Here is a 45,218-nt window from a genome sequence, read left to right on the forward strand (position 1 = left end):
TACATTCATTTTACTACAACGGGGCGATTTCTTTTTTGATCTTTCTCAAAAAAACTACAAAAAAGCTCGGGGCTATCCCATCCTTTTGGGACAGCCCCATAAAAGGTTTCATGTATAAAAGGTTTCATGTATACAAGTTATTTAGTGGGTTAAACTTTTCATTGTTATCTTTCAGAGCCGTTCCCCACAAGGCAAGATATCTTTCGGTCATTCTTAGTTGCGAGTGTCTCAAAAGCTTTTGAAGGGTAAATACATCGCCACCGTTCATTAAGAACCTGTGAGCGAACGTATGGCGGAAAGTATGAGCCGATAAACGAACATCTTTGAAATTCATAATGCTTTTTAGTCGTTTAAATACTTTCTTTAGAGCATTAGCTCCCATTTGTTCGCCCTCTCTCGTAGCAAAAACGTATTTGGGCAATTCATCGAAGTTACGTTCACAGAAGATTCGGTATTCTGAAAGCTCTTTTACTAGCTTTTCTGTGATGGGTAGAGTCTGCTGTTTTCGTGCCTTTCCAAATAAAGTGAGAGTTTGATTTATTAAATCCACATCCGACCATTTTAAATTGGCTACCTCACCTATCCGCATGCCCGTACCCAATAAAAGAATGATCAGAGTATGATCCCTATACGCATAATAGGACTTATCCCTTTGTTTCAGTCTTCTGTAATATCCTAACATCTGACGGATATGTTTATCAGTAAAGACTTCGATCCTCGTTTCTTCCTTCGATCTTTTAATCTTCTCCGTAGGATTGTTTTTGACTAAATCATTCTCCAATAAATAATTAAAAAATACTCTGAGATGCTTAAGTTTGTGATTTACCGAGCCTGGTTTATTACCTCTTTCTTTCACTAAATACACTAGAAACGACTTGATGGTTTGTGTTGTAACCTCTCCCACATCGATGATTTCCCTTTCCGAGCAAAAACCTTGAAATGATTTGAGGGTTAATTCATAGTTGTGGATCGTCTTTTCTGAGAGGTTGTTAAAAATCTTCTCATCGATAAAATCTCTGATTGCAAATTTGATTAGCAAAAAAGCCACCTTCCCTCTTTATGCAGGAAAGATGACTTACCGATAAAAAACGTAACTGAAGTTGGTCACTTTACTATCAAAATTCGAAAGATGCTGATTTTACTAGGTTGGTGCTGGAGACAGGACTCGAACCTGCGACCCCTTCATTACGAGTGAAGTGCTCTACCAGCTGAGCTACACCAGCATGTTGCATATGGGGATTTTGGTGGAGGCGAGCGGAGTCGAACCGCTGTCCGAAGATATCGCCACGCCAGTTTCTCCGAGCGCAGTCACTGTATTGAAGGTCTCGCCGTTGAAACTGCCCAGTGACAGGCGATTTCGCGGGCCAGCCACCTTGGTTTCGCCGTTCAGACGGTGGCGCTCTGATTGGCTAGCCTACTGGATGATGAGACCCGGCGGCTCCACATAGGCGATGGAGAAGCGGGTCCTGGCCGGCTTATTAAGCAGCCAGAGCGTAGTTTTCTTGTTTGCCAGTTACATTTTGGCGTCCGCGTGTTTAACGAGAAACGCAGCCCCTCGGCTCGCTGCTGACGCTCGAACTATCCCCGTCGAATCCCATGAACGCCCCCGAGATTCTGAGAGAACGTGATGCGCTTTTATTGGCTACAGTTCTAGATTGTAACATGTTTCATGCTAAATTGCAATGGTTTTTATCTGTAGTTTTGTTCTTTGAGCTTGCGTTGGATCATGCGCTCGGCATCTCTTTTGGCGGCGGTGGCGCGTTTGTCGTAGAGCTTTTTCCCTTTGGCAAGGGCGAGCTGTACTTTGGCGAAGCCGTTGCGGAGATGGATGTCGAGCGGGATGAGGGTGAGGCCTTTAAGTTTGGTTTGGCCGATCAGTTTGTCAATTTCTTTTTTGTGCATGAGCAATTTACGGGTGCGGGTGGGGTCCACGTTGAAGCGGTTGCCCTGTTCAAACGGGCTGATATGCATGCCGACGATAAACAGTTCGCCTTTATCGATACGGGCATAGCTGTCGCGGAGATTGACCCGGCCCTGGCGGATCGACTTGATCTCGGTTCCGGTGAGAACGATGCCGGCTTCAAATGTTTCTTCGATGTGGTAGTCGTGGGTGGCTTTTTTGTTTTTGGCGATCACTTTTGTTCCTTTGTTTCCCATCGTTTTCACCTCTTCCCGTAAAATGCTGCAAGTTAAATTATATCAAAAATACGGATAATGGGTCAATCAAAAAATTAGAATTTCAAAGGGAAAAGGAGGATGTTTTCTCCTCCCTTCTTTATTTCTTTTTGGCCGATTTCTTGTTGCGGGGGCTTTTTTTCTTCTTCTTTTTCGTTTTTGGGGAAGCTTTCTCGGATGCTTTGCCGGGTCTGGCCTTTTTCTTCTCCTGCTCTGCTTTTTTTCGCTTTTTTGCTTTGTTTTTTCCTTTTTTGGCCGGTTTGGTTTCGTGTTCGGTTAAATGCTCCAGCAGTTCAAAGTCAATTTTCCGTTCTTCCAGATTGACTCCGCTGACCCGGATGCGGACTGGATCGCCGATGCGGAAGATGTGTCCGGTGCGCTCACCGATCAGGGAGTAGGAGCCCTCATCATAATGGTAATAGTCATCGGTGAGGTAGCTGAGGTGGACCAGACCTTCAATGGTGTTTGGCAGTTCGACAAAGATGCCGAAAGAGGTGACGCCGCTGATCAGGCCTTCATACTCTTCCCCGATTTTGTCCATCATGTATTCAGCCTGCTTGAGGTCCTGGGTCTCCCGTTCGGCGTCGACGGCGATGCGCTCGCGGATGGATGAATGCTGGGCGGCATCGGGCAGATAGGAGTTGAGCTGCTCCATTCGTTCCACAGACAGGCTGCCCTGGGTTAACACTTCCCGGATCACGCGGTGGATTAGCAGGTCGGGATAGCGGCGGATCGGTGACGTAAAGTGTGAGTAGAAAGGGGCGGCCAGCCCGAAGTGGCCCACACACTCGGCAGCATATTTGGCTTGTTTCATGGAGCGCAGCATCACAGTGCTGATCACATGTTCTTCCGGTTTGCCGCGGACTTTTTCCAGCAGGGTTTGCAGGGCGCGGGGCTTCACTTTATCCGGCTTTCCCTTGACGGAATAGCCGAAGGTGGTAACAAATTCATAAAAGGATTGAAGCCTCTCTGTATCCGGGTTTTCGTGAATCCGGTAGACAAAGGGGATCTCTAAGCGAAAAAAGTGTTCGGCGACGGTTTCGTTGGCGGCCAGCATAAATTCCTCAATCAGCTGTTCGGCAACGGTACGGGGACGCTTGACCACATCGATGGGTTTGCCGCGTTCATCCACGATCACTTTGGCTTCGGCAAAGTTAAAATCGATGGCGCCCCGTTTTAACCGCTTTTTGCGGAGAATTTCTGCCAGCCGGGCCATCAGGCGGAAATCTTCCACCAGCGGCTGGTACTTTTTGATCAGTTCGGGGTCCTCGTCGACCACAATTTTTTTGACATCGCTGTAGGTCATCCGCTCGTTGGTCCGAATGACGCTCTGGTAGATCTCATGGTCTACAATGCGGCCTTCCGGGTCAATTTCCATATCGCAGGTCATGGTGAGCCGGTCTACTTTGGGATTTAAACTGCAGATCCCGTTGGACAGGCGTTTGGGCAGCATGGGAATGACGCGATCCACCAGGTACACGCTGCAGCCGCGCTCATAGGCTTCCCGGTCCAGGGCGCTGCCTTCTTTGACATAATAGCTTACATCGGCGATATGTACTCCGAGGCGGATATTGCCATTGTCCAGCTGCTCCACGGAAACCGCATCATCCAGGTCTTTGGCATCTTCGCCGTCAATCGTCACCATCGTGCGTTCACGCAGGTCACGGCGCCCTTTGATCTCTGCTTCGCTGATCTTGTCGGGGATGGTGTCTGCTTCCTGCATCACCGCTTCCGGAAAAGCTTCCGGCAATCCGTGCTTGCGGATAATGGAGAGAATATCTACACCCGGGTCATCTTTATGACCCAGGATTTCCGTAATTTCTCCCTCCGCGCTGTGGCGTCCGGTCACCTGATGAAGCTTGACCACCACTTTTTGCCCGTCACGGGCGTTCATTTGAAATTCCGGTGCAATAAAAATATCGGCGGTGATGCGTTTATCATCGGGGATGACAAAGCCGAAATGGGTGGACAGCCGGGTAAAGGTGCCGACAATTTTGTTGCGCCCCCGCTTCAGGATGCGGACAATCTCCCCTTCCGGGCGCCGCTCGTTTTGCTTTCGGGTATGAATGCGGGCCAGCACCAGGTCGCCGTCCATGGCTCCGTTCATATCGTTTAGATGGATATAAATATCCTTTATATTCGGCGTGTCGGGAATGACAAAGCCGAACCCTTTGGCGTTTCCTTGCAGGGTACCGCGGATCAGGTTTAGTCGTTCCGGAACACCATAGCGTTTGGTTCGGGTCTGGACAATTTTCCCCTCTGCTTCCAGGTCTGCAAGCAATTCAACGAAGGTTTCCCGTTCTGCCTCCTCTACTTGAAAAGCTTCCATCAATTCTTCCAAATTTAGCGGCTTATACGCCTTTTCCAGCATAAACCGCTGAATTTCCTGTTCTGTTGGCATGCCATTGACTGCTGCTTCATTCAAACGGCACCAATCATCTTCTCAGCAGCAGATGTTCACCTCTCTTTATTTATGAGCTATTTTTCGCACAAAGTCTTCCACTTCATGAAACAGTTTTCTCCGTTCTTTATCCAGCGTGATGATATGGGAAGAGTTTTCATACCAGGATAAATATTTGACGGGGGATGAGATATGTTCGTATATGTAGTCTGCACTTTTCGGTACAACCGTTTCATCATTGCGTGACTGGATGACCAGTGCAGGTGCCTGTACCCGGGGCATGCATTTGCATACCTGGCGGATCAACCGGTTTAAACTGCTCACACATTTGAGCGGGGTCCGGTCATACGGAACCAGGTGAGCTTCGATTTCGGGATCTTTATGGGATGAGCGTACTTTATACGGGATAAACAGGCGAATCAGATCAACGATCAGCGCGCGGCGGTCCTTAATCCATACCGGGGAGCACATCGCGATGACCCCGTCGACCGGTTTTTGCGCCGCCAGATACAGGGAGAGCGCGCCGCCCATGGAAAGCCCTGCGACAAACAGTTTCTCAACACCTTCATTTTTTAGCCGCTCGTAAGCATCCAGCACACTTTTCCACCAATCTTTCCAGCCCGTTTTTTCCATCTCTTCCGGGCTGGTTCCGTGCCCCGCCAACAGCGGAGCGTAAACGGTATAGCCCCTGTCTTTCAAATATTGGCCCATCGGCCTCATTTCAGAAGGAGTTCCCGTAAAACCATGTATGAGTAGGATACCCGTATTTCCACCTGAATAAAAAAAGGGTTCCGGAGATCGTTTGCTGATATTCACTGTTCTCACCTTTTAATCTAAGTTGTGTCTCTCTAACAGTATCTCCAAGATTGCAAAAAATTTCACATCTACTCTAACATAGCACAGAAGCGGCAAAAGGGGAATAAAAAGAAAAAAGCCACCCGTAAGGAGTGACTTTTCTCTGATCGAATTATTTGTGCCTGGCAACGTCCTACTCTCCCGGGGGCCTTCGCCCCAAGTACCATCGGCGCTGGAGGGCTTAACGATCGTGTTCGGGATGGGAACGAGTGGATCCCCTCCGCCATCATCACCAGACAAGAAAGATTATAACATGCTTTTATACAGAATGCAACTGTTTTTTATAAAAAAACAAGCGAAATAAAAACAGCCGACCATTGTCAGCTGTCTTATTTGATAAAGTACCCTACTACCAGCGCCATAATCATAAACAAAATGGCTAAAGCGGTGGTCACTCTGGACAGCAGGGCATCAAGTCCGCGCGCTTTCGCTTTTCCCATCAGGTGTTCGGCTCCACCGCCGATTGCACCGGACAAACCTGCACTTTTACCCGATTGAAGAAGGACGACAATAATCAGTCCGATACTGATGATCGCAAGAATGATTTTAGATGCGATCTCCATGGCTTTACCTCCTCGCCACTTTTCCACTGCAGTAAATGTACCATATACCGAACAGTATTTCAACAAAGAAAAAACAAGCCCGCGTGCCGGACCGGCGGTTTGTCGGGCTTGTTTTTCAGGTGAGATTATCCTTTCAGATTGTAGAAAGCTGCCTGACCCGGGTATTGAGCCGTATGGGCCAGTTGATCTTCAATCCGGATTAATTGATTGTATTTCGCTACCCGGTCGGTACGGGAGGGGGCGCCTGTTTTAATTTGGCCGGCCCCTGTCGCCACGGCGATATCAGCGATGGTGGTGTCTTCCGATTCACCGGAGCGATGGGAAATGACAGCGGTATAACCGGCCCGTTTTGCCATTTCAATCGCATCAAAGGTTTCGGTGAGGGTACCGATCTGGTTTACTTTCACCAGGATGGAGTTTCCGACACCTTTTTCAATTCCCTGTGCAAGTCGTTCCGTGTTGGTGACAAACAGGTCATCCCCAACCAGTTGCACTTTGTTGCCCAGACGGGCGGTCAGTTGTTTCCATCCTTCCCAGTCGTCTTCAGACAGGCCGTCTTCAATGGAAATGATCGGATATTTGCTGACCAGTTCTTCATAGAAAGTGATCATTTCCGCAGTAGTTCGGGTGACTCCTTCACCGGCAAAGTGGTATTTTCCGTCTTTGTACAGCTCGGTGGAGGCCACATCGAGAGCCAGCATCACATCGGTTCCCGGTTTATAACCGGCACGTTCAATAGCGGCAACAATGGTTTGCAGGGCTTCTTCATTGGAAGATAAGTTGGGGGCAAATCCGCCTTCATCCCCTACCCCGGTCGCATTTCCTTTTTCTTTTAATACTGCTTTCAGGTTGTGGAAAATTTCCGTTCCCATGCGGACAGCTTCACGAAGGCTGTCAGCGCCGACCGGCATAACCATAAATTCCTGAATGTCGACGTTATTGTCGGCATGGGCTCCCCCGTTTAAGATGTTCATCATCGGCACGGGGAGAACTTTGGAGTTAAATCCGCCAAGATAGGAGTAGAGTGAAATCCCCAGTTCCTGGGCGGCGGCGCGGGCAACAGCCATCGATACGCCGAGAATGGCATTGGCACCGAGGTTTCCTTTATTCGGCGTGCCGTCCAGTTGAATCATCGCCTGGTCAATCGCTACCTGGTCCAGGGCATCCAAACCTTCGATTTGCGGTGCGATTACATCATTTACATTTTGCACAGCTTTTAATACGCCTTTGCCCAGATAACGTTCTTTATCTCCATCGCGCAGTTCTACTGCTTCATATGCACCGGTGGAGGCGCCGGATGGAACAATGGCGCGGCCAAAAGCACCGGATTCCAGTACCACTTCTACTTCAACCGTTGGATTGCCCCGGGAATCCAATACTTCACGGGCATATACATCATGAATGATCGTCATGGGTAACCCCTCCACTTATGATAGTATCAGCGATTTTCCTGTCATTTCTTCCGGTTTCTTCACATGGAGCAGATGCAACAAGGTTGGTGCCAGATCTGCCAGAATCCCGTCATCGCGAAGCCGGGCTGATTTGTCTGTCACTATACACGGAACCGGGAAAGTGGTATGGGCCGTATGAGGACGTCCCTGGTCATCGATCACCATATCAGCGTTGCCGTGGTCGGCGGTAATGATGGCAACCCCGCCTTTTTCCAGGACCAGATCCACCACTTTGCCCAGACACTCATCCACTGCTTCCACGGCGCGGATGGTCGGCTCCAGCTTGCCCGAATGGCCCACCATATCCGGATTGGCGAAATTGAGAATAATGGTGTCATGCTTTTCCGCTTCAATTTCCTTTAAAAGCGCGGCGGTCACTTCATAGGCGCTCATTTCCGGTTTCAGATCATAGGTGGCCACTTTGGGAGAGTTGATCAGAATGCGCTCCTCATCCGGGAACGGCTCTTCCCGGCCACCGTTGAAGAAAAAGGTGACGTGCGGGTATTTTTCCGTCTCGGCAATGCGCAGCTGTTTTAAATGATTTTGAGCGATAACCTCTCCGTAAGTGTTATCCAGATTGGTGGGTTTGTAGGCAACATAGCCGTCCACCGATTCACTGAAATGAGTCAGGCAGACATAATAAAGGTTTTTGGGATGTTTGGGTCCGCGGTCAAAGCCGCGGAAGTCATCGTTGGTAAAAGCGAGCGACAGCTGAATCGCCCGGTCGGGCCGGAAATTATAAAAGATGATTGCGTCATCATCCTGAATCGTTCCCACCGGCCGTTCCTGCTCGTCAACAATCACTGTAGGCATGACAAACTCATCATAAATCGATTTTTCATAGGATTCTTTAACCGCCTGAACAGGGTCCCGGTAAGCGGGGCCCTCGCCATATACCATGGCCCGGTAGGATTTTTCCGTCCGCTCCCAGCGTTTATCCCGGTCCATCGCATAATATCTGCCCTGAATCGTCGCAATTTTGCCGACACCCAGCTCTCTTATCTTATCCTGCAACTCTTCAATGTAACGGACAGCACTGTCGGGAGCCACATCGCGCCCGTCCAGAAAAGCATGGACAAATACCTTCTCCAGCTTTTCCCTGGCCGCCAGCTCTAACAGGGCAAACAGATGGTCGATATGGCTGTGCACTCCGCCGTCAGATAAAAGACCGTAAAAATGGAGGCGGCTGTTATTCTCTTTTACATGGCGAATCGCGTTTAAAAAAGTTTCATTTTCAAAAAAACGTCCTTCTTTGATCGCTTTGCTGACCCGGGTCAGATCTTGATAAACAACCCGGCCGGCGCCGATATTTAAATGGCCCACTTCGGAATTTCCCATCTGTCCCTCGGGGAGGCCGACTGCGTTTCCGCTGGCCTGAAGGGTGGTGTGGGGATATTCATTCCAGTAGCGGTCAAAGTTGGGCTTTTTCGCCTGTGCGACGGCATTTCCATGGATTTCTTCACGCAGGGCAAAACCATCCAGAATACACAGAAGAACTGGTTTTGGACGGCTCATGAGGCATCACCTGCAGCGGCGGCTTGAACAAGTTTGCTGAAAGATTCCGGTTGAAGGCTTGCTCCGCCTACCAATGCCCCGTCAATGTTGGGCTGGGCTATGTAGGTGCTGATATTTTCCGGCTTGACGCTGCCCCCGTACTGGATGCGAACCTGTCCGGCCGCCTGTTGTCCAAATAAATCTGCAACTGTTTTGCGAATAAAGCTGATCACTTCTTCGGCATCTTCGGCGGTGGAAGCTTTGCCGGTTCCAATGGCCCAGACCGGTTCATAAGCGATAATCACCCCGGCCACAGCCTCAGGGGATAAACCGTTTAACCCCTGCTTCACCTGATGCTGCACCACCTCTTTGGTTTTGCCGCTCTCCCGCTCTTCCAGAACTTCACCGACACAGACGATGGGAACAAGCCCTCCGCCCAGTGCTGCTTTTACTTTTTGGTTCACTGTTTCGTCGGTCTCGGCAAAATAAGTGCGGCGCTCGGAATGTCCGATAATCACATATTTTACACCCGCAGCCCGCAGCATGGGGACACTGATTTCACCGGTATAAGCCCCTTCATTCTTCTCGTGTACGTTTTGCGCACCCACGCCGATGCGGGTACCCTGCACTTCCCCGACCAGTGCGGGCAGGGCGAGAAAAGGAGCGCATATGACGGTTTCTACATTTCCGGGGAGCTCTGTCTCACGCAAAGCCGCAACAAACCGGATCGCTTCGTCCACAGTTTTATGCATTTTCCAGTTTCCGGCAATCACAGGAGTCCGCAACCTGAACACCACCTATTCTTTATCGTTTAGTACGGCAACTCCCGGAAGTTCTTTTCCTTCCAACAGTTCCAGAGATGCACCACCGCCGGTTGAGATATGGTCAACTTGCCCGGCAAAATCCGCTTTTTCAATGGCTGCCGCCGAGTCTCCGCCTCCCACAATGGTGACGGCATCTGTTTCGGCCAATGCCCGGGCCACCGCATTCGTCCCTTCGGCAAACCGGTCAAATTCAAACACACCCATCGGCCCATTCCAGATCACAAGCTGTGAAGATTTAACCACGGAGGCAAATTGTTCCCGTGTTCTGGGTCCGATATCAAGTGCTTCCATATCGGCGGGAATGCTGTCAATATCGACAATTTCCGCATGGGCATCCGGTGAGAATTGATCGGCGACAACCACATCCACCGGAAGATAGATACGAACCCCTCTTGCTTCGGCGTCCTCCATAAATTTGCGGGCCAGTTCCTCTTTGTCCGCTTCAAACAGAGACTTCCCGATTTCATATCCTCTGGCATGGACAAATGTGTAGGAAAGCCCGCCGCCGATAATCAGGTTGTCCACCTTATCCAGCAGATTTTCAATGACCCCGATCTTATCTTTGACCTTCGCCCCCCCGATAATCGCCGTGAACGGACGTTTCGGATTCGCAAGAGCCTGCCCCAGCGTTTCCAGCTCCTTTTGCATCAGAAAGCCGGCGACGGCTGGCAAATAATCGGCAATCCCTGCTGTAGAAGCATGGGCACGGTGAGCCGCACCAAACGCATCATTGACATAAAGATCGGCCAGTCTGGCAAGCCCCCGCGCCAACTCCGGGTCATTCTTTTCTTCACCCGGGTAGAAGCGGACATTTTCCAGCAAAAGAACTTCTCCGTTTTCCATCCGGTTGACGCGTTGTTCCACATCGGGGCCTGTGGCTTCATCCACTTTGGCAACCGGTTTACCCAAATATTCAGCCAAACGATCAGCCACCGGCGTTAAACGCAGCTCCTCCACCACTTTTCCTTTCGGGCGGCCTAAGTGGCTGGCCAAAATCACTTTGGCACCATGGTCGATCAGGTACTGAATGGTGGGCAGGGCAGCCCGAATTCGGGTATCGTCGGTAATTTTGCCATCTTCCATCGGAACATTAAAATCAACGCGGCAAAATACCCTTTTTCCACGAACATCTGCATCTTTGATTGATTTCTTGTTCATGGCGCTCCTCCTTGGCATGAGAAAGAGGAGAGAAACTCTCCTTCTGTGTTGATAAAGGCTTTTGGCTGGAGCCGGGGCCATTGCTTGATGGCATTCTTTGCAAAAACGCCCCGGATGCCAGTTTGTTATCAGCCCGGGAGGGAAAGCCTCTCAATGTGAGTGGTCCATCCCGAAAAAAGTATAGCACATATCAATTTTCCGTATAACACAAATCTCTTTGTCAGCTGAAATTAAAAGCCTTTACGCGCGATATAGCTTGCCAGATCAACAACGCGGTTTGAATAGCCCCATTCATTATCATACCAGGAGACCACTTTTACCATATTGCCTTCCAGAACCATGGTAGACAGGGCGTCAATGGTGGAAGAATGAGGGTCTCCGTTGTAATCAATCGATACCAGCGGCTCTTCAGAATAATTGAGGATTCCTTTTAACTCACCTTCAGCCGCCTGGCGGAGGGTCGCATTTACTTCGTCTGCCGTTACTTCTTGATCCAGCTCTGCCACTAAGTCAACGACAGAGACGTTTTTGGTTGGAACCCGCATAGCAAAACCGTTCAGTTTTCCTTTTAATTCAGGCAGGACAAGCGAAACGGCTTTTGCGGCACCCGTCGTTGTGGGAATGATCGATTCTCCGGCTGCACGGGCGCGGCGCAAATCTTTGTGGGGGAGGTCCAGGATTTGCTGGTCGTTGGTAAAGGCATGTACAGTCGTCATTAACCCGCGGCGAATTCCGAACTTTTCATGCAGCACTTTGGCAAAAGGTGCCAGACAGTTGGTGGTACAGGATGCATTGGAAATCACATGATGGGCGGAAGCATCATACTTGTCTTCATTGACCCCCATCACAACCGTAATATCCTCATCAGTCGCAGGAGCGGAAATAATCACTTTTTTGGCTCCGGCTTGCAAGTGTTTCTCCGCATCGTTGCGTTTGGTAAAACGGCCCGTAGATTCAACAACAATTTCCACACCGAGTTTCGCCCATGGAAGTTGTACAGGATCACGTTCCGCAATTACTTTCACTTCGCGGCCATTCACGGTAAAGCCTTCCGCGGTCGCCTCCACGGATGCTTCCAATTTGCCGTGGACAGAGTCATATTTCAGCAGATGTGCCAGGGTTTTGGCATCTGTCAAATCGTTCACTGCGACCACTTCTAACTCCGGATGGTTCAACATTGCCCGAAACACGTTGCGGCCAATCCGGCCAAATCCGTTAATCCCTACTTTTGTTTTTGCCATTCTTCTCTTCCTCCTATTTTTCTCTTCAGTATTATGACCACGAAGGGTCCGGCTTATTTCTGCCTTTATGAATGAACAACCTGTTTAAGGATGGCTCTGGCAGCTCCTTCATCAGTAATTAAAGTATCCTGGGACAGCATGGAGCAAATGGCCGAGATTGCTTCCGCTTTACTGGAACCCCCGGCTACCGCGATGATTTTTTCTACCCGGTTTAGGTCTTTCATCTGCAATCCCGCCGTCTGGACCCGGTAGACAATCTCACCCTGGCGGTTGAAGTAGTAACCAAAAGATTCCCCAACCGCCCCCGACTCTTCTAACTTCTCCAATACTGCCCGCGATGATTTGCGGCGAATCGCCATTGTTTTGGCATCACCGACACCATGCACAACGATTCTGGCATGGCGGATCGACTCCAGAACTTCTTGAATGTTGGGTTCGCGGATCAATGTCTGGTATGATTCATCGCTCAACTGGTCCGGGACATGCAGCAGCCGGTATTTCCCGCCTGTCTTTTTTGCCATCATGGAAGCAATATAGTTGGCCTCCAGTTCCACCGCTTCTCCAACACCGCCGCGGGCAGGAACAAAGGTAGTCATTTTAAAAGCAGGTGTCGGCATCATCGATTCCGCAACTGCCAAAATGGTGCTTCCTCCGGCAACAGCCACAATTTGGTCAGGGATGGCATATTGCTTCAGCAACCGCGCACCTGCCCGACCCATCTCTTTTTTTACCCAATCGGATCTGTCAGCATCCCCCGGTACGATGACAACCCGGCCAATGCCGAGATATGCGCTCAAATCTGCTTCTAACTGTGTCAGGCCAAACAACTCTTTGATCAGAGACTCCATGTCTGCCAGCAGATCTGTCCCGCTTGCTGTCAATCTCATCCCGCTCGCATCTACCAGAACCAACCCCTGGGCCCGCAAAAAATCCACTTCTGCGCGCAAAACCCTTTCTGTTGTATGTAAGGCTGCGGTTAAGCTGCGGCGTCCTACCGGTTGCATCAGTTGAATATGGCGCAGAATCTCGTATCTTTTGCGCATGACCTGAAGGAGGTCCGGCAATAACTGTTTTTGGATATTGAGTAACTTTTCCATGCGCACCCCTTCGGGGACATATTTTGTCCCACATAAACAAAAAGTGTCCCGATCAGTTCAAAAAAAATCCCCTTGTGTGGGGTCACTTAAATTTTATCGTAACCGGGGATGGTTTGACAAGTTTTCGTTGCCTATTTTTTCTGTGAATGTGTGTGTCACAGGGGGAGGGCAGGATTTCTGTCTCGCTCAGATTGGGGCCCTTCGAGGAAGTAGAAATGGCCGCTCCAAAAACTCCACAAGGGGCGCAGGCATTAGGTCAGAGAAGCGAAGTCAATAAAGAATTCCGCTCGGTCGGTCACCAAAAGGTCCTCCCCGGACATTCTGCTTCCCCGGTATGAGTAAACTTTCATACCAGGGTTGTGGCGCATCCAGTCATTTAGGGGTTAATGTGAAAGTGCCATCCATCAAGTGTAGCGCTTTCGTGCGGAGGAAGCGGCTATCCCCATCTCTTCCCTATATTTGGCAACTGTTCTGCGCGAAATTCGGATTCCTTCCAGCTGAAGCTGATTGGAGATTTTTTGGTCAGATAAAGGCTTTTCTTTATCTTCTTCATCAATCAACTGCTTTATTTTCATTTTAACCGTTTTGGCAGAGAGATCCTCTCCGTTCTCGGTAGAGAGCCCTGACGGGAAAAAGAAACGAAAGGAAAATAAGCCGCGCGGGGTCTGCATGTATTTATGTTGCGTCGCCCGACTGATCGTAGATTCATGTAAATTCAGTTCTTCGGCTATTTGCTTGAGCGTAAGCGGTTTGAGGTAGTCCAATCCTTTATCCAAAAAGCCGCGCTGTTTGCTGACAATGGCATCGGCCACCCGGTAAATCGTATCCCGGCGTTGTTCAATCCCTTTGACCAGCCATAAGGCGGATTGCATCCAGTTTTTTAAGTAGGCGGCGGCCTCTTCCCCATACAGTTCCTTTTGCGCCAAAAGCTTTTGATACCGGGGGTTGATCGTCAACCGGGGCATATCCTTTTCGTTCAGGACAACCTGGTATTCACCATCCACCCGTTCTACAACAACATCGGGATATACATAACGGGGCGATGTTGCCGGATAACTGCTTCCCGGACGTGGATTACATGATTTTATTTCATCAATTGCCGCCTGGACCTCAAGCACATCAACCCCTAATTTGTGGGCAATTCTCCTCAACTTCCCGTCTGCAACCGCAGGAAGGTGGTCCCTTGCAATCTCAATGGCCAGACGGTTTGGATTTTCTTTTCGCAACAGCTGAATTTCAATGCACTCTGAAAGCGATCGGGCTCCGACACCATCCGGTTCCATTGAATGCAGAACGGCCAAACAACGCTCATATTCATCTTCACCGATTTGGAAACGCTTACATACACTTATAGAATCAATATCCAAATATCCTTTCTCATCCAAGTTGCGGATCAGGTAAAGACAAATATTTCGTTCCTTCGCATCAAGGTCATAATCGCACAACTGGGCCTCTAAAGCATCCGCCAGTGATGCCGGTCCCGCCGCCACCCGTTCAATTGGATTTTCTTTTTCAGTCGAGGCTGCGGCAGGGGAATAGGGAGCGCTTTTGCCCAAATGTTTCAGCCCATTCAACTCTTCCACTTCGTTTGTTGCCACACTCTTTTCATCAAATTCCAATACGGGGTTTTCCGTCATCTCCTGCTGGATATATTGGAGCAAGTCAGTTGCGGAGTACTGCAAAATCTGGATGGCCTGACGCAATTCCGGCGTCATCACCAACTTTAACCGCTGTTCCTGCATTAAACTGTAACCCATCTGTAAAGCCATTTGCTCACCTCCGCCAATATATAACTATGTCTTTCAATTGTCCATCGATGACGAAAAATCGCTTCTTACACATCATTTATATATCATAAGGCAAGCTTATTTACTTGTGTTAATAAACCACCTTTATTTTATCATATTGCTCCGTTGATCTCTGCTTTCTTTTTATTCCATTCCAAATGCACAGGAACCTGATCTAAATATGGCTTGCAAATATAAATTGGGCTGTGTTATAATTTCTTTTGTCCGCGTCATATGCGCCTATAGCTCAGGGGATAGAGCACTGGTCTCCGGAACCAGGTGCCCAGGTTCGAATCCTGGTAGGCGCACCAAATGGTCATCAATCAGCAAACGCCTTCCGTTGTGTTTTTGTTCCTTAGTGAATCGACACGCCGGAAGGTGTTTTTTGTTTTGAGAGAAACAGCATTCTTAATCTGAAACCAAATCAGGCGATGCATTGCCCATGCGAATCATCGAGAACGCCACTGAAGATGAGATAAGTGCATGGCGGAGCTTCCATAAGGAAGGTGTGATTCTCAGTTCTACCTTTGCTTCAACGAGGCGTTCCAACAGATCGCCCACCGGTTCAACAGCCAATGGAGTAATAGATTGACTTGAGGCGTAGTAACCGGCATTGGCGTCCACACATTCAAACGTTTCGCCCGGCAAATGGTAGACATACAACCGGGTATCCCGGACCCGGTTCAACCAATCGCTTTCAATAGCGATAATCCGGCGTGCAGAAGTGTGGGCAAAAAAACTGTCCCGATCGCCGGGGGTAGTGTTCGGTGTGGTCCAGAACGCGATGCGCGGGCAGTCACGCGGAAAATAGTAGTGGGGTGCATGTTCTTCATCAATCGCCCAAACGAGCGGCGGCTGGCCGGGATTTGTTTTCGGTACATGCGGGACAAACAGGGTAATGTCCGGGTTTTCACTAAAGTGGAACAGTCGCACTGGCAACACCTCATCCAGAAGATTGCTTAAATATCTTTGACCATCGTATTTTTGGTTTAAAAAAATGCCCAAAAGGAAAGGATGTAGAAGATATTTTAGGCTGTACAACGGATCAAAAATGAGCCTGTTATGATTATTTTTTGATCTGTGGTATTTGACCTTTTTTGACCTTTAGTGTATCATGACAGTAGGTTACGCCAATTACCTGATCCAACAGATGTGGTTTTCATTTGTTACACATAACAGAAAATGACATAGAAGAAAGGGGGAAGGGTGCAATTACAACCCCTTGCACCCGCATAGATGAACCTCGTACCGATTGTGGTGGAACAGACGAACCGTGGTGAACGTTCTTACGATATCTACTCTCGTCTGTTAAAAGACCGCATTATCTTGATCGGAAGCCCGATTACAGATGAAGTTGCCAACCTGGTCGTGGCCCAGCTTCTCTTTTTGCAAGCTGAAGATCCTGAAAAAGATATTAACTTGTATATCAATTCTCCGGGAGGTTCCATCTCGGCAGGATTGGCAATTTTCGATACCATGCAGTTTGTTAAACCTGATGTTTCCACCATCTGTATAGGAATGGCCGCTTCGATGGGCGCCTTTTTGCTTGCTGCCGGGGCCAAAGGGAAACGTTTCGCTTTGCCGAACAGCGAAGTGATGATTCATCAGCCGCTGGGTGGAGCCCAGGGCCAGGCGAGTGATATTGAAATCAGGGCAAAACGCATTTTGCGTATGCGTGACCGTTTAAACCACTTACTGTCTGAATTTACAGGCCAGCCGCTGGAAAAAATTGAGCGCGATACTGACCGCGATCACTTTATGAGCGCAGAAGAAGCCCGTGAATACGGTTTGATCGATAAAGTATTGATAAACCTGGATAAAAAGGAATAAATTTGCGTAAGCCTTTGAACCTGGCGTTCAAGGGCTTTTTTGTCTACGTATTTCCGATCCGGTATTCATTTACCTTGAAATATTACAATCAGCAGCCTTTTCAAAAACTATAAATAAAATCCAGGACAACATCGTGTACATCTCATAGAACTGCCTTCAGGTTTATTTTCCTTATGACTCATATCCTCCGCCCGGCTATAGAAACGCTTTTGCGATATAATAAAGCTTGATATGTGGATCAAGGAGCCGAAAAACATGAAAAATCGATTTGATAAACAAGAGCGGATGCTGTTATGGGTATGTATAGTGATTGCTGTCGTCATGCTGCTGGCGTTTGCCGGGCGGCTGTTTCGCTAACGGGTGTTTGCCCGGCATTCTGACTGGCTGCGGTGCCGTCCGCTTGCGATCGCTTCCTGTTCGGTACGGAAAAAGACCCGGTTCTTTCGTTTAATCTGCTTTGCAGCACTGCAGCTTATTTTATGATAAACAGCACTGTTCTTTGAAGCAACAAACTGAGCTTCTGCCTCCACCGCTTCAGGATGAAAGCCGTCGGCTCTGGCGTAATCTCTTACTGACCAAATGCCGAGGCTCTTTTTCTTCGCGCTATTCTCCAGCTGCCGATAAAAATCCTCATACTTGGCATCAGGCTCAAATACATAGGCAACACGGGCCAATCCCCTCTCAAGCAGCAATTGTTGGACCGATGTTTGTTCATCCAGATACAGATAAGCTAATAGCCGTCCGTATTTGTCCCGTTCATTTTCTCCTTTTTCCAGTAAAACTTCTTTTCCGGGAGGCAGTAATTTTGTAACAAAACGTTTCGCCTGGCTTCCAAAAGGCTGTTCTCCTTTTTCCCGGTGGTTTGTCTCAGGAGTGTCGATCAACAGCATTCGGACTGTTTCCTCTTCCCCGTCCAGTTTCACTTTTACTGTATCCCCGTCAATCACTTCAACCACCCGGGCGGAAATCTTTTTATTTCCGGGGAGATCTTGTGAACAACCAACGATCACAACAGACAAAGCAAACAGAACCACAAACGAAATGAGACGTACCCAAACCCTCATCCCAAACTCCTTTCTCATAACATCTTCTTGCAGCATAAGTTTACCATACACTGAGAGCCAATTTGGAGCGTGACAGAAATCAGCCCCCCTTGACTACACTTTCAAAAAAACACCCAAGAGATATCCAGATTCTCCTTCTCCTATCGGCAGAATTAAATGGGTGAAAAGCTCACCGCCGTAAGAAAAAGACATTCTTTGATATTTTGGGTGGTCACGATTATAGCAAAATTTTTATATTTCACTGTTTCTTCCCGGGTGACCCCTTCAAAGGGAAGGGATGGATCCCCCCGTCAGATGGTTGAAAGCGTGAATGAATAAAAACAGACGAACATTGAGAATATTAAAGGGCGGAAAAAGTTGGAGCCGCTCTCGGTGCCGATATCCAATGGATGATGGTCCTTTGTCGGGTGATGAAGAAATACATGAAGGGAGAATCCTGTATGCCTAATCTTATCGCGGAACGCGTTGCTTCTTTGGACTGGAAGTTGTTGCAGCAATCGCTGGACGAGCATGGATATGCTTTGATTCCTCCTTTATTGGACAATGATCAGTGCCGCGAAATCATAAATATGTATGATGAGGAAACCTTCTTTCGAAGCACGATTGATATGACCAGATACCGGTTTGGAAGGGGAGAGTACAAATATTTTCAATCTCCTCTTCCGCCCTTGTTGCAACAACTGCGAACAAGCTTTTACCCCGAACTGGCAAAAACGGCGAATCGGTGGCTACAGCGGCTCGGAGGTGATGCAATCTATCCGTCTGATCTTCAGGAATTTCTCGATCAATGTCACCAGCAGGGACAGGTACGCCCAACACCGCTGATTTTAAAGTATGAAGCAGGTGGATACAATTGTCTGCATCAGGATTTGTATGGTGACATTTTCTTTCCGTTCCAGGTGGTATTCACATTAAATCAAAGAGGGGTGGATTACACCGGTGGGGAATTTATACTGGTGGAACAAAGGCCAAGGGCACAAAGCAGGGGACATGTGATTACATTGGAACAAGGATCAGGACTAATCTTTCCCACCAATCATCGTCCTGTTTCCGGAAAGCGTGGTTACTATAAAACCCGACTTCGACACGGGGTCAGTACAATCACTTCAGGTACGAGATATACCTTAGGTATTATTTTCCATGATGCGGAATGATTCTCGAGCGTTATACTAATAGCGGCCTAAATAGTGTAAAACCTCTGGGGGATTCCGCATGAAGAGCTTTTTTATAAATACCCAAAAAAGACTCCCTAATAAAGGAACAGGGAGTGTCATTTCAGTACAAATGTTTCCCTTAACTTATGGCAAATGCGATTGTATCCTTTAACAAGAATCTCAAAAAAACCATCTGATCTCTTTAAGCAGTTGAGACCAGATGGCTTTATTTATTCCGAAATTGATTCTTCCGGACTTAACACACGAACTTTAAACGGGTTAACCGGGGCTTCACGCTTGATTACCCTGTGCACTTCCCTGGCAATCCGGGGATATTGTGCAGGGTCAATTTGCCTTTTCGGAATCACATAAACCATAATATTACGGCCGTTATAGTCGATGACAATATCCTTGACTCCCGCCACATTCATCCCGGCTATTTTCATTTTGCTTTCAGGAAAACCTACATTCGTAAATGAATGGCTGTCATTATCTAATCCTGTTCTCTCTTCAGGTCTTTCAAATCGCTGACACGCGACCAGCTGAAGCAGCACCAAGCAGAGAATGAAACCGAATTTCCAACTCATAAACCCACCTCCGTGCCCTTGCCGTTAGTTTGGAACACGGACATGGATTTATGCACAGGAGAGCGGAAATTATCCGGCCAGCGTTTCAGGTGTGTGAAAATCCTCCTGTTTCAGCTTTTGTTCGGTGAGGACCAGACTCGCCATCAGAATAAGTTCAAACGCTGAGCCGATGACAAAACTCTCGAGAGATACCGCCAAAATCCCTCCCGCAGTGGCGACAACCACGCCCAGCAATAAAACCGGCCATCTCAGCTGACGCCATACCATCACTGCTGAAATAAAGAGAGGAATTAATGTCAGTAAGGTGGAGTAAGACAGGTAAGAATCCGCATCGACGGAGGCGTAGCGAACCACTCCGCTTTGAGTGACCGGCTCCAGATTGATCCATACAATTTCTGTAAATACCCCGATGACGGTTAATGAAAAGGTGTACAGGTTGTAGATAATATGTGTGCTGAGATACTCTGACCATTCAACATTGATGCGCCGCAAAATGTCCAGGGCAACAAATACCAGTGTCGGAGTTAAGAGCACATGGAGAAGATAGCGAAAGAGACTCATGACCTCCAGAACTTCCCCTTCGCCCATCCATCTGCCCAGTGATAAGACCAAATTATTGTAAATCAGACCGACAATAATAAAAAAGATCCATGATGTCCCCCAAAATGAGGACTCCCGAAAGAAACGAAAGCTCCAAACAGATAGTATCAAATATAAGAAAGTAATCAGTGGATAAAGGAACGCGTCCATGTTTTCCTCCATACAGGTGATCAGATTCACGGCAAATCATCGGACAAGTCAAAACCTTATAACAAATAATGAAGCGAATAAGTACGATCTTTTATGGTCTGTTTGCCTCCATCTTATAAAAAAATCGTTCCGTGTGAACAGAGAAAATGTTACATGATTTGCACGTTTTTGTGAGGGTTCATGGTTTCACAGACAAAAAATAAGAGCCACCGATCCTGCCGGGCTCTTAATGTTCATTTTGTTATTCAGATTTGGTTACAATTTCCGCCAGTGCATTGACGGCTTCTTCAGCATCGGCACCGTCAGCGGTGATGGTAATCTCGGTGCCTTTGGATACAGCAAGGCTCATGATGCCCATAATGCTTTTGGCATTCACTTTTTTGTTTTCTTTTACCACAAAGATCTCAGAGGCAAATTTATTCGCGACTTGTACAAACAGTGCAGCCGGACGGGCATGCAGACCCGTTTGCAAGTTAACAACTACTTTTTTTTCCACCATCGAAGGTCCTCCTTTTTTGTAAATGGTTATATAGAAACCTTAAATACAGGGTATTCACTGATGTTAAAGCGAGCGGCGCAGTTGTTTCGCCATTTCATCCAATTTGCGCAAACGATGATTAATCGCTGATTTGCTTACTTTTCCGCCGGGGAGCAATTCTCCCAGTTCGGTCAGGTTTACTTCCGGATATTTCAGCCTTGTCTCCGCAACCTCCCGCAAGCGCTCCGGAAGCTGTTCAAGCCCGATCTCGCGGTCAATCAAGCGGATGTTTTCAATTTGCCGCATCGCTGCTTGAATCGTTTTATTGAGATTGGCTGTCTCACAGTTGACGAGCCGATTCACCGAATTGCGCATATCCTTCATGATGCGGACGTTTTCAAAGTGCAGCAGAGAAGGATGGGCGCCGATGATATTAAGAAACTCGCCGATTTTGTCTCCTTCTTTAATATAAACCACATACCCTTTTTTTCGCTCAATCACCTTGGCGTGCAGATGATATTCGTTCATCAGCCGGCAGAGAGCTTCACTGTGATCGTGATAGGTGGAGACAATTTCAAGGTGATACGAGGCACTGTCCGGGTTGTTTACAGACCCACCGGCTAAAAAAGCCCCCCGCAAGTAAGCCCGTTTGCAACAAGGTTCCTGCAGAAGCTCCGGCGAAATGCCCGCAACCCGTTCCCAGGTCCCTTTATGAAAAATACATAAATCAGACAATATTTCATTGGCCCGGGACGTCAGACGAATCAGGTAAACATTGTTTTTTTTCAGGCGAACTTTTTTGCGCACCAAAACTTCCGGCTGTACCTGATACAGCTCTTTGAGGAGGGAAAACATATAACGGGCCGTCGATGGATTTTCTGTCATAATATCCAGCATAAAATGTTTCTGCTTGAGCTGAACCGTCCCGTTCATCCGCACCAGAGCTGATAATTCCGCCCGTTTGCAACAGGCCTTTGACTCCAATTGAGTCAACTCTTTTTTTGTCACCGAGGTAAAGGACATACAGCATCCCTTCTTTAAACGCTTTGCCGCTGTTGGATCTCTTCCCGAATCAAACGCAGAATATGCCGGCTGATTCGGTCTGCATCATGTCTGAGCACTGACTGGTATAACAATAAATTATCTGCAAGGACATGACAACCTAATTTATGAATCCGCTCAATATCCGGGATCACCATTCGCTGTTGTCTCACGGCATACTGTTTTTGAATCGAGAGCGGAGGTACTTCATTATTAATAATGGCAATCTCAAATAAGCGGTCGCCGACATGATCATAAATTGCCTTAATATGGTCACTCGCAGTGAAACCATCCGTTTCACCCGGCTGGGTCATCACATTGCAGATATAGATCTTAACAGCAGGGGAGGAGCGAATCGACTCACTCATATCCTTTACTAATAAATTCGGTAGAATACTTGTATAAAGACTGCCCGGTCCCATGATGATTCCATCCGCTTCCTCGATAGCGCGCAGGGCTTCATCTAGCGGTTTGGGATCAGGAGGATTCAGAAATACACGGCGAATCCGCTTTCCCATTTTCGGGATTTGCGATTCACCTTTCACAATGGTTCCGTCGGACATCTCTGCCAGCAAAACCACGTCCTGCTCACTGGCGGGCAATACCCGTCCGCGTACAGCAAGAACGCGGCTCATCTCTCTGACTGCCTGCGTAAAATCACCGGTAATTTCCTTCATCGCCGCGATCATCAGGTTTCCAAGCGTATGTCCCGCTAACCCTTCACCGTTTTCAAAACGATACTGGAACACACTTTCCAACAACGGTTCCGTATCCGCCAGCGCAACGAGCACATTTCGTATATCACCCGGCGGGGGCATTTGCAGGTCGTTGCGCAGCCGGCCGGAACTGCCTCCATCGTCCGCTACTGTGACGATGGCCGTAATATCGACCGGAAGCTTTTTCAATCCCCGCAAAATCACAGATAACCCTGTTCCGCCTCCAATGCATACAATGTTCGGGCGGCCCGGTCTTTTCGACTCATAATCGGACTTGATTGACACCTTTTTTATCCGCCTTTCTCGATGTCTCGGTGTGTCACCCGGCAACGCTCTTGATCTTTGAATTTGTTAAAAAGATATTCTGCAATCGCAACAGAACGGTGCTTTCCACCTGTACAACCGATTCCTATCACTAACTGGGTTTTCCCTTCCCGACTGTATTGGGGCAACAAAAAACTGAACATATCGGTCAGTTTCTCCAGGAACTGCTTTGTTTCCGTCCATTTCATTACATATTCCGCCACATCTTGATCTTTACCCGTTTGCGGGCGAAGTGAATCTACATAGTGGGGGTTCGGCAAAAATCTCACATCAAATACAAGATCGGCATCAATCGGAACGCCGTGCTTAAAGCCAAACGAGAGAAATGTAACCGCCAGCCCGGACTGATCCAGGTGAGAAAAGCGCATCGCGATTTTCTTTTTGAGGTCACCCGGTTTTAACTGGCTGGTATCAATAATCTGGTGCGCCCGCCCTTTAATTTCTTCAAGCAGTTTCCGCTCCTGCACAATCCCGTCCAGCGGTGTGCCGTCAGGAGAGAGCGGATGTCTGCGCCTTGTTTCTTTATATCGGCGAACCAGAGTCTGGTCACTGGCATCTAAAAACAAAATCTGATAGTGGATTCCATGCCGTCTCTCCAATTGGTCCAGAGAATCAAAGAGAGAAGAGAAAAATTCACGTCCCCTCAGGTCAATCACAAGTGCTGCTTTGCGAAGTTTCCCTTCCGATTGCTCCAGCAACTCCGCAAACTTGGGCAACAAGATGGGAGGCAGGTTATCAATACAGAAAAACCCTAAATCTTCAAGGCTTTGTACGGCTACGGTTTTCCCCGCTCCAGACATTCCGGTGATGACGAGCAGATTTACTTCCTTTTCCTTTTCCATGGCCATCACCTCTTCATCCAAATCATTACTCTCTATTATACCTTAGTTTGGTGAACGGGCGATAAGACCAGCAGCGCCAATTATTCCCGCCTGGTTGCCCAGCTTCGCAGGTAAAATCTCTACACCCTGAGCCGCATTTTTTTGTGTCACCTTCCCATAGGCAAGGCGAAGCGGTTCAAACAATGCATCTCCTGCTTTGGAAACTCCTCCTCCAATAATAAAGCGGGCAGGATTCAGAACCACGGAAAGTATCGCCAGCGCACGGGCCAACGCGTCAATCGCCCTGTCAATAACTTCTTGCGCCAGCTTGTCATTCCGGGCAGCCGCTGCAAAAAGATCCCTGGTGGTTAACTGGTTTTGTCCAGGCACCATTTCCTTTAAAATGGAAACCCTTCCCTCATTCAGCCCTTCCATTGCCATCCGAACCATACCGGTTGCCGAAGAGATGGTCTCCAAACAGCCGGTTTGCCCGCAGTTACACTGATATCCGCGGGGATCCATCTGTATATGGCCGATCTCGCCTGCAAACCCGTTCATGCCTTGAATTAGGCGGCCGCCTGCAATAATCCCCCCTCCTACACCTGTTCCCAGAGTGATACAAACCACATCATCCACACCGGCTCCGGCGCCGCACCAGGCTTCACCCAGAGCAGCTACGTTGGCATCATTGTTAATCACAACCGGCAGTTCCCAGGCTGCTTGTAATCGATCACGGATGGGGACCTCGTTCCAGCCAAGGTTGGTCAGATGCTTGACCACTCCGTTTGGAATATCCAAAAAACCGGGCAGGCCAACTCCGATTCCCCCAATCTGATCCCAGGGCGTACCGGACTGGTTTGCTAAATCTCTGGCATGGGAAATCATGCGTTTGATGACACCGTCGGGCCCCTCTTGTCCCAATGTAGGTTGTTCCATTTCACAGACAATGTGACCGGTACCGTCAACCACCCCCATTTTCATACTGGTTCCGCCGAGATCCACACCAATATATCTTTTTTCCATGATCTGCAAACTCCTTAGAAGTAATATCTATAAAAAAAGTTCATTCACAGAATGGTTCCCAATATTATAAAATCCTTGCATGCGCTTTCACTACTTGTTGATTAGAATACCATCTTTAGCACCTCTGAACAACAAGAATTCCGGGCAAAAAAAGAAGCGGCACAAGTCCGCCTTCAGAGAAAAAATAATTTGAAACATTTATCATCTAAGGGGGTCCTGTCCAGTATAGATCAGAAGATTAGATCCCCTGTTATTATTTCTTTAAATAAATGTAAAACACTTATCCTTTCAAACCGGACAGAAACGTTTCAATCTGCTCTTTTGTTTTCGCATTCCGGCTCGGAAGGCGATCCACCTCTTCCCCGTTGCGAAAGACGATAAAAGTGGGAATTCCCTTTACATCATACTGTTCGGCAATGTTCCGGGATTCGTCCACATCCAGAACGGCAAACGAAAACTTGTCGGCAAACTCTTCTGCAATGGCCGGCATGTCAGGGGCGATCCGTTTGCAATCAACACACCAGTCGGCACTAAATTCAACCACTTTGTCTCCTTCACGAATAAAGGATGAAAATGATTCGGAGTTCAACTTTTCCATACGATGCTCCCTCCTTGGATTTACACCTTCAAGCATTTTTGGGCAACAGGTGCCAATTGTTTCACATTGCGGGCAACAGTGGAAGGAGAAACCTCATATTTTTCTGCCACACGGGTCTGGGTGAGCGAAAGGCCATGATGTTTCGCCACCACATACTCAAAAGCGGCTGCCCAGGCTTCTACCTTACGCACAATGGGTAAGTCCGGCAACTGCTTCCGGGTAAATTCACTCCATAACATTTTGGCATCACTTTGCTGACGGGTGCTGTACTCTTTCATTCCGCTTAAACAACATTCCAGCACTTGCCCCCATCTTTCCTCCCTGGATTGCACCGGCTCCGTGCTTTCTTCTTCCCCCAGCTCAACCATCCTGTCCTCCAGCCAAACCACATACGGAGGTTGGGCTTGCAAATGTCGCAGGATAAGTAAAGCAGCCTTTTTTAATTCATCATCTTCCTCGGGGCGCAATAAAAATTGGCGTAACAACTGTTCCACTTCGCTGTCGCCCACCCACCCCAAAACATGCAGTACCTGCAATTTGGTCTGATGGTCTCCATGATCCAGCGCCCAGAAAAAAGAGGAACGGAGCAGAGGATTGGACTTTAACTGGGCGATCAGATAGTGATTGGAACCGTCTTGATCCACTCTCATCATCTGCTCTTCAAACGGAAGATGATAATGGTAACTGACAGTCGGAATCACCGTCTCCCCCCGGTTAAGCCACTCGTCAATCTGGCCTAAATAGAACCGTGCCACATCGGAGTCGGGGTCCAACGCGGAAGCTTTTTTCCAGTACTTTTGCGCCAGGCTCAGGCGGCCTGTATTGCAAGCGGCAGCCGCGGCATAGTGATAGAGGCTGGCATCCGGTTGATCTTCCACTTTAAGCAGACGGACAAACAGTTCAAATGCCACCGGATGTTCACCCAGGATTCCCAGTGTTGTCGCCAGTTTATAAGTATGCTCTTTATGAAACGGGACCAATTTTTTTAAAGTGTCAATAATCTGCCGACCGACTTCCCCTTCCCCCATATGGCAGGACAAAACGGCGAGATTACACAGGGCGTGCAAATTCGCCGGATCCGCTTCCAACACCCGCCCAATGCATTTCATCGCCTCTTCCATCCGGCCCGTATAGTAGTATGCTAAAGCCAAATTATTACTTGCGGCAAGAAAATCCGGCTTTTCCTCCACCAGTTCTTCCAACAGTTCAATCGCCTGGAGAAAACGCCCTTCTTCGAGATGCAGCCGGGCTTCCTCATGTTTTTGCATATACGCGGGAAGTGCTGCGGGCACTGGCTCCCGGGGCGGCCGTCCCATCTCATAGGCGACCATCTCCAACATCTCTTCTGCGTCCTCAGCATATTCCCCTTCAGGATCAAGGCTTAAATACTCTAATAAGTAATCCTCTGCCAACTCATACTCTCCCATGTTGGTGGAGTTATTGGCCATATAAAAAAGACACTCGTACAAATCCGGATCAACATCGGTAAGTACGGTTTCAAGTATTTCATTCGATTCCTCATACCTGCCCAGTTCTGACAATACACCTGCTAAATTACAATGGTTCACAGGGTTATCAGGCTCTTTCTCCATCGCTAACCGAAAATATTTTACCGCTTTATCATAGCGGTGACGATCCAGTGAACGGACAGCCCGTTCAAAAAAGAAGCCCGCGTCCAGTTGCAGACGAACCACTTTTTTGTTTTTGCTGTCCAAACCGATTTGTGATTTTTTCATATCTTCCCTCCAACCAGCAGGTTTAGTGAGTCGCTGGCGGTCTGGTACTTGAGAAAGTATAACATAATTTAAAACAAATTACACCGAAGCAAAACCGTGTACTCTTTGATCCCTTTGATTCAATGATCCCAATTGCCTGTAATGAGCAAGGGGGTTGCCGAAAGAACTACGGATCATAAAGAGTATACCTATTAAAACGGCCAAATCGTGATTTACCAAGGCGTTTATGTAAATACGTCCTTATTTTTTCAGCCACACTGGGCGGTACCGAAAAAGCCATCATTTTGGAAAAAGGTCAGCCTGCATAGTGGTCTCTTCTTCATTTAAAATTATTTATACTTTTTTTATTATATCGCAGGTGTGATCCTGAAGAGAAAAAGATTTCAAAACTTCCATGAATGACATTTCAAATATATCATTCGTTTGCAGATTGAGTTTTTTGACATAGACGATGCTTCTTTAATTATGCCAGAACGCTTGATAATTAAAAAAGGTAGAATACCTGATTATTTTTCGATACATTAGCAGAATCAAAAAAGGGAAGAAACCAAATAATGATTGATTCCCAACCAACAAACACATAATTAAGAGAACAGGATTGCGAAGTATTTATTAAGGAGATGATCCAACTGAGCCTGATATAAAATTTTATATACTCCACCTTATTTGCCCTGCTCGGCTTTGTCTATGGATTGGGGGATGCCCCTCTAAGAATTATTCTATATATGAGCGGCCTCCTTTTTGTGTTTATGTTTTGCTCCCTCACTTGGAAGAGCCAAATTAAAAAAGGAGCAGACAGGATCAACGCATGGGCTGCAGATTTAAAGTTTTGGAAAATGGCAGTCATGATCATGGGTATTTTGTTCGGCAGCGGAATACTTGCAGTGGTCTTTTTGGTTCTGCCAATCGTCCTTATGAAATAGAAACCAAAACTCCCGCCTGGAAAAAACTCCGTTTTTTTACAACATTTGATATCCCTTTGTCACTTATATATTTCATCCGCATTTTCGTAGCGTAATTTTTCGGAACGAATGGCATCTTCATGCTGTCCTGCAATTGTCGGGGTGCCATCCGCACCCACTGTGTTGTTGTGTTTTTCTACCTCTTTGTTCGTTTCCCGCTTATCGTTCTTTTTCATATTTGCCAATTCACCTGTCCTTTAAAAGTTGCAGCCTTTTGTGCAACAAGCTTAACCAGTTAGTGATTAACTGTTCTCCCACAGAAAAGTATCGGCCTGTTCGGGGGCTTCTTCTTCCGATTTATCATCAAATAACCGGTGCATTTCGTGAATCACTGCCCAAATCTCATCTTTTGAATAATCCAGGTTTTTTAACGCCAATGTCGTATAACCGATGACATGATTATGTTCATATGTCCCGATCCCCTTTGCAGTCACATCAGATCAATGCGCAGAACAGGACCGCATGCTTCAACTTCCCGAATCCAGGTAGTTTCCTCACCGGTTGCCGGATCGACTCCAAATGTTTCTCCTTCCCGGTAAAACTTTTGTTCTCCCATTTCGCTGAGATAGTCACCTGTTTCAATCACCTGTTCACCCGTTTTAAAAGGTCGCATCATATATCTCCTCCTCTCTTTTTAAAGTGTCCAATTTCAAATGCATGATTCGTTGCAAAACGGCTTTTTCTCAGGATTATTTTTTTCTATCGGGCAGGCAATGAAAAAAGAACACTCAGCTCCCGAGCCCAGATGGGATGCTGAGTGTTCCTTTTAACCCTGTTCACCTTTCGCTACTCTATCAAGAAACTCTTTTAGATCCTTTTTGATTTCCTCCTCACAGAAACCGACTGTCACCTCGACACCGTGCTTTAAAAGGTAATCCATTCCCTTTCCATCCACCTTTGGAAAAGGGTCCCGAATGCCAACGACAACCCGTTTCACTCCTGCTTCCACCAGTGCTTCACAGCAAGGGCCAGTTCTTCCCCAATGAGCACAGGGTTCTAATGTGCAATAAACGGTTGCTCCCTTTGCTTGATCTCCGGCAGCCCTTAAAGCATTCACTTCAGCATGTGGACCGCCTAATTCGCTCGTATGTCCTCTCCCAACAATTTCTCCGTTTTGAACAATGATCGCTCCCACGGGTGGATTGGTTCCGGTTTTACCCCGGGCTAATTTTCCTTCTTTTACAGCTTCCATCATAAACTCTAAATCCGTTTTCATCGGTTATCCTCCTAGGAATGGAATAAATATTTTGAATTAAATATAAAAAAATCTGATAGGATTTTGAAATGTTGAACCTAATATTTCTTGAACTGGAGTCCAAGCTCCAATACATCCAAAATAGGAGGTTTTTCAATGAAATTGATAGATGAAGCCATAAAAGCCGTCAATCGGGATACTTACGTATTAAGACAAGATGGTACACAGATCACACAATCTACTGCAACCAGAGCGATTGTAAAATCACTTGAGTTATTGGATATTCAACCAGGAATGAAAGTATTGGAAATTGGAACAGGTTCCGGTTACAGTACAGCACTCTTGAAATATCTGGTCGGTGATGAGGGATCAGTCGTATCTATTGATATTGAGCCGGAGATGACCATCTGGGCAAAGCAATTGTTTCAACATCAATCCAATGTTTCGTTTTTCACTGGAGACGGGCGCAAAGGCTATACAGAGGGTGCACCTTATGACCGTATCGTCGCGTGGGAAACGGCACAATATTTTCCGAAGCAATGGTCGAAGCAATTAAGTGAACAGGGTTTAATCGTTTCTCCATTCAAAACATTTCCCATTGCAGATACCACAGTGATTGCTCGGTTCAAGAAGGAGAACTGTCACATCCAGGGCGATGTGGTTATTCCCGGAGGTTACATTCTCATGAATGATTCCCCCGATTATGAATCGTTCGGGCCGGAGCTTGATGCAGATATTGTGATTAAATCCGAAAAAGAAACAGTTGCCTGGGCAAGTTCCACATGGTTGAAGAGCAGAAAAAGTTGGATGGACTGGGTGAGTCTTCTTAATGAGAAAGAAGTGAAATCTGGCCCAATTAAAGGAGGTGATGAAGCAAGGGAATTTCGTGCCTATCTGTTGGCTTTGAATCTGGAGGGGTTGACAACTGCATATGATGATGAGAGTGGATCTTTGATCGGTATTAGTTCACCATCAGGGTTTGCGCTCTTAGCGTTGGACGGCTCGGCCTATTTCCGTTCAGGATCATCTAAAGAGGCTGACCAACTGGAATCGTGTTTGAAAGATTGGTGCAACAGAGGAAAACCAGGTTATTCTGCACTAAAGCCGGTTGTAGAAAATGAGGAAGTTCGTGTGAAGTTAAAATTTTAAGGAGGAGCGGTTGATTCCTATTCCGAAAGAGAGCCGGATCATAGGGTCTGGCAAACACAAGCTTTATGTTTGTGGCGATTGGAAAAAGCATGAGATTCAAGTATTTGATTTTGAGTTTGGAAAATGTGTGTTTTTCTTGGCAAATGCCTCGCAACTAAACAAGAAATTGAAGAGATTTTGCTAGGGGAAGTTTCCAAACGATCTCCCTATTTTGCTTCTTTGGCCCAGGATTTTTGTGGTCGCAGTCGTCAGAAAAGCTCTGCCTACGCTCTCTGATTACGTTTTTCAGGGGCTTTTTGTTTGTTTGAGTACCCACCATACCCCCTTCAATCCTTCACCACTGAAATCATCCGGTATAAGTGGGAAAAATAAAAATTTCTGGAATACCCTTTACCGTTTGTCGGTGGCACTTTTCATCAACACGATTCTTTCCCGGAGCGGCCCGCGGGTTATTGATGTCGATCCGTTGCTTGAGGTTCCAGACATAGTCTCCGTTGAACGTAATGTGTTCCCACCCCAAGGGAGAAAGGTATTGCAGATATTCTTCCGGAATCTCCATCCCGCGGGCACGCAATTTGGGCGTCCATCTCGGAATTTACCATTTACTCCCACCTGAACTGTATATATTACACGTATCTCACACTACCCTCTTCTTCAGTTTCCATTGCGTCTGCTTTCGTTTTATGAACAGTACCGAAAGGATGCTCAGGTGGCGCATAAATTGAGTAAAGTTTCAGTGGTATATCCCCTGTATTGATTAAATTGTGCCATGTACCAGCAGGTACCATGATGGCATAATCATCATAAACTTCTGCTTCAAAATCCAATTGATCTTTCCGATCACCCATTTGAACCAATCCTTGCCCTTCTTCAATACGTAAAAATTGATCAACGTTAGGATGAATCTCTAAACCGATGTCATCCCCAACATCGATACTCATCACGGTCACTTGTAAATGATCTCCTGTCCATAAGGCGGTACGAAACGTATTATTTTGCTTAGCTGCTTTATTAATATTTACAACAAACGGTTTTCCTCCATAATCTTTTAATTCTATATTGCCTTCTTGGATAAATCGATTTGCATAACCACTCGCATAGGCCCGACAAACAGAGGCGCAATGTAGACAGACCTGCGCGCAGTGCTGAGAGTGCGGGTCCAGGTATTTCATGCATTCCTGACCGGATAGTTCACAAATGCGGGCACAGCGGAGTGCCATTTGTTTGGAGATATAGCGGCATCGGGCCAGCATCTGGTCGGTCAACGCACAGATGTCGGCGCAATCCCGGAGCAAGCGAAGTTGTCTGCTGCGGAAGGCGGCATCGGGCATGTAAGCCACCATGATAACCATGTTATCGCAAACAGCCTGACAATGCTGAACGATCATGATGATCCCTCCTGGGCAAAAGTCTTTACTAATATACATATGCCCAGAGGGGAGCATTTGTCTGGGCGTTCCATTTTCAATGAGAAAAAAAGATCCGTTGGGGGTTTTGTCTTAGAGTGGAAACATCCCGGGTTGTTTGATTCACGAGGGTTAAATTGCTGGCGGTACCCTGTAATGGTTGACTGATTCGGTGATCGGAAAAAGGTCTCGTGTAGGGTTTATTAACTCCATCTCGTCATACCGTCCGCCTTTATATCTTAGTGGATTAAGGGGATTAGTGTAGTTCTCCAACACTTCACGCTGTTTTTTTAGTCAATGATTCAAACGTTATGTGATCATCCCATCCCTCACGCCTCCTTAACGTGCTCTGCCATTTGTTTGTAAATCCTTTCTTTTAAAGTGAACGAATGAAATACTTCTGTGGATTCTATTTGAAGGAAGCGCAGTTGGTTCCCGTCCCGAAAAAAAGCCAGACCGTCATGTCTGGTAAACACAAGCTTTATGTTTGCGGCGATTGAGACCAAATCTATTTCACTGTAAAAGAGATCTTGAACCTTGGAGCGTAATGACGGTTGGGTATTTATCAAATATTACTCAATTGAATTCATGAAGAAAACTTGTCCATCTCACTCCGACTACTCAACATATTTGGCGTTTATGAAAGAGCTTGATACCATTCGTTTACTATCCAAAACGGGCTCCAAAAAAACCGGGTTAAATACCTGGTTTTTTGTTCTCTCTGATTATAAACCAATTCGTTCATGAATAAATAAGTTCCGTTTAAGTTGAAAACTCCATATAACTACAAATAATTTCTGTTGCTAAAGGATAGCATTTTACAATATAATGGTAATTAACCATATTTTTACTGTATAATATTTCCTGTTCATAATGAATCTCCGGGGAGAGGAGAGGGTCAAATGTCCTTCTTAAGGGGAGACCCCGACAAAATCAACTGTATCAAATGCAAAACTGTTGTCGTATTGTACAGTTTTATCAACACCTGTAGAAAATGCAAGGCAAATTATGATATGAACGGGAATTTCATTCGGGTGGCTACTGATTATACTCCGTGGTTTAAGTGAAACGTTTTCTGCTTTCGGGCGATGATTTCAAATGAGCCTATCCACTTGAATCAATCACTCCGCTATGATCTTTCCTCAACATTAAAAAACAGCCGGGTTTTGCCCCAACTGTTTTATGTTGCATTCACCTTCTGTTTTGTCCCGTGCCTTTTTTCCAGCTCCATGAGCACTTCATCCAGAGGCAATTTTGCTTCCCGCAACAATACCAGCAAATGATAGAGTAAATCAGCCGTTTCATAGCGCAATTCGTCTGCTGAGCGATTCTTGGCGGCAATGATCACTTCCGCCGTTTCTTCTCCCACTTTTTTCAGGATCTTATCCAATCCTTTGTCAAAGAGATAGGTTGTATACGCACCTTCAGGCCGTTCTGCTTCACGTTCGGCAATGAGGGTTTCCAGCTGATTTAAAATATGAAAGCGATCATTCCGGTTTTTTTCCGTCCCTTCAAAACAACTGTAGGACCCTGTATGGCAGGCGGGTCCGGCAGGAACCACCTGTGCCAGAATCGCGTCTCTGTCGCAGTCATAGCTTAAAGCGACTACTTTTTGCGTATGGCCGGAAGTTTCTCCTTTATGCCAGAGAGACCTGCGGGAACGGCTGAAAAACCAGGTTTCCTCCTGGTTAATGGTCAGTTCGAGCGACTCTTTGTTCATATAGGCGAGAGTCAGTACTTCCTTGCTTGCCGCATCCTGGACAATCACGGGGATCAGCCCATCTTCACCGTATTTGACAGTTGCAGGATCAAAGTTTAATTTCAACGGACCTCCACCCCTTTTTCCTTCAGATAAGATTTGACGCTGTGAATCGATATTTCCTGAAAATGAAAAATAGAAGCGGCCAATGCAGCGGAAGCTTCTGTTTTTGTAAATACATCGGCAAAATGTTGTTCACGGCCCGCCCCGCCGGAGGCAATGACCGGAACCTGGACTGCTTCGCTGATGGCACGGGTTAAGGGTAAGTCATATCCATTCTTCCGGCCGTCCTGATCCATGCTGGTCAGCAAAATCTCTCCGGCTCCCCGCTCCACCGCTTCTTTGGCCCACTCCACCGCCCGCCGTCCGGTCTCTTTGCGGCCGCCGTGAGTGTAGATCAGCCAGTCTTCCGATTCTGCATCATATTTGGCGTCCATCGCTACCACGATGCATTGGCTGCCAAAACGGCGGGCCCCCGCTTCGATCAGCTCAGGGTTTAACACGGCAGAAGTGTTAATTGAAACTTTATCGGCACCGGCGCGCAAAATCTCAAACATATCCTCAACCGTGCTGATTCCTCCCCCGACCGTAAACGGGATACTCAGCTCAGCCGCCGCTTTTCGCACCACTTCCCGCATCGTCTTTCTCCCTTCATGGGAAGCTGAAATGTCGAGAAACACAAGTTCATCGGCCCGCTCGCGGTCATAAAGAGCCGCCAGTTCAACAGGGTCACCGGCGTCACGCAGATTAACAAAAGAGACTCCCTTGACAACCCGCCCCTCTTTTACATCCAGACAGGGGATAATTCGCTTGGTGATCATCCGTTTTTCACCTCCGCCGCTGCCGCTAAAGCTTCCGTCAATTGGATCGATCCCGTATATAAAGCTTTACCGATAATGGCTCCGGCAACCCCTTCCGCCCGGGCCCCGGCCAGCTGGCGAATATCTTCTACAGAACGGACCCCGCCGGAGGCAATGACAGCTTTTCCGCATGCTTGAGCAAGATTGCGTACTGCCTCCACATTGGCACCAGAGAGCATGCCATCCCGGGAGATATCTGTGAAAATAAATGTTTCCGCGCCATAATCAGCCATGTCCCGCGCCAATTCTTCCGCTTGAACTTCTGACGTGTCCAGCCAACCGTGTGTGGCCACTTTTCCGTCACGGGCATCGAGGCCGATGGCGATCTGTTTTCCATACTGAGTCAAGGCATCGCGGACAAATCCGGGGTTATCAATCGCAGCCGAACCGATCACGACACGGCTGATACCAATATCCAGCAGCCTCTGCAACCGGTCCATATCTCGCACGCCCCCGCCAACTTGAATTGGAACCGGGCTGATCTGCGTCAATTTTTCAATGACCGGTAAATTTGCCAGTTCCCCGGAACGTGCCGCGTCCAGATCAACGATATGAAGCCACCGGGCCCCGGCATTGATCCAGCGCTCCGCCACGGCAACCGGATCTTCCCCGTATACGGTTTCCCTGTAGTAGTCCCCCTGGATCAGGCGGACACATTTCCCGCCGCGAATATCAATCGCCGGGTATAAGATAAAACCCATTTATACCCCCACCTTTGCCTTTGTTAAACGGGCAAACCGGTTCAGCAGTTGCAAGCCGAGTTCGCCGCTTTTCTCCGGGTGAAATTGCATTCCGTATATCTGGTGCCGTGCCACAACCGCGGTTACAGTCTGGTAATAATCGGTGGTTCCGATCACATCTTCATCATTATCCGCCTGGACATGAAAAGAATGCACAAAATAGACATGCCCCTCTTCAAGTCCTTGAAATAAAGGATGAGGGTGTTTGAAAGATAACCAATTCCAGCCCATGTGAGGAATATTGTAATCTCCTGCTAATTGAACAACATGGCCTGGGAGCAAATTTAGCCCCTGATGATACCCGTGTTCATCACTGCTGGTAAACAGCAATTGCATGCCCAGACAAATCCCGAGCAGCGGTTTCTCCTTCAGGGCCATCTCTTTGATGAGCGAGGCGAGCCCCCTTGCCTCTAATTCATGCATCGCATCGCCAAAAGCACCTACTCCCGGTAAAATGAGGCCATCGGCCCGACGGATGGTTTGCGGGTCTGAAGTAATGACATACTGGTGTCCCATCCGCTCCAACGCTTTGCTGACACTGTGGAGATTCCCCATCCCGTAATCAATAATGGCAATCATTACAATACCCCCTTGGAAGAAGGAACCCCTTGCACCCGGGGGTCGATCCGGGTTGCTTCATCAAGCGCACGCCCGAGCGCTTTAAATAAAGACTCGATCATATGATGGGTGTTGTACCCGTAGTGCATGATGACATGGAGATTCATCCTCGCTTCGAGTGCCAGCTTCCAGAAAAATTCATGTACCAGTTCCGTTGCAAATGTTCCCACCTGTGCACCGGGAAATTCAGCGCGAAACTCCAGATGGGGCCGGTTGGATAAGTCGATGACCACTTGCCCCAGTGACTCATCCATCGGCACAAAGGCATTTCCGTACCGGCGGATTCCCCTTTTATCTCCCAGAGCTTCCCGAAGGGCCTGACCCAGGCAAATGGCGATATCCTCAACCGTATGGTGATCATCCACCAGGGTATCCCCTTTCGCCTTGATTTGCAGATCAAATTGACCATGTTTGGCAAACAGATCCAGCATATGCTCAAGAAAAGGGACGCCTGTGTTCAACTCTGTTTTACCTGTTCCGTCCACATGAAAAGTAAGCGAAATGGCTGTTTCATAAGTAACACGTTCCACCGTACCCACACGCAGATACTGATCAGACAAGCTCCTCACCTTCTTCTTTTCGTTCTAACCTCACCCGGATTGAGGCAGCGTGGGCGCCCAATCCTTCCGCACGGGCCAGCTCCATCACTTTGGCTCCATCCCGGAATAAAGCTTCCCGGCTGTACGAGAGGACACTTGTTTTTTTCATAAAGTGGTCCACATTCAGAGGAGAAAAGAAACGCGCTGTTCCATTGGTCGGAAGCACGTGATTGGGACCCGCAAAATAATCTCCGACCGGTTCAGGGCTGTAAGGGCCCAGAAAAACAGCGCCGGCATGTTTCACCTTTCCCAGCCAGTTCCAGGGATCGGCCACAAGCAATTCCAAATGTTCCGGTGCCAGCCGGTTCACAACTTCAAACGCTTCCGGCAAATCCTTCGTGATGCAGATCGACCCGTGTTCTTTTAAAGAAGCAGCAGCAATCTCTTTTCGTTCCAACTGGTTGCACTGCTGTTCCAATTCTTTCGCCACCTGATCGGCCAAACCGGCAGAGGGAGTAATCAGTACAGCGGACGCAAGGGGATCATGTTCAGCCTGTGAGAGCATATCGGCGGCCACAAACCGGGGATTCGCCGTTTCATCGGCAACCACGACAATTTCACTCGGGCCGGCAATGCTGTCAATATCTACTTTTCCATAGACCGCCTGCTTGGCGAGTGTGACGTAAATATTCCCCGGCCCGACAATTTTGTCAACTGCCGGAATCGACTCCGTCCCGTAGGCGAGTGCGGCAACAGCCTGGGCACCCCCGACTTTATAAACCCTTCCGGCTCCGGCAATGCTTGCCGCTACCAGTGTCGGAGGGGGGACAGTTCCATCGGACTGTGGCGGTGTAACCATCACAATCTCTTCCACCCCGGCGACCCGGGCGGGAATGATATTCATCAATACTGAAGAAGGATAAGCCGCCCTTCCTCCGGGCACATAAACCCCAACTCTTTCCAGCGGACGAATGATTTGCCCCAGAATCGTCCCGTCTGCTTCTGTCTCCATCCAGGAGTTGCGCTTTTGCTTTTCATGGTAACGCCGAATGCGTTCTGCCGCTTCTTTGAGGGCCTGAACAAATGTATCATCTACTTCTGCAAAAGCGGCCTCGAACTCCTCTTTTTCCACTTTCAGTGTATTTAACCTGGCACGGTCAAATCGTTCCGTCAACCGGAACAGAGCTTGATCCCCCTCTGTTTTAACCAGTGCCAGAATCTCGTTGACAGCCTCCTTTTGTCTGTCTGTTCCGCTCCCAATCTCCCTGTGTGTATTTAAGGTTTCCGGCCGGACAATAGCGATCATGCATAAACACTCCCTTGAACCGCTTCGGTCAGGCGGTCGCAAAATGATTGAATCAGGTTGTTTTTCAACCGGTAACTGGCCCGATTGGCTATTAAGCGTGAAGTAACGGTTGTAATCTGCTCCAGTTCTACCAATCCGTTTTCCTTCAGTGTTTGCCCTGTTGAGACAATATCAACAATGCGGTCAGCCAATCCGATGATAGGAGCCAATTCAATCGAGCCATTCAGATAAATCACTTCAACCTGCTGGCCTTGCTCCTTAAAATAACGTTCGGCAATCTTTGGGTATTTGGTCGCCACCCGGGGATATAAAACGGGCTTCCAGTCCGGCATTCCTGCAACAGCAATGCGGCACGGGCTGATCTTTAAATCCAGGATTTCATACACATCTCTCGATTCTTCCAGCAATACATCCTTGCCGACAACACCGAGATCAGCAACCCCGTATTCCACATAAGTAGGTACATCCATCGGCTTGGCCAGAAAAAAAGAGAGCCCCGCATCAGGGAGGGAAATGGTCAGTTTTCGGGAATCCGCAGCAAACGACTCGGGGATCGGCAGGTTCGCGTTGCGCAACAAATGTAGCGCTTCATCAAAAATACGTCCTTTCGGCATAGCGATGGTTAAATCAGACATCCTGAACTCCTCCCTCTGTCACCATCAGCAGACGGTCAAAAGATCCGGCGTATGAAGCGGGATTCATTTGCTTCGTCAGCATATGGGACACTACAATAAACCCTTCGTCCCTCCATTGACGTGCTTTTTCAATCGCTTGTTTTTTAACCTCCGGCCGATAAAACAAGCCGATTTTCACCGGGCGGACCGGAGTTGCCGGACAGGCTTCCATCAAACGATCCGTCTTTAAAGCGAAGCCCGTCGCGGGAAGAGAACGATGAAAACAGTCGAGCAACCGGTCGTACCTTCCCCCGCTCAACAGAGGGAATCCCTGCCCCGCCGCATATCCTTCAAAATAAACCCCGGTATAATAATTGAGGCTTCCTACCAGACCGGGATCAAAGGCCACATAAGACGACAATCCGTAATCTTCCAGGTGGCTCCACACCCCTTCCAGATGGTGAACCGCCTCCATCACGACAGAAGAACGCGTGAGAGAAGCGATTTGTTTGAACTGTTTCCGGTCTTCCTTCAACCGCAAGAAGGAAATCAATTCCTCTTGGACGGACGCCTCCAGGTTGAGAGCCTGTACCTGTCCGCGAAAGCTGACCATGTCACGTCTGCCCAGGTTTTCTTTAAGATTGACACGCACCGCCTCATCTTCAATCCGTTCACGAAGAAATCCGTCTAATAATCCCACATGCCCCACGGTCAACTGAAACGCTTTGATCTCGCATGCCTTTAATGCTTCTACTGCCAGGGCAAGCACTTCCGCATCCGCTTCAGCGCCGGATTCACCGATCAGTTCTACTCCTGACTGATAAAACTCCGCGTTTCTTCCGGCTTCATGCTCTTGCCCCCGAAACACGCTCGCATGGTAAAAGAGGCGCAAAGGCAGTGGTTCATGCTTCAGAACAGAGGCGACCAGCCGGGCAATCGGAGCTGTCTGGTCCGGGCGCAATACCAGAGTGTTTCCTTCCCGGTCAATACATTTAAACATTTTTTGTTCCGGGATGGCGCTCGCATTTCCGACGATATCGAAAAACTCCAACGTAGGAGTGCATACTTCCTGGTAGCCCCAGCGCTCAAACCTGGTTTGCACCCGCTCTTCAATCATCCGTTTTTTCATGGCTAACTGAGGAGGGAAGTCTCGAAATCCCGTCGGTTTTTCAAACATGCGCGGTTTGGACATCATTTACACTCCTTCGCTGGATACTTTAGTTTGCTAATATACTAAAGGATTCAATGTTCCCAGTATAACACGACTCTCTGCAACTGGCTATCCTTCTTTTACAGCCATCCCTATTTTCCGACGATTTTCAACCACTCCGCCATCTTTTCCAGGGCCCGGCGGCGATAGGAATAAGCCAGCCGCTCTTCCACAGGCATCTCTTGTAAAGCCCTGGTATCTCCTTCCGGGATAAAAATGGAATCAAAAGGAAATCTGGGATCAGCCTCTATCTCTTCAGAAAATGCATCCGCAATCCGCCCTCTGGTGATCCCAGAAAATGTGCGAATCTGCCCGTCCCAACAGATTGCCACTGTTCCTTTAAACCAGGCCTGTCTGGATTCCCCTGTGAGCAGTTTGCTGATCCCGCGATAACCGATCAGATTGAAGATGCGTCTTGTCAACACCCCCGGAAATTCGGGATACGCGGCGAAAAAGATTCCGGCATCATCAACCATCACCCGGTTTTTTCCCAGAACCATCACTTGTTGCAACTTCATCTGTGCTACCTGTTCTACCGTCCCTGCGTCCGGTTCAGACAAATCGATGTCAAAGCTGACCACCTCAATCCCGCAGCGGGACAACACCTGACTTGCCTCTGCCAGTTTTGCTTTATTTTTCGTTGCAAATAAAAGCTCCAATCGTTTTCCCTCCCACCCTGTATGATCTGAATAACAAACAAGATAAGCCAATGAGAGTTGAGTATGTTTAAACCATTCTTATCAATATTAAACTACGATTACCTTTCAAAAAAGCAGAGGAACCACGATCATCCCTGTACCTCATACAAATGACGGAGATATGAAAGCATGTCAATATGAGTCTGCCCGGGAACAATTACCCCCACTCATGAAAAGTTCCCCGATCGGCGGAAATAAAAAAGGCGGGAAAACCCGCCCCGCCAAATGAAAGAACTCATCCTGATTCCGGATATAGCTACTGTTTTATGGCTGTTTGCCTTTTTCGTTCAGTATTTGCACAAAGCCCCGTGAACCGTCGATTCTGACATATTGGCCGTCTTTTAACGTTTTCGTCGCATTGTCTACGCCGACAACTGGCGGAATTCCGTATTCCCGTGCCACTACGGACCCATGGGTCATCAAACCGCCAACTTCCGTCACCAGTGCTTTGGCTGAATGGAACAGAGGCGCCCAGCCCGGATCAGTGAATGGCGCGACTAAAATGTCCCCTTTCTTCAATTTTCCTTCTCCCGGATGAAGAACAACTTTGACGTAACCCTCTGCAACGCCTGCGGAAACAGGGGTTCCGAGCAAAGCGTCCGGAGGAGCCTGAGCATTGCTGCGAACACCTGTGATCACTTCCCCTTCACTTGTCAACACACGGGAACCCCCCTTGATTTGATTGCACCCCAACTTCTCCTGTACAAGGCATTTTCACTTCAGGTTGAAAGAAAAAGATCCACTTTTCTGCTTGCATGATATGCTCAAATTTATTTTGTGAAATATTCCCCTTTATAAATTTCATAATATCTGATCCAGCCATCTTCGGCAACAGGTTTTGAACTTATTTTGTTGTTTTATTTCAAATTATTTAGTACCCTTAACATGAGGTGAACAAGATGGATGGATTCCAGCGCCGCAAGGAAAGAAAAAAAGAAAACATTCGCCGGGCAGCTTTTGAGCTTTTCTCCGCCTATGGTGTCCAAAAGGTGAGTATTTCGGAAATCGCGGAGAAGGCCAATGTATCCCAGGTGACGATATACAATTACTTTGGCAGTAAAGACGGGCTGTTGCAGGATGTGATTGTGGACTGCATGAATAAAGGGTGGCAAGAATACCGGGAGCTGGTTGAAAGCGATATCGCCTTTCCTGAAATGATTGATCAATTTATCAATGAGAAAACACAATTTACCGGGGTGCTTAATCCGGAGTTTCTTCAATCATTCATTTCCAATGATCCTGAAATTCGGAGAGTGGTCGAAGAACAATTTCAAACACACGGACTTCCCGTTTTGCTGAAGCTGATCGAAAAAGGCAAGAGCCAGGGTTATATTAATCAAGATATTTCTGTAGAGGCGATTTTAAAATATATTCATATGTTTAAAGAGGCAAAGTACCGGCTGGACACACTGTCTGACGACCCGAAGCGGAACTTGCGCCTGTCACGGGAATTATCTGCTCTCTTTTTTTATGGCCTGATGGGAAAGCCCGCTAACGGAGGCCGGCAAAATGATCAGGCCGGGAGACAATAAAGTCCACGGCATTTTTTCATTTCTTCTAGGTGTCCTGTCTAAAATTTAAAAAACCCTCCCCACTGTGGACAAAAAATCAAATCTCTTTACGAATAAATAGAGATAAAGAGGATTTTTGCATGAAGGGGGAGGACGTCACGATGATTGGGCTTGGAAATATCTTTTTAGGAATTGGAGTCGTCCTCGAACTGATTGGCATTTATCTGGTCTTCCGGGGAAAGAGCACATCCCTGGAACCAATTATCCTGGGACTTGTTTGTTTTCTAGCCGGTTTCCTGGCTCAGTAACAGAGCAGACTGAACCAAAACGGCTACCGCTTCCATATCCCCTGTATATAAAGCGTATTTCCCTGTTTTGTGGAGTGGGTTTACAAATACATCCGGGTTCTCTTGGTTCCCGGGTATTATTTTTTTCTTGAAAACAACAACCCGGGGACGGGACATTTCACAATCTCCCGTCCCCGGGTTGAATCGGTTCGTCAGGGATGATTTTGCTGAATGCTTTTTTTGTATTAATCTTTTCTTTTTAACGAATAGAATACTTATGATTACTAAAATGAGCGACAACAACTGGCACAGACTGCTGAACCACCCTAAACCGGACAGCGTACCCACCTTTACGATCAGCCCTCCGGCCCCGGAACCGATCGCAATTCCAGTGAACCTCTCGCCATTGAAATGGCGATCTTCTCGTTTCATCTGGCGTGGCCACCCACTACCATCCACGAAGGCATGTTCCATGCCCTAAGCAAGGTTGAATTCCCGTTGACCGGGTCGTTCGGGAATGTAGCCCTCTGCTTTTTGCAGAATATTCCGTGCTGCGTTCACATCCCGGTCTGCGGTATATCCGCAAGAGCAACGATGGATGCGTTCCCCCAGTTTTTTCTTCACGATCCGCCCACACTCCGAGCAAGCCTGTGATGTGTTGCAGGGGTCTACCCATTCTACTTTTTTACCAGCGTATTCTGCTTTGTAAGTGGTGAATTGGATGAGCATTCCCCAACACGCATCATAGATGCTCTTCGCAAGGTGACGGTTTTTCACCATGTGATTGATTTTCAGGTCTTCAAAAACAATGAGATCATAGCGATCGACCAGTTCACGGCTCACTTTATGGGCCGTGTCTTTTCTGCGATTCGCGATTTGTTCCCATGCCTTCGCAAGCAGAGCAACCGCTTTTCGTCTGCGGTTTGATCCTTTCTTTCTGCGTGAAACCATTCGCTGCAGGTACTTGATCTTACGTTCTGAACGTCTGAGGTATTGATGGTTTTTACGGTGCTCACCCTCTGAAGTCGCGACGAATATTCCCGATCTTGGATAGTTTCAGAAATTTCCCCTCAAGAGCAAACCCACTCTGGGGATACGTGAAGCTATCGTAGCGGTTCTTTCCTTGAAAGCGGGGGTATCCTGCTTTCTCTCCCCTCTTTATTCTGAGGAAGAAAGCATCAAAAGCTTTCTGCAGGCGTTTCGCTACATCTTGAAGCACTTGCGAATGAATCTCTTTAAACTCCGGACATTCTTTTTTGACGGAAGGGAGTTCGGTGGCTTGCTTGTTGTAGTTGAGTGTAATCCCATAATGTTTATAAGCGGTCTTTCTTTGCTCTAACATACAGTTATACAACCAGCGGCACATGGAAAGAGTCCATTCGATCTTCCTGATCTGCTCTGGGGTGGGGTTCAGCTTAAACTTGTACGCCTTCCTCATGGGGTCTCACTCCTTTCTTTGGTTTTCAACGTACTTGTGTAACGTTTCTCTCCTGTTTCACCTGGTTCCTCCTTCATACGAATCGTATACCATATACATTCGATTCATCTTACACATAATCTAGAGAAAAACTGCAAAAATGTCGCTCTAATCATCCCCATAAGGGGATACCAAGCAATACATAAACTCTATTTGGTCATCATCGATGGTTGGTGGCTGATATCGTTTCTTGGGCCCGGATTTGGGCGGGGCCTCATTGTGAACATCGAGATTGACACGGCATTCTTCATACCATTTGTGAAAATCAAGCGCGGACATATCCATTCACCTCTCCTTGTCCAATATTTTATACGAATTGTTCTTGTTTCAAGAGGGGAAAAGAGAAAATAGCGAACTTTTTTTGCGGTGAACCGGAAGGAATTTGCAAAACAAAAAACTGAGCCATGCTGACTCAGTTTTTATGATGGTCCAGTCCGACCGCTTCCCGGATGGAGGAGAGTTGATCCTGTTCAAGCAATTGCAATAATTCTTCGTTGATCAACCGGGCAATCGATGGCCCGCGGTAAATCATGCCTGTGTAGACTTGAATCAGGTTCGCGCCGGCACGAATTTTATCATAAGCATCTTTTCCGGTAAAAATGCCTCCCACGCCGATGATAGGGATCTTTCCCCCGGTGATGGCATAGATCTGGCGGATCAGCTCGGTAGAACGACGGGTGAGCGGTCTGCCGCTTAAGCCCCCGGCTTCATTTTGCCGGGCGGATTGCAGTCCTTCCCGCGAAAGGGTGGTGTTGGTGGCAATGACGCCGTCGATCTCCAGATGGAGGGCTGTTTTTATAATATCAGACAGTGATTCCGGAGACAGATCGGGGGCGATTTTGAGCAGGACAGGACGATGTTTGCCTGTTTGGTCCGCCAGTTCGTTTCGTCTCGCTAAAATATCAGTCAGTAAACGGCCTAATGCATCAACCTGTTGCAGATCGCGCAATCCTTTGGTGTTAGGGGAACTGATATTGATGACAAAGTAATCCCCGTACCCATACAGGGTTTTTAACCCGGTGAGATAGTCCCGGGACGCCTGTTCATTGGGGGTGTCTTTATTTTTTCCCAGGTTAATGCCAATCGGGATCGGGGGCCTTGGCAGGTGTTCAAAGGTTTGTTTGGCCTGCTCGACACCGTGGTTGTTAAAACCCATACGATTGATCAATGCCTGGTCCGGGGGAAGGCGAAACAGGCGGGGACTCGGATTCCCCGGTTGCGGACGGGGGGTGAGGGTTCCCACTTCCACAAATCCAAAGCCAAGCGCGGCAAAAGCGGGATATACGCCGGCATGCTTGTCAAAACCGGCTGCCAGCCCCACCGGATTGGGAAAGTGAAGTCCCAGACATTCCGTCGACAAGCGGGAATCGGTTACCGTCATTTTCTTTTGAAACCAGTTTTTTAAGACAGAGTTGGACTGCATGATGTTCAAACTGCGAATGGTCCATTCATGCGCCGTCTCCGGGTTGATTTGAAACAGGATTTTACGAAGGGAAGAGTAGATCATCAGAAGTTTCCTTTCCGCTCAAAGCTTCGTTAGGTAGCATACCACAATTGAGAATAAAATTCGATTCTGCAAAGTGATCAGTGCTTGGTTGGGGGCTGTCCCAAAAGGATGGGGCCCCGAGCTTTTTTGTAGTTTTTTTGAGAAAGATCAAAAAAGAAATCGCCCCGTTGTAGTAAAATGAATGTACCACTAAACATTTACTAAAGGGGCGA

49 protein-coding genes, 2 tRNA genes, 1 rRNA gene, 1 other RNA gene and 1 pseudogene are annotated in these 45,218 nt (G+C 47.7%); 6 read left to right on the top strand and 48 right to left on the bottom strand.

Going from position 1 to position 45,218, the window contains the following annotated elements:
• Positions 1 to 124 precede the first annotated feature (124 nt).
• The 15 genes from I8U27_RS17890 to rpoN form a co-directional block, all read right to left on the bottom strand.
• Complete coding sequence (locus I8U27_RS17890; RefSeq protein WP_181754369.1) at positions 125 to 1,039, bottom strand: tyrosine-type recombinase/integrase; 915 nt, start codon at positions 1,037 to 1,039, stop codon at positions 125 to 127.
• A gap of 108 nt (positions 1,040 to 1,147) precedes the next feature.
• Positions 1,148 to 1,223: transfer RNA gene (locus I8U27_RS17895), tRNA-Thr, on the bottom strand.
• Between the two features lie 19 nt (positions 1,224 to 1,242).
• Positions 1,243 to 1,608: a transfer-messenger RNA gene (gene ssrA / locus I8U27_RS17900) on the bottom strand.
• A gap of 81 nt (positions 1,609 to 1,689) precedes the next feature.
• The gene (smpB, locus tag I8U27_RS17905) at positions 1,690 to 2,157 is read right to left on the bottom strand and encodes an SsrA-binding protein SmpB (RefSeq protein ID WP_181754371.1); all 468 of its coding nucleotides are present in this window, start codon (positions 2,155 to 2,157) and stop codon (positions 1,690 to 1,692) included.
• A gap of 118 nt (positions 2,158 to 2,275) precedes the next feature.
• Positions 2,276 to 4,576, bottom strand: coding sequence for a ribonuclease R (gene rnr / locus I8U27_RS17910; protein WP_181754373.1), 2,301 nt, complete (start codon positions 4,574 to 4,576; stop codon positions 2,276 to 2,278).
• A 66-nt stretch (positions 4,577 to 4,642) separates the two neighbouring features.
• Positions 4,643 to 5,401 carry an alpha/beta hydrolase gene (locus tag I8U27_RS17915; protein WP_332310911.1) on the bottom strand — a complete coding sequence of 253 codons (759 nt, stop codon included), beginning with the start codon at positions 5,399 to 5,401 and terminating at the stop codon, positions 4,643 to 4,645.
• A 150-nt stretch (positions 5,402 to 5,551) separates the two neighbouring features.
• Positions 5,552 to 5,668, bottom strand: a 5S ribosomal RNA gene (gene rrf, locus I8U27_RS17920).
• A 92-nt stretch (positions 5,669 to 5,760) separates the two neighbouring features.
• Positions 5,761 to 5,994, bottom strand: coding sequence for a preprotein translocase subunit SecG (gene secG / locus I8U27_RS17925; protein WP_181754375.1), 234 nt, complete (start codon positions 5,992 to 5,994; stop codon positions 5,761 to 5,763).
• A 125-nt stretch (positions 5,995 to 6,119) separates the two neighbouring features.
• The gene (gene eno / locus I8U27_RS17930) at positions 6,120 to 7,406 is read right to left on the bottom strand and encodes a phosphopyruvate hydratase (protein WP_181754377.1); all 1,287 of its coding nucleotides are present in this window, start codon (positions 7,404 to 7,406) and stop codon (positions 6,120 to 6,122) included.
• A gap of 15 nt (positions 7,407 to 7,421) precedes the next feature.
• On the bottom strand, positions 7,422 to 8,960 hold the full coding sequence (gene gpmI, locus I8U27_RS17935; RefSeq protein WP_181754379.1) for a 2,3-bisphosphoglycerate-independent phosphoglycerate mutase: 1,539 nt from the start codon (positions 8,958 to 8,960) through the stop codon (positions 7,422 to 7,424).
• Positions 8,957 to 9,724, bottom strand: a complete 768-nt coding sequence (gene tpiA / locus I8U27_RS17940) for a triose-phosphate isomerase (protein ID WP_181754381.1) — start codon at positions 9,722 to 9,724, stop codon at positions 8,957 to 8,959. The genes gpmI and tpiA overlap by 4 nt, the downstream gene beginning before the upstream one ends.
• 12 nt (positions 9,725 to 9,736) lie before the next feature.
• A complete protein-coding gene (locus I8U27_RS17945; RefSeq protein ID WP_181754383.1) occupies positions 9,737 to 10,921 on the bottom strand; it encodes a phosphoglycerate kinase in 1,185 nt (394 codons plus the stop codon).
• Positions 10,922 to 11,151: 230 nt separating this feature from the next.
• Positions 11,152 to 12,162, bottom strand: coding sequence for a type I glyceraldehyde-3-phosphate dehydrogenase (gap, locus tag I8U27_RS17950; RefSeq protein ID WP_181754385.1), 1,011 nt, complete (start codon positions 12,160 to 12,162; stop codon positions 11,152 to 11,154).
• A gap of 65 nt (positions 12,163 to 12,227) precedes the next feature.
• Positions 12,228 to 13,259 carry a sugar-binding transcriptional regulator gene (locus I8U27_RS17955; protein WP_181754387.1) on the bottom strand — a complete coding sequence of 344 codons (1,032 nt, stop codon included), beginning with the start codon at positions 13,257 to 13,259 and terminating at the stop codon, positions 12,228 to 12,230.
• A gap of 404 nt (positions 13,260 to 13,663) precedes the next feature.
• Positions 13,664 to 15,028, bottom strand: coding sequence for an RNA polymerase factor sigma-54 (gene rpoN, locus I8U27_RS17960; RefSeq protein WP_181754388.1), 1,365 nt, complete (start codon positions 15,026 to 15,028; stop codon positions 13,664 to 13,666).
• Positions 15,029 to 15,282: 254 nt separating this feature from the next.
• On the opposite strand from rpoN, the gene I8U27_RS17965 reads away from it, so the two are divergent.
• Positions 15,283 to 15,357 (top strand) — tRNA-Arg (locus tag I8U27_RS17965).
• Positions 15,358 to 15,454: 97 nt separating this feature from the next.
• Here I8U27_RS17965 and I8U27_RS17970 read toward each other — a convergent pair.
• Positions 15,455 to 15,979, bottom strand: a complete 525-nt coding sequence (locus I8U27_RS17970; protein WP_181754390.1) for a DUF6886 family protein — start codon at positions 15,977 to 15,979, stop codon at positions 15,455 to 15,457.
• Positions 15,980 to 16,282: 303 nt separating this feature from the next.
• On the opposite strand from I8U27_RS17970, the gene clpP reads away from it, so the two are divergent.
• The gene (clpP, locus tag I8U27_RS17975; protein WP_181754392.1) at positions 16,283 to 16,876 is read left to right on the top strand and encodes an ATP-dependent Clp endopeptidase proteolytic subunit ClpP; all 594 of its coding nucleotides are present in this window, start codon (positions 16,283 to 16,285) and stop codon (positions 16,874 to 16,876) included.
• A 353-nt stretch (positions 16,877 to 17,229) separates the two neighbouring features.
• Here clpP and I8U27_RS17980 read toward each other — a convergent pair whose 3' ends face one another.
• Complete coding sequence (locus I8U27_RS17980; RefSeq protein WP_181754394.1) at positions 17,230 to 17,940, bottom strand: thermonuclease family protein; 711 nt, start codon at positions 17,938 to 17,940, stop codon at positions 17,230 to 17,232.
• A 440-nt stretch (positions 17,941 to 18,380) separates the two neighbouring features.
• On the opposite strand from I8U27_RS17980, the gene I8U27_RS17985 reads away from it, so the two are divergent.
• Entirely contained in the window at positions 18,381 to 19,094 is a 714-nt protein-coding gene (locus I8U27_RS17985) for a 2OG-Fe(II) oxygenase (protein WP_181754396.1), read from the top strand.
• A 230-nt stretch (positions 19,095 to 19,324) separates the two neighbouring features.
• On the opposite strand, the gene I8U27_RS17990 is transcribed toward I8U27_RS17985, so the two are convergent.
• The 13 genes from I8U27_RS17990 to ribD all read right to left on the bottom strand — a co-directional run bounded on the left by I8U27_RS17990 (position 19,325) and on the right by ribD (position 29,346).
• Entirely contained in the window at positions 19,325 to 19,681 is a 357-nt protein-coding gene (locus tag I8U27_RS17990) for a hypothetical protein (protein WP_181754398.1), read from the bottom strand.
• Between the two features lie 69 nt (positions 19,682 to 19,750).
• Complete coding sequence (locus I8U27_RS17995) at positions 19,751 to 20,431, bottom strand: hypothetical protein (RefSeq protein ID WP_181754400.1); 681 nt, start codon at positions 20,429 to 20,431, stop codon at positions 19,751 to 19,753.
• 241 nt (positions 20,432 to 20,672) lie between these two features.
• Positions 20,673 to 20,930 (bottom strand): HPr family phosphocarrier protein, encoded by a 258-nt coding sequence (locus I8U27_RS18000; protein ID WP_181754401.1) that lies wholly within the window; start codon positions 20,928 to 20,930, stop codon positions 20,673 to 20,675.
• Positions 20,931 to 20,993: 63 nt separating this feature from the next.
• Entirely contained in the window at positions 20,994 to 21,932 is a 939-nt protein-coding gene (gene whiA, locus I8U27_RS18005; protein WP_181754403.1) for a DNA-binding protein WhiA, read from the bottom strand.
• Between the two features lie 14 nt (positions 21,933 to 21,946).
• Complete coding sequence (locus I8U27_RS18010; protein ID WP_309506181.1) at positions 21,947 to 22,951, bottom strand: gluconeogenesis factor YvcK family protein; 1,005 nt, start codon at positions 22,949 to 22,951, stop codon at positions 21,947 to 21,949.
• A gap of 5 nt (positions 22,952 to 22,956) precedes the next feature.
• Entirely contained in the window at positions 22,957 to 23,832 is an 876-nt protein-coding gene (rapZ, locus tag I8U27_RS18015) for an RNase adapter RapZ (RefSeq protein WP_374057946.1), read from the bottom strand.
• A 42-nt stretch (positions 23,833 to 23,874) separates the two neighbouring features.
• Entirely contained in the window at positions 23,875 to 24,834 is a 960-nt protein-coding gene (locus I8U27_RS18020; protein WP_220186040.1) for an ROK family glucokinase, read from the bottom strand.
• Between the two features lie 280 nt (positions 24,835 to 25,114).
• On the bottom strand, positions 25,115 to 25,432 hold the full coding sequence (locus I8U27_RS18025; RefSeq protein WP_181754407.1) for a thioredoxin family protein: 318 nt from the start codon (positions 25,430 to 25,432) through the stop codon (positions 25,115 to 25,117).
• Between the two features lie 20 nt (positions 25,433 to 25,452).
• The gene (locus tag I8U27_RS18030) at positions 25,453 to 27,168 is read right to left on the bottom strand and encodes a tetratricopeptide repeat protein (RefSeq protein ID WP_181754409.1); all 1,716 of its coding nucleotides are present in this window, start codon (positions 27,166 to 27,168) and stop codon (positions 25,453 to 25,455) included.
• Between the two features lie 982 nt (positions 27,169 to 28,150).
• The gene (locus I8U27_RS18035; RefSeq protein WP_181754412.1) at positions 28,151 to 28,306 is read right to left on the bottom strand and encodes a hypothetical protein; all 156 of its coding nucleotides are present in this window, start codon (positions 28,304 to 28,306) and stop codon (positions 28,151 to 28,153) included.
• 66 nt (positions 28,307 to 28,372) lie between these two features.
• The gene (locus tag I8U27_RS18040) at positions 28,373 to 28,564 is read right to left on the bottom strand and encodes a hypothetical protein (protein ID WP_181754414.1); all 192 of its coding nucleotides are present in this window, start codon (positions 28,562 to 28,564) and stop codon (positions 28,373 to 28,375) included.
• Positions 28,561 to 28,743, bottom strand: coding sequence for a hypothetical protein (locus tag I8U27_RS18045; RefSeq protein WP_181754415.1), 183 nt, complete (start codon positions 28,741 to 28,743; stop codon positions 28,561 to 28,563). The genes I8U27_RS18040 and I8U27_RS18045 overlap by 4 nt, the downstream gene beginning before the upstream one ends.
• A 153-nt stretch (positions 28,744 to 28,896) precedes the next feature.
• Positions 28,897 to 29,346: a bifunctional diaminohydroxyphosphoribosylaminopyrimidine deaminase/5-amino-6-(5-phosphoribosylamino)uracil reductase RibD gene (gene ribD, locus I8U27_RS18050; RefSeq protein ID WP_181754417.1), complete on the bottom strand. Its 450-nt coding sequence runs from the start codon at positions 29,344 to 29,346 to the stop codon at positions 28,897 to 28,899.
• A 135-nt stretch (positions 29,347 to 29,481) separates the two neighbouring features.
• Here ribD and I8U27_RS18055 point away from each other — a divergent pair, with 135 nt between their 5' ends.
• A complete protein-coding gene (locus tag I8U27_RS18055; RefSeq protein WP_181754419.1) occupies positions 29,482 to 30,474 on the top strand; it encodes a protein-L-isoaspartate O-methyltransferase family protein in 993 nt (330 codons plus the stop codon).
• Positions 30,475 to 30,934: 460 nt separating this feature from the next.
• Here the strand turns inward: I8U27_RS18055 and I8U27_RS21445 are convergent.
• The 12 genes and pseudogenes from I8U27_RS21445 to I8U27_RS18115 all read right to left on the bottom strand — a co-directional run.
• Positions 30,935 to 31,048 (bottom strand): annotated as a pseudogene (locus I8U27_RS21445) (Tn3 family transposase); the annotation flags it as partial.
• Between the two features lie 52 nt (positions 31,049 to 31,100).
• A complete protein-coding gene (locus tag I8U27_RS18065; RefSeq protein WP_232345632.1) occupies positions 31,101 to 31,862 on the bottom strand; it encodes a cupin domain-containing protein in 762 nt (253 codons plus the stop codon).
• Positions 31,863 to 33,060: 1,198 nt separating this feature from the next.
• The gene (hisIE, locus tag I8U27_RS18070) at positions 33,061 to 33,705 is read right to left on the bottom strand and encodes a bifunctional phosphoribosyl-AMP cyclohydrolase/phosphoribosyl-ATP diphosphatase HisIE (RefSeq protein WP_181754420.1); all 645 of its coding nucleotides are present in this window, start codon (positions 33,703 to 33,705) and stop codon (positions 33,061 to 33,063) included.
• Positions 33,702 to 34,460: an imidazole glycerol phosphate synthase subunit HisF gene (gene hisF / locus I8U27_RS18075; protein ID WP_181754422.1), complete on the bottom strand. Its 759-nt coding sequence runs from the start codon at positions 34,458 to 34,460 to the stop codon at positions 33,702 to 33,704. The genes hisIE and hisF overlap by 4 nt, the downstream gene beginning before the upstream one ends.
• Positions 34,457 to 35,200, bottom strand: coding sequence for a 1-(5-phosphoribosyl)-5-[(5-phosphoribosylamino)methylideneamino]imidazole-4-carboxamide isomerase (gene hisA / locus I8U27_RS18080; protein WP_181754424.1), 744 nt, complete (start codon positions 35,198 to 35,200; stop codon positions 34,457 to 34,459). Before hisA ends, hisF begins: the two co-directional genes overlap by 4 nt.
• A complete protein-coding gene (gene hisH / locus I8U27_RS18085; protein WP_181754425.1) occupies positions 35,201 to 35,818 on the bottom strand; it encodes an imidazole glycerol phosphate synthase subunit HisH in 618 nt (205 codons plus the stop codon).
• Complete coding sequence (hisB, locus tag I8U27_RS18090) at positions 35,818 to 36,402, bottom strand: imidazoleglycerol-phosphate dehydratase HisB (RefSeq protein WP_181754447.1); 585 nt, start codon at positions 36,400 to 36,402, stop codon at positions 35,818 to 35,820. Before hisB ends, hisH begins: the two co-directional genes overlap by 1 nt.
• 7 nt (positions 36,403 to 36,409) lie before the next feature.
• Positions 36,410 to 37,702, bottom strand: a complete 1,293-nt coding sequence (gene hisD, locus I8U27_RS18095; protein ID WP_181754427.1) for a histidinol dehydrogenase — start codon at positions 37,700 to 37,702, stop codon at positions 36,410 to 36,412.
• On the bottom strand, positions 37,699 to 38,337 hold the full coding sequence (gene hisG / locus I8U27_RS18100) for an ATP phosphoribosyltransferase (RefSeq protein ID WP_181754429.1): 639 nt from the start codon (positions 38,335 to 38,337) through the stop codon (positions 37,699 to 37,701). The genes hisD and hisG overlap by 4 nt, the downstream gene beginning before the upstream one ends.
• Positions 38,330 to 39,508, bottom strand: coding sequence for an ATP phosphoribosyltransferase regulatory subunit (hisZ, locus tag I8U27_RS18105; protein WP_181754431.1), 1,179 nt, complete (start codon positions 39,506 to 39,508; stop codon positions 38,330 to 38,332). The genes hisG and hisZ overlap by 8 nt, the downstream gene beginning before the upstream one ends.
• 110 nt (positions 39,509 to 39,618) lie before the next feature.
• Positions 39,619 to 40,185 (bottom strand): non-canonical purine NTP pyrophosphatase, encoded by a 567-nt coding sequence (locus tag I8U27_RS18110; RefSeq protein ID WP_181754433.1) that lies wholly within the window; start codon positions 40,183 to 40,185, stop codon positions 39,619 to 39,621.
• A 303-nt stretch (positions 40,186 to 40,488) separates the two neighbouring features.
• A complete protein-coding gene (locus tag I8U27_RS18115; protein ID WP_309506182.1) occupies positions 40,489 to 40,884 on the bottom strand; it encodes a PEP-utilizing enzyme in 396 nt (131 codons plus the stop codon).
• A gap of 239 nt (positions 40,885 to 41,123) precedes the next feature.
• On the opposite strand from I8U27_RS18115, the gene I8U27_RS18120 reads away from it, so the two are divergent.
• Both I8U27_RS18120 and I8U27_RS18125 read left to right on the top strand, forming a co-directional pair.
• Entirely contained in the window at positions 41,124 to 41,756 is a 633-nt protein-coding gene (locus I8U27_RS18120; RefSeq protein WP_181754436.1) for a TetR/AcrR family transcriptional regulator, read from the top strand.
• 119 nt (positions 41,757 to 41,875) lie between these two features.
• On the top strand, positions 41,876 to 42,043 hold the full coding sequence (locus tag I8U27_RS18125; protein ID WP_181754438.1) for a hypothetical protein: 168 nt from the start codon (positions 41,876 to 41,878) through the stop codon (positions 42,041 to 42,043).
• On the opposite strand, the gene I8U27_RS18130 is transcribed toward I8U27_RS18125, so the two are convergent.
• From I8U27_RS18130 to I8U27_RS20780, 6 genes are all read right to left on the bottom strand, one after another.
• Positions 42,020 to 42,454 (bottom strand): hypothetical protein, encoded by a 435-nt coding sequence (locus I8U27_RS18130; RefSeq protein ID WP_181754441.1) that lies wholly within the window; start codon positions 42,452 to 42,454, stop codon positions 42,020 to 42,022. The two genes, I8U27_RS18125 and I8U27_RS18130, sit on opposite strands and share 24 nt — an antisense overlap.
• A 45-nt stretch (positions 42,455 to 42,499) precedes the next feature.
• The gene (locus I8U27_RS18135; protein ID WP_198065902.1) at positions 42,500 to 43,060 is read right to left on the bottom strand and encodes an RNA-guided endonuclease InsQ/TnpB family protein; all 561 of its coding nucleotides are present in this window, start codon (positions 43,058 to 43,060) and stop codon (positions 42,500 to 42,502) included.
• A complete protein-coding gene (locus I8U27_RS18140; RefSeq protein ID WP_198065901.1) occupies positions 43,035 to 43,460 on the bottom strand; it encodes an RNA-guided endonuclease InsQ/TnpB family protein in 426 nt (141 codons plus the stop codon). The genes I8U27_RS18135 and I8U27_RS18140 overlap by 26 nt, the downstream gene beginning before the upstream one ends.
• Before the next feature lie 147 nt (positions 43,461 to 43,607).
• On the bottom strand, positions 43,608 to 43,784 hold the full coding sequence (locus tag I8U27_RS18145) for a hypothetical protein (protein ID WP_181754442.1): 177 nt from the start codon (positions 43,782 to 43,784) through the stop codon (positions 43,608 to 43,610).
• A 127-nt stretch (positions 43,785 to 43,911) separates the two neighbouring features.
• A complete protein-coding gene (locus tag I8U27_RS18150) occupies positions 43,912 to 45,003 on the bottom strand; it encodes a quinone-dependent dihydroorotate dehydrogenase (protein ID WP_181754449.1) in 1,092 nt (363 codons plus the stop codon).
• On the bottom strand, positions 44,984 to 45,218 hold a 235-nt coding region (locus I8U27_RS20780), incomplete at its 5' end, for a hypothetical protein (protein ID WP_220186043.1). The genes I8U27_RS18150 and I8U27_RS20780, both read right to left, overlap by 20 nt.

Origin of the sequence: Paenactinomyces guangxiensis, from assembly GCF_016055185.1 — a bacterium.
In the GTDB taxonomy this organism is placed as follows: domain Bacteria; phylum Bacillota; class Bacilli; order Thermoactinomycetales; family Thermoactinomycetaceae; genus Paenactinomyces; species Paenactinomyces guangxiensis.

Bases quoted from the DNA above. Each gene is read 5' to 3' on its own strand.
- I8U27_RS17985 (WP_181754396.1), top strand. From the start codon at position 18,381: ATGCCTAATCTTATCGCGGAACGCGTTGCTTCTTTGGACTGGAAGTTG.
- I8U27_RS18065 (WP_232345632.1), bottom strand. From the start codon at position 31,862: ATGATCGTTCAGCATTGTCAGGCTGTTTGCGATAACATGGTTATCATG.
- eno (WP_181754377.1), bottom strand. From the start codon at position 7,406: ATGACGATCATTCATGATGTATATGCCCGTGAAGTATTGGATTCCCGG.
- I8U27_RS18045 (WP_181754415.1), bottom strand. From the start codon at position 28,743: ATGCGACCTTTTAAAACGGGTGAACAGGTGATTGAAACAGGTGACTAT.
- I8U27_RS18020 (WP_220186040.1), bottom strand. From the start codon at position 24,834: ATGGAAAAAAGATATATTGGTGTGGATCTCGGCGGAACCAGTATGAAA.
- hisZ (WP_181754431.1), bottom strand. From the start codon at position 39,508: ATGTCCAAACCGCGCATGTTTGAAAAACCGACGGGATTTCGAGACTTC.
- hisH (WP_181754425.1), bottom strand. From the start codon at position 35,818: ATGATTGCCATTATTGATTACGGGATGGGGAATCTCCACAGTGTCAGC.
- I8U27_RS18120 (WP_181754436.1), top strand. From the start codon at position 41,124: ATGGATGGATTCCAGCGCCGCAAGGAAAGAAAAAAAGAAAACATTCGC.
- I8U27_RS18030 (WP_181754409.1), bottom strand. From the start codon at position 27,168: ATGAAAAAATCACAAATCGGTTTGGACAGCAAAAACAAAAAAGTGGTT.
- I8U27_RS17980 (WP_181754394.1), bottom strand. From the start codon at position 17,940: ATGAGGGTTTGGGTACGTCTCATTTCGTTTGTGGTTCTGTTTGCTTTG.
- ribD (WP_181754417.1), bottom strand. From the start codon at position 29,346: ATGAAAACGGATTTAGAGTTTATGATGGAAGCTGTAAAAGAAGGAAAA.
- I8U27_RS18025 (WP_181754407.1), bottom strand. From the start codon at position 25,432: ATGGAAAAGTTGAACTCCGAATCATTTTCATCCTTTATTCGTGAAGGA.
- I8U27_RS18055 (WP_181754419.1), top strand. From the start codon at position 29,482: ATGAAATTGATAGATGAAGCCATAAAAGCCGTCAATCGGGATACTTAC.
- rapZ (WP_374057946.1), bottom strand. From the start codon at position 23,832: ATGGAAAAGGAAAAGGAAGTAAATCTGCTCGTCATCACCGGAATGTCT.
- I8U27_RS18130 (WP_181754441.1), bottom strand. From the start codon at position 42,454: ATGAAACGAGAAGATCGCCATTTCAATGGCGAGAGGTTCACTGGAATT.
- rpoN (WP_181754388.1), bottom strand. From the start codon at position 15,028: ATGGCTTTACAGATGGGTTACAGTTTAATGCAGGAACAGCGGTTAAAG.
- I8U27_RS18125 (WP_181754438.1), top strand. From the start codon at position 41,876: ATGAAGGGGGAGGACGTCACGATGATTGGGCTTGGAAATATCTTTTTA.
- whiA (WP_181754403.1), bottom strand. From the start codon at position 21,932: ATGTCCTTTACCTCGGTGACAAAAAAAGAGTTGACTCAATTGGAGTCA.
- I8U27_RS18145 (WP_181754442.1), bottom strand. From the start codon at position 43,784: ATGGATATGTCCGCGCTTGATTTTCACAAATGGTATGAAGAATGCCGT.
- I8U27_RS18140 (WP_198065901.1), bottom strand. From the start codon at position 43,460: ATGAGGAAGGCGTACAAGTTTAAGCTGAACCCCACCCCAGAGCAGATC.
- clpP (WP_181754392.1), top strand. From the start codon at position 16,283: ATGAACCTCGTACCGATTGTGGTGGAACAGACGAACCGTGGTGAACGT.
- hisG (WP_181754429.1), bottom strand. From the start codon at position 38,337: ATGTCTGATTTAACCATCGCTATGCCGAAAGGACGTATTTTTGATGAA.
- hisF (WP_181754422.1), bottom strand. From the start codon at position 34,460: ATGATCACCAAGCGAATTATCCCCTGTCTGGATGTAAAAGAGGGGCGG.
- I8U27_RS18000 (WP_181754401.1), bottom strand. From the start codon at position 20,930: ATGGTGGAAAAAAAAGTAGTTGTTAACTTGCAAACGGGTCTGCATGCC.
- I8U27_RS17990 (WP_181754398.1), bottom strand. From the start codon at position 19,681: ATGAGTTGGAAATTCGGTTTCATTCTCTGCTTGGTGCTGCTTCAGCTG.
- rnr (WP_181754373.1), bottom strand. From the start codon at position 4,576: ATGCCAACAGAACAGGAAATTCAGCGGTTTATGCTGGAAAAGGCGTAT.
- I8U27_RS18035 (WP_181754412.1), bottom strand. From the start codon at position 28,306: ATGAAAAAGAACGATAAGCGGGAAACGAACAAAGAGGTAGAAAAACAC.
- smpB (WP_181754371.1), bottom strand. From the start codon at position 2,157: ATGGGAAACAAAGGAACAAAAGTGATCGCCAAAAACAAAAAAGCCACC.
- gpmI (WP_181754379.1), bottom strand. From the start codon at position 8,960: ATGAGCCGTCCAAAACCAGTTCTTCTGTGTATTCTGGATGGTTTTGCC.
- secG (WP_181754375.1), bottom strand. From the start codon at position 5,994: ATGGAGATCGCATCTAAAATCATTCTTGCGATCATCAGTATCGGACTG.
- I8U27_RS17945 (WP_181754383.1), bottom strand. From the start codon at position 10,921: ATGAACAAGAAATCAATCAAAGATGCAGATGTTCGTGGAAAAAGGGTA.
- I8U27_RS17995 (WP_181754400.1), bottom strand. From the start codon at position 20,431: ATGGACGCGTTCCTTTATCCACTGATTACTTTCTTATATTTGATACTA.
- I8U27_RS17955 (WP_181754387.1), bottom strand. From the start codon at position 13,259: ATGGAAAAGTTACTCAATATCCAAAAACAGTTATTGCCGGACCTCCTT.
- hisD (WP_181754427.1), bottom strand. From the start codon at position 37,702: ATGATCGCTATTGTCCGGCCGGAAACCTTAAATACACACAGGGAGATT.
- hisA (WP_181754424.1), bottom strand. From the start codon at position 35,200: ATGGGTTTTATCTTATACCCGGCGATTGATATTCGCGGCGGGAAATGT.
- gap (WP_181754385.1), bottom strand. From the start codon at position 12,162: ATGGCAAAAACAAAAGTAGGGATTAACGGATTTGGCCGGATTGGCCGC.